Source organism: Rhizobium sullae (genome assembly GCF_900169785.1).
GTDB classification, from domain to species: Bacteria; Pseudomonadota; Alphaproteobacteria; order Rhizobiales; family Rhizobiaceae; genus Rhizobium; species Rhizobium sullae.
This window is the reverse complement of record NZ_FWER01000041.1, coordinates 1-57,671: the sequence shown is the minus strand read 5'-3', so window position 1 is coordinate 57,671 and position 57,671 is coordinate 1. Positions and strand designations below refer to the sequence as shown.

General features: G+C 58.5%; 50 protein-coding genes and 1 pseudogene (1 of these 51 running past the window's edge). 23 read left to right on the top strand and 28 right to left on the bottom strand.

The window, feature by feature from the left end:
• The 10 genes from BN1800_RS28040 to BN1800_RS27995 form a co-directional block, all read left to right on the top strand.
• Nucleotides 1-376, top strand: the final stretch of a protein-coding gene (locus BN1800_RS28040) for an ABC transporter permease (RefSeq protein WP_143534115.1). The gene continues 506 nt to the left of window position 1, outside the view; 376 of the gene's 882 nt are visible here — the last part of the coding sequence; its start codon lies off the left edge, out of view; the stop codon is at nucleotides 374-376.
• A 15-nt stretch (nucleotides 377-391) separates the two neighbouring features.
• A complete protein-coding gene (locus BN1800_RS28035) occupies nucleotides 392-1,195 on the top strand; it encodes an ABC transporter permease (RefSeq protein WP_087002120.1) in 804 nt (267 codons plus the stop codon).
• Nucleotides 1,192-2,289, top strand: coding sequence for an ABC transporter ATP-binding protein (locus BN1800_RS28030; protein WP_087002118.1), 1,098 nt, complete (start codon nucleotides 1,192-1,194; stop codon nucleotides 2,287-2,289). Before BN1800_RS28035 ends, BN1800_RS28030 begins: the two co-directional genes overlap by 4 nt.
• A 116-nt stretch (nucleotides 2,290-2,405) precedes the next feature.
• Nucleotides 2,406-3,275: a TauD/TfdA dioxygenase family protein gene (locus tag BN1800_RS28025; protein WP_087002116.1), complete on the top strand. Its 870-nt coding sequence runs from the start codon at nucleotides 2,406-2,408 to the stop codon at nucleotides 3,273-3,275.
• A 34-nt stretch (nucleotides 3,276-3,309) separates the two neighbouring features.
• Entirely contained in the window at nucleotides 3,310-3,960 is a 651-nt protein-coding gene (locus BN1800_RS28020; RefSeq protein ID WP_087002114.1) for an RraA family protein, read from the top strand.
• Complete coding sequence (locus tag BN1800_RS28015) at nucleotides 3,957-4,901, top strand: carbon-nitrogen hydrolase family protein (protein WP_087002111.1); 945 nt, start codon at nucleotides 3,957-3,959, stop codon at nucleotides 4,899-4,901. Before BN1800_RS28020 ends, BN1800_RS28015 begins: the two co-directional genes overlap by 4 nt.
• A gap of 46 nt (nucleotides 4,902-4,947) precedes the next feature.
• The gene (locus BN1800_RS28010) at nucleotides 4,948-5,820 is read left to right on the top strand and encodes an MmgE/PrpD family protein (protein WP_087002110.1); all 873 of its coding nucleotides are present in this window, start codon (nucleotides 4,948-4,950) and stop codon (nucleotides 5,818-5,820) included.
• Entirely contained in the window at nucleotides 5,784-6,296 is a 513-nt protein-coding gene (locus BN1800_RS28005; protein ID WP_087002108.1) for an MmgE/PrpD family protein, read from the top strand. The genes BN1800_RS28010 and BN1800_RS28005 overlap by 37 nt, the downstream gene beginning before the upstream one ends.
• A gap of 475 nt (nucleotides 6,297-6,771) precedes the next feature.
• Nucleotides 6,772-7,848 carry a hypothetical protein gene (locus BN1800_RS28000; protein ID WP_087002106.1) on the top strand — a complete coding sequence of 359 codons (1,077 nt, stop codon included), beginning with the start codon at nucleotides 6,772-6,774 and terminating at the stop codon, nucleotides 7,846-7,848.
• 29 nt (nucleotides 7,849-7,877) lie between these two features.
• A complete protein-coding gene (locus BN1800_RS27995) occupies nucleotides 7,878-9,227 on the top strand; it encodes an MmgE/PrpD family protein (RefSeq protein WP_087002104.1) in 1,350 nt (449 codons plus the stop codon).
• Here BN1800_RS27995 and BN1800_RS27990 read toward each other — a convergent pair.
• Both BN1800_RS27990 and BN1800_RS27985 read right to left on the bottom strand, forming a co-directional pair.
• Entirely contained in the window at nucleotides 9,221-9,454 is a 234-nt protein-coding gene (locus BN1800_RS27990; protein WP_087002102.1) for a hypothetical protein, read from the bottom strand. The genes BN1800_RS27995 and BN1800_RS27990 overlap by 7 nt on opposite strands.
• A gap of 44 nt (nucleotides 9,455-9,498) precedes the next feature.
• Entirely contained in the window at nucleotides 9,499-11,322 is a 1,824-nt protein-coding gene (locus BN1800_RS27985; protein ID WP_087002100.1) for a HAMP domain-containing methyl-accepting chemotaxis protein, read from the bottom strand.
• A gap of 556 nt (nucleotides 11,323-11,878) precedes the next feature.
• Between BN1800_RS27985 and BN1800_RS27980 the strand changes: the two genes are divergently transcribed.
• From BN1800_RS27980 to BN1800_RS40640, 5 genes are all read left to right on the top strand, one after another.
• Entirely contained in the window at nucleotides 11,879-12,874 is a 996-nt protein-coding gene (locus tag BN1800_RS27980) for an ABC transporter substrate-binding protein (protein ID WP_425299071.1), read from the top strand.
• 26 nt (nucleotides 12,875-12,900) lie between these two features.
• Nucleotides 12,901-13,680, top strand: coding sequence for an ABC transporter ATP-binding protein (locus BN1800_RS27975; RefSeq protein WP_087002135.1), 780 nt, complete (start codon nucleotides 12,901-12,903; stop codon nucleotides 13,678-13,680).
• On the top strand, nucleotides 13,677-14,465 hold the full coding sequence (locus tag BN1800_RS27970) for an ABC transporter permease (protein ID WP_244564678.1): 789 nt from the start codon (nucleotides 13,677-13,679) through the stop codon (nucleotides 14,463-14,465). Before BN1800_RS27975 ends, BN1800_RS27970 begins: the two co-directional genes overlap by 4 nt.
• A 163-nt stretch (nucleotides 14,466-14,628) precedes the next feature.
• Entirely contained in the window at nucleotides 14,629-15,627 is a 999-nt protein-coding gene (locus BN1800_RS27965; RefSeq protein WP_244564677.1) for an isopenicillin N synthase family dioxygenase, read from the top strand.
• Between the two features lie 63 nt (nucleotides 15,628-15,690).
• Nucleotides 15,691-15,840, top strand: coding sequence for a 2-oxoglutarate and iron-dependent oxygenase domain-containing protein (locus tag BN1800_RS40640; protein WP_179213910.1), 150 nt, complete (start codon nucleotides 15,691-15,693; stop codon nucleotides 15,838-15,840).
• A 500-nt stretch (nucleotides 15,841-16,340) separates the two neighbouring features.
• Here the strand turns inward: BN1800_RS40640 and BN1800_RS27960 are convergent, their stop codons facing one another.
• From BN1800_RS27960 to BN1800_RS27950, 3 genes are all read right to left on the bottom strand, one after another.
• Entirely contained in the window at nucleotides 16,341-16,571 is a 231-nt protein-coding gene (locus BN1800_RS27960) for a type II toxin-antitoxin system RelE/ParE family toxin (RefSeq protein ID WP_425299070.1), read from the bottom strand.
• Nucleotides 16,572-16,618: 47 nt separating this feature from the next.
• Complete coding sequence (locus BN1800_RS27955) at nucleotides 16,619-16,897, bottom strand: CopG family ribbon-helix-helix protein (protein ID WP_087002094.1); 279 nt, start codon at nucleotides 16,895-16,897, stop codon at nucleotides 16,619-16,621.
• 496 nt (nucleotides 16,898-17,393) lie between these two features.
• The gene (locus tag BN1800_RS27950) at nucleotides 17,394-17,708 is read right to left on the bottom strand and encodes a GNAT family N-acetyltransferase (RefSeq protein ID WP_244564676.1); all 315 of its coding nucleotides are present in this window, start codon (nucleotides 17,706-17,708) and stop codon (nucleotides 17,394-17,396) included.
• A gap of 143 nt (nucleotides 17,709-17,851) precedes the next feature.
• On the opposite strand from BN1800_RS27950, the gene BN1800_RS27945 reads away from it, so the two are divergent.
• The 3 genes from BN1800_RS27945 (at nucleotide 17,852) to BN1800_RS27935 (ending at nucleotide 19,569) form a co-directional block, all read left to right on the top strand.
• Nucleotides 17,852-18,184 carry a type II toxin-antitoxin system PrlF family antitoxin gene (locus BN1800_RS27945; protein WP_087002092.1) on the top strand — a complete coding sequence of 111 codons (333 nt, stop codon included), beginning with the start codon at nucleotides 17,852-17,854 and terminating at the stop codon, nucleotides 18,182-18,184.
• 2 nt (nucleotides 18,185-18,186) lie between these two features.
• The gene (locus BN1800_RS27940) at nucleotides 18,187-18,684 is read left to right on the top strand and encodes a type II toxin-antitoxin system YhaV family toxin (RefSeq protein WP_087002090.1); all 498 of its coding nucleotides are present in this window, start codon (nucleotides 18,187-18,189) and stop codon (nucleotides 18,682-18,684) included.
• Between the two features lie 327 nt (nucleotides 18,685-19,011).
• On the top strand, nucleotides 19,012-19,569 hold the full coding sequence (locus BN1800_RS27935) for a hypothetical protein (RefSeq protein WP_087002088.1): 558 nt from the start codon (nucleotides 19,012-19,014) through the stop codon (nucleotides 19,567-19,569).
• 204 nt (nucleotides 19,570-19,773) lie between these two features.
• Here BN1800_RS27935 and BN1800_RS27930 read toward each other — a convergent pair whose 3' ends face one another.
• Both BN1800_RS27930 and BN1800_RS42870 read right to left on the bottom strand, forming a co-directional pair.
• Nucleotides 19,774-20,262: a type II toxin-antitoxin system VapC family toxin gene (locus tag BN1800_RS27930; protein WP_244564675.1), complete on the bottom strand. Its 489-nt coding sequence runs from the start codon at nucleotides 20,260-20,262 to the stop codon at nucleotides 19,774-19,776.
• A 77-nt stretch (nucleotides 20,263-20,339) separates the two neighbouring features.
• Nucleotides 20,340-20,756, bottom strand: a complete 417-nt coding sequence (locus BN1800_RS42870) for a hypothetical protein (protein WP_244564674.1) — start codon at nucleotides 20,754-20,756, stop codon at nucleotides 20,340-20,342.
• A gap of 265 nt (nucleotides 20,757-21,021) precedes the next feature.
• Here BN1800_RS42870 and BN1800_RS27915 point away from each other — a divergent pair, with 265 nt between their 5' ends.
• Nucleotides 21,022-21,501 (top strand): GNAT family N-acetyltransferase, encoded by a 480-nt coding sequence (locus BN1800_RS27915; protein ID WP_087002084.1) that lies wholly within the window; start codon nucleotides 21,022-21,024, stop codon nucleotides 21,499-21,501.
• A 286-nt stretch (nucleotides 21,502-21,787) separates the two neighbouring features.
• Here BN1800_RS27915 and BN1800_RS27910 read toward each other — a convergent pair whose 3' ends face one another.
• From BN1800_RS27910 to traI, 3 genes are all read right to left on the bottom strand, one after another.
• A complete protein-coding gene (locus BN1800_RS27910) occupies nucleotides 21,788-23,143 on the bottom strand; it encodes an amidohydrolase family protein (protein WP_087002082.1) in 1,356 nt (451 codons plus the stop codon).
• A 35-nt stretch (nucleotides 23,144-23,178) separates the two neighbouring features.
• The gene (locus tag BN1800_RS27905; protein ID WP_244564673.1) at nucleotides 23,179-23,940 is read right to left on the bottom strand and encodes a response regulator transcription factor; all 762 of its coding nucleotides are present in this window, start codon (nucleotides 23,938-23,940) and stop codon (nucleotides 23,179-23,181) included.
• 228 nt (nucleotides 23,941-24,168) lie between these two features.
• Complete coding sequence (gene traI, locus BN1800_RS27900; protein WP_087002081.1) at nucleotides 24,169-24,804, bottom strand: acyl-homoserine-lactone synthase; 636 nt, start codon at nucleotides 24,802-24,804, stop codon at nucleotides 24,169-24,171.
• A 191-nt stretch (nucleotides 24,805-24,995) separates the two neighbouring features.
• Between traI and rctB the strand changes: the two genes are divergently transcribed.
• Both rctB and BN1800_RS27890 read left to right on the top strand, forming a co-directional pair.
• Nucleotides 24,996-25,400, top strand: a complete 405-nt coding sequence (rctB, locus tag BN1800_RS27895) for an SMa0974 family conjugal transfer regulator (protein WP_087002079.1) — start codon at nucleotides 24,996-24,998, stop codon at nucleotides 25,398-25,400.
• A gap of 68 nt (nucleotides 25,401-25,468) precedes the next feature.
• Nucleotides 25,469-25,675: a hypothetical protein gene (locus BN1800_RS27890; protein ID WP_087002077.1), complete on the top strand. Its 207-nt coding sequence runs from the start codon at nucleotides 25,469-25,471 to the stop codon at nucleotides 25,673-25,675.
• Nucleotides 25,676-26,441: 766 nt separating this feature from the next.
• Here the strand turns inward: BN1800_RS27890 and BN1800_RS27880 are convergent.
• From BN1800_RS27880 to BN1800_RS27805, 16 genes are all read right to left on the bottom strand, one after another.
• Nucleotides 26,442-27,590 carry an alginate O-acetyltransferase AlgX-related protein gene (locus BN1800_RS27880; protein ID WP_087002075.1) on the bottom strand — a complete coding sequence of 383 codons (1,149 nt, stop codon included), beginning with the start codon at nucleotides 27,588-27,590 and terminating at the stop codon, nucleotides 26,442-26,444.
• Nucleotides 27,591-27,604: 14 nt separating this feature from the next.
• Nucleotides 27,605-29,041, bottom strand: coding sequence for an MBOAT family O-acyltransferase (locus BN1800_RS27875; protein WP_087002073.1), 1,437 nt, complete (start codon nucleotides 29,039-29,041; stop codon nucleotides 27,605-27,607).
• A gap of 233 nt (nucleotides 29,042-29,274) precedes the next feature.
• Complete coding sequence (locus tag BN1800_RS27870; protein ID WP_087002071.1) at nucleotides 29,275-30,465, bottom strand: AGE family epimerase/isomerase; 1,191 nt, start codon at nucleotides 30,463-30,465, stop codon at nucleotides 29,275-29,277.
• Between the two features lie 15 nt (nucleotides 30,466-30,480).
• Nucleotides 30,481-31,869, bottom strand: a complete 1,389-nt coding sequence (locus tag BN1800_RS27865; RefSeq protein WP_179213909.1) for a tetratricopeptide repeat protein — start codon at nucleotides 31,867-31,869, stop codon at nucleotides 30,481-30,483.
• 89 nt (nucleotides 31,870-31,958) lie between these two features.
• Nucleotides 31,959-33,413: a phosphomannomutase gene (locus BN1800_RS27860; protein WP_087002067.1), complete on the bottom strand. Its 1,455-nt coding sequence runs from the start codon at nucleotides 33,411-33,413 to the stop codon at nucleotides 31,959-31,961.
• Nucleotides 33,414-33,446: 33 nt separating this feature from the next.
• Nucleotides 33,447-34,556: an alginate lyase family protein gene (locus tag BN1800_RS27855; protein ID WP_084606626.1), complete on the bottom strand. Its 1,110-nt coding sequence runs from the start codon at nucleotides 34,554-34,556 to the stop codon at nucleotides 33,447-33,449.
• Between the two features lie 68 nt (nucleotides 34,557-34,624).
• Nucleotides 34,625-37,477: a tetratricopeptide repeat protein gene (locus BN1800_RS27850; RefSeq protein ID WP_087002065.1), complete on the bottom strand. Its 2,853-nt coding sequence runs from the start codon at nucleotides 37,475-37,477 to the stop codon at nucleotides 34,625-34,627.
• A 39-nt stretch (nucleotides 37,478-37,516) separates the two neighbouring features.
• Complete coding sequence (locus BN1800_RS27845; protein WP_087002063.1) at nucleotides 37,517-38,182, bottom strand: alginate O-acetyltransferase AlgF; 666 nt, start codon at nucleotides 38,180-38,182, stop codon at nucleotides 37,517-37,519.
• Between the two features lie 17 nt (nucleotides 38,183-38,199).
• Nucleotides 38,200-39,615, bottom strand: a complete 1,416-nt coding sequence (locus BN1800_RS27840; RefSeq protein ID WP_087002061.1) for an alginate O-acetyltransferase AlgX-related protein — start codon at nucleotides 39,613-39,615, stop codon at nucleotides 38,200-38,202.
• The gene (locus tag BN1800_RS27835) at nucleotides 39,612-42,629 is read right to left on the bottom strand and encodes a tetratricopeptide repeat protein (RefSeq protein WP_087002059.1); all 3,018 of its coding nucleotides are present in this window, start codon (nucleotides 42,627-42,629) and stop codon (nucleotides 39,612-39,614) included. The genes BN1800_RS27840 and BN1800_RS27835 overlap by 4 nt, the downstream gene beginning before the upstream one ends.
• A gap of 4 nt (nucleotides 42,630-42,633) precedes the next feature.
• Nucleotides 42,634-43,611: a NosD domain-containing protein gene (locus BN1800_RS44085; protein ID WP_425299072.1), complete on the bottom strand. Its 978-nt coding sequence runs from the start codon at nucleotides 43,609-43,611 to the stop codon at nucleotides 42,634-42,636.
• Between the two features lie 2,856 nt (nucleotides 43,612-46,467).
• The gene (locus tag BN1800_RS27825; RefSeq protein ID WP_087002054.1) at nucleotides 46,468-47,463 is read right to left on the bottom strand and encodes a hypothetical protein; all 996 of its coding nucleotides are present in this window, start codon (nucleotides 47,461-47,463) and stop codon (nucleotides 46,468-46,470) included.
• Between the two features lie 20 nt (nucleotides 47,464-47,483).
• Entirely contained in the window at nucleotides 47,484-48,974 is a 1,491-nt protein-coding gene (locus tag BN1800_RS27820; RefSeq protein WP_179213908.1) for a mannose-1-phosphate guanylyltransferase/mannose-6-phosphate isomerase, read from the bottom strand.
• A gap of 47 nt (nucleotides 48,975-49,021) precedes the next feature.
• Nucleotides 49,022-50,068, bottom strand: coding sequence for a PilZ domain-containing protein (locus BN1800_RS27815; protein WP_087002050.1), 1,047 nt, complete (start codon nucleotides 50,066-50,068; stop codon nucleotides 49,022-49,024).
• Nucleotides 50,068-51,597: a glycosyltransferase gene (locus tag BN1800_RS27810; RefSeq protein ID WP_087002048.1), complete on the bottom strand. Its 1,530-nt coding sequence runs from the start codon at nucleotides 51,595-51,597 to the stop codon at nucleotides 50,068-50,070. Before BN1800_RS27810 ends, BN1800_RS27815 begins: the two co-directional genes overlap by 1 nt.
• Nucleotides 51,598-51,603: 6 nt before the next feature.
• Complete coding sequence (locus BN1800_RS27805) at nucleotides 51,604-52,920, bottom strand: nucleotide sugar dehydrogenase (RefSeq protein WP_087002046.1); 1,317 nt, start codon at nucleotides 52,918-52,920, stop codon at nucleotides 51,604-51,606.
• Between the two features lie 914 nt (nucleotides 52,921-53,834).
• Between BN1800_RS27805 and BN1800_RS27800 the strand changes: the two genes are divergently transcribed.
• Complete coding sequence (locus tag BN1800_RS27800; RefSeq protein ID WP_179213907.1) at nucleotides 53,835-54,929, top strand: alginate lyase family protein; 1,095 nt, start codon at nucleotides 53,835-53,837, stop codon at nucleotides 54,927-54,929.
• A gap of 39 nt (nucleotides 54,930-54,968) precedes the next feature.
• Here BN1800_RS27800 and BN1800_RS27795 read toward each other — a convergent pair whose 3' ends face one another.
• Both BN1800_RS27795 and BN1800_RS27790 read right to left on the bottom strand, forming a co-directional pair.
• Nucleotides 54,969-55,322, bottom strand: a complete 354-nt coding sequence (locus BN1800_RS27795) for a hypothetical protein (protein ID WP_143534108.1) — start codon at nucleotides 55,320-55,322, stop codon at nucleotides 54,969-54,971.
• 225 nt (nucleotides 55,323-55,547) lie between these two features.
• On the bottom strand, nucleotides 55,548-57,311 hold the full coding sequence (locus BN1800_RS27790) for a polysaccharide lyase family 7 protein (protein ID WP_087002040.1): 1,764 nt from the start codon (nucleotides 57,309-57,311) through the stop codon (nucleotides 55,548-55,550).
• A gap of 282 nt (nucleotides 57,312-57,593) precedes the next feature.
• On the opposite strand from BN1800_RS27790, the pseudogene BN1800_RS27785 reads away from it, so the two are divergent.
• Nucleotides 57,594-57,671, top strand: a pseudogene (locus BN1800_RS27785) (NADPH-dependent FMN reductase); the annotation flags it as partial.

Genomic DNA, 57,671 nt, shown 5'->3' with positions numbered 1-57,671 from the left:
GATCTTGCCATTTGGCGTCCTTTCGCTGCTCACGAGCCTCCAGGGCATCAATCCAAATCTGGAAAGATCGGCCCAGATTCTTGGCGCCTCGCGACTTGCAGTCATCCGCCATATCGTCCTGCCGCTCTCTGTGCCGGGAATTGTAAGCTCGCTCCTGATCGCCTTTACGATGGCGGCGAGCGCCTATGCCACCCCGGCCCTCCTCGGCGGTGCGGGTTTCAAGGTCATGGCCACGATGGTCTACGAGCAAGTGCTTTTTTACATCGACTGGTCTTTTGCGGCGGTCATGGCCAACGTCCTTCTCGCCATGATGCTGATTTCGGCTTTTGTCGGATCCCGGCTCGAATCCCGCGTTCAACAGAAACTTCACCTGTAGTCTCGGGAGGCTTCAATGAACCGACTGCTCACCATTCTGTTCAGGGTATCGCTGATTGCAATTCTTGCATTCATCACCGTGCCGCTGTTGGTCGTTGTTGCAGCGTCCTTCAGCCCTACATCGACAGTCACGTTCTGGCCGGGCGATTGGACATTTCAGTGGTACACGGCACTCCTGGAGAGCCGCTGGCTTGATCCCTTTCTGCTCAGCGCAGGGCTGGCGATCATCGTCAGTCTCGCAAGCGGCTTGCTGGGTGTCCTTGCAGCCTACAGCGTCGCCTACCAGAAATGTCCGGGCCACACCGCCATCATGTCGTTCCTGCTATCGCCGATGGCTGTGCCGCAGATCGTCAAGGGTGTGGCGATCGTTCTCTTCCTTTCGTCGGCTGGTCTTTACCAGCTGCTTGGCACGCCGGGGCTTGTCATGGCCCACATCGTCCTCACCATGCCATATGTGATGCGCATGGCGGCAACCGCGATGTTCAACTTCGACAAGAGGCTGGATCGGGCCGCCCGCATTCTTGGCGCGGGTCCGGTCCAACGGATCAGATATGTGCTTCTGCCGCTGATCCGCTCCGGCCTGTTCTCGGGCATGACCTTCGCCTTCATCATTTCGTTCAACAATATACCGCTGTCTGTCTTTCTCGTGAGACCCGGACAGACGACGCTCCCGATCGCCGTCATCAATCATCTCGAATACAGCCTGGACCCGGTGCTTGCGGCCGTGAATGTCGCATCACTCCTCTTCGTCCTCGGCACGATTATCCTTTTCGAAAAAATCGGCGGTTTCTCCGCGCATTTCCATGGGGGTAGCAAATGAGCAACAACGATATCGAGCTTCTTTCTGTCAGCAAGCAATTCGGCGCGAACCGCATCGTCGATAACATCAACCTCGCCGTTCCGAAGGGCAAGTTCGTCAGCATCCTCGGTCCCTCCGGATGCGGCAAGACAACGACGTTGAATATGATCGCCGGATTCGAAAGACCTTCGAGCGGAGAAATCCGCATCCGGGGTCGCAACCAGGCAGGCGTCCCACCGGAGGCTCGCAAGATCGGGCTCGTCTTCCAGAACTACGCGCTCTTCCCACACATGACGGTCGGGGAAAATGTTGGTTTTGGCCTCAAAATGCAGGGCAAACCACACGAAGACATCTCCGAGGAGGTCTCGCGTGCCCTGAAAAGCGTTCATCTCGAAGGCTTCGAAAGCCGCTATCCGAAAGAGCTGTCGGGCGGTCAGCAACAAAGGGTCGCCGTCGCCCGTGCCATTGCGCCATCCCCCTCTGTCCTGCTTCTCGATGAACCGCTTTCAAACCTCGATTTGAAGCTTCGCGAGGCGATGCGTGTCGAGTTGAAGGACATCCAGCAGGAACTCGGCATAACCTTCGTCTATGTCACGCATGATCAGGAAGAGGCCATGGTAATGTCCGACCAGATCATCGTTATGCAAGGTGGAGTCGTCGCGCAGGAAGGGTCGCCAGCGGACATTTACAATCAACCGAGAACGTCCTTTGTGGCGGACTTCATTGGCAAATCTAACATCCTGCCGGTTTCCGGCCTGGACGACACCACAACCGGTGGCGACTGCGTGCGCGTCTTTCTCGGAGAAGCAAACCTCCCGATCATCGCCGCTTGGCCGCAGAACCTCGCTCCGGACAAGGCCCGGTTCTGTTGCATAAGGCCCGAGGCAGTCAGGCTTGCAGATGCTGCAGGCGCCATGGATGGGCCTGTGAACCTCTTGCCGGCCACCGTCCAGAAGGTGGTCAATCTCGGCGCCTATCTGGAAGCCTGGTTGTCTGTGAATGATGAGACGACGTTAAAATCCATGATCCGCTCCACGCGCCTCGACATGCTTTCTGTTGGCAGTCGCGTTGAACTTGCCATTGCCAATTCCGCGGTCCAGCTGCTCGAGCACTAACGCGATTGATAACAATCCAATATCAATAATGACGAATTGATATTGGATTGCCCCTTGCAACCTTGGCTAGACTTCAGGAGATCCCACGTCCGGGATCTCCTGAAGGAGGCACAAGAATGCTCACCAGAACGAAGGTTTCCGCGGTTCAGAACTCCAGCAACGTCTGCGCCAACATCGTTGGGTTCGACTTCTCCAACTATCACGACAGAGAAATTGCGGCGATCCGGTCATACTGGCTGCAATACGGCGTTGTCCGCTTTCGCGCAGCCCATATCACCGATCAACAGCAGGCGGATTTCTCCCGTCACTTCGGCGACTTCGTCATCCATCCGAAGCAGTTGCAGGAAGGCGGACACCCGACGCACCCTGAGATCCTGGTCATCAGCAATGCGATGAAGGACGGCAAGCCAAGCGGCGCGCTCGGCAACAGCGAAGCAACCTGGCATACCGATACCTGGTTCTACGAACGTCCGCCGGCAGGAGCAATCCTCAGAGCGGTCGAAGTCCCTCCTTCCGGAGGCGATACATATTTTCTGTCGACCTACCGTGCTTACGAAACGCTTCCGGACGAATTGCGCAAGGCTATCGATGGACGCCAGATCTTCTTCCAGAACGTCTACGACAAAACGGGCAAACTGCGCCTTGGAAAATCCGAACCGAAGAGCGGCGATTTTCGCGAGTGGAGCGGTGTCGTCCATCCCCTGGTCCGGACCCACGGCGAGACGGGACGCAAGGCTCTCTACCTCGGCGGCACGTCCGAGGGATCCTGGATTGTCGGCATGCCACTCGACGAGAGTGCCGATCTGATCACAAAACTCTGGGAACACACGACCGGCAGTGCCGCCCAAGTCTTCGTCCAGAAATGGGAGGTGGGCGACATCATGATGTGGGACAACCGCTGCACGATGCATCAGCGCGACTCCTTCGATCCGAACACGATCCGCATCATGCATCGGACGACCACCGCCGGCGAACGTCCGATCTAAGGCACGATGATAGAGAAGATCGGAGTGTTGTCGAATGACTGAACCATACCGGATGAAAACACGGCCAAAGCTTATTCCGGAATCGTTGCGAACACTCCTGGAGGGTGTCGAAACCGCGACCATCGGCCATTTCGAATATGTCGGATTCGTGGGCGCAGGTGTCGCCCCCGTCTTTCCGGCGAGGGCAATTGGAACGGCCATCACGGTGGCCGCGCCAGGCCGCGATGGAACCGTCATCTACAAAGCCATTGATCTGCTCTCCCCGGGAGATGCTCTCGTCATCTCCCGGGTTGACCAGGATGATGTTGCCTGCGTCGGCGGCGGTGTCGTGGCAGCCGCCCGCGCGCGCGGAGCGGTGGCCGTCATCGTCGATGGTCCCTGCACGGACGTCGAAGAGATTAGGGCCAGCCTGTTTCCAGTCTGGTGCCGCGGCGTCTCATCCAAGACGACGAGCCGCCGGCATCAGATCGGCGGCGCGATCAACGTTCCAATTGCATGCGGTGGCGCAGCCGTTCTGCCGGGCTACGCCGTCCTGGCTGATAACGAGGGCGTCTTCGTTGCCGAGCCCTCGCATATGCGCCGCGTCGCTGACTTTGCGCTAAGACGACAACGGCATTCGCTTCAGCTGCGGCCCCATCTTGAGGCCGGCCATTCCATCTTCGATTTGGATCGGATCGTGTCATGAAAATTTCCCTCATCCAGATGAATTCCCAGTCCGACCGCGATCTCAACCTGCATTCAGCCATGATCCTGATGCACCAGGCAATCGAACGCGATAGACCGGACCTCATGGTGCTTCCTGAGCATTTTGACTGGTCCGGGGGGACTGCTGCGGAGAAGCTCGCGGCGGCCGACGACATGCCGGGCGGCAAGGCCTATCGGATGCTGCAGGAATTTGCCGCCCGAGAACAGATCTGGATTCACGGCGGCAGTCTGCTCGAAAGGATTGGAGGAAGTCCGAAGATATATAACACGACGGTGGTTTTCGACCCGAAGGGTCGGGAGGTCGGTCGCTACCGCAAGATCCATCTATTCGACATCGAAGCGCCGGACGGCAAGATCTATCGAGAATCGGAGACCGTGGCTCCCGGCGGAAAACTCTTCATCTACGAAGCGCACGGTTTCCGGATCGGCTGCGCCATCTGCTACGATCTTCGTTTCCCCCTGCTCTTCGATGCGCTTTCAAGTGCGGGTGTCGATGTCGTCATTCTACCCGCGGCCTTTACGCTGCAAACTGGCAAGGACCATTGGGAAGTACTTTGCCGTGCTCGCTCTATCGAGCTCCAGGCCTATTTCGTCGCCTGCGGCCAATGGGGCAGCTATATAGCAGCGAATGGAGAACGGCGTTTCACCTATGGCAATTCTCTTGTCTGCGATCCTTGGGGCCAAGTGATCGCCCGAGCGGTCGACCAGGTCGGCGTGCTTTCTACTCACATCGATCGCACCCGCGTGGCGGTGGTCCGGCAACTCATCCCGACCGCATCGCACAAGACGAGCTTCGAGGGATTGGCACGAGCGTCACTCGACTGCGGCATCGCCGACTCCTGCGGTTGTTCCTCCTGCACCGGCAGGCGGCACGATGGGGCTCCGGATTCTTGTAGTGGCGAGACGATGAGCCACCCCTAGACTTCGCTGTAGCCATCGTCCGTCCACCTCTGCTGGATATGAAACCATGTCTCCTTCAATAGCCAAAACGATCGGCGAATATATCGCCGCGGAATCCTTCTCGCGCCTCCCGCCGGAGGTCATCCACAAGAGCAGACTTTGCGTGCTGGATTCGATCGGCTGCCTGCTCGGCGCAATTAACCTGCCAGTCTCCCGGATGATGCAGAACTTCACTGGAGACCTGGCGGTCGGCCACGGTGTTGGGTTGCTGGATCCCGCAGTCGCGGCCTTTCGCACGGCGACCCTTATCAATGCACTCGACTTCGATGACATTTACGAGAAGGGCCATCCCGGCGCTACTGTCATCGCGGCCGCGCTGTCGATGGCCGCCCAGAGGCAGTGTTCGGGTGCAGACTTTCTTGAAGCAGTCATCGCCGGTTACGAGGTCAGCTGCCGTATAGGTATCTCGCTGCTTCATCGAACGTCCAGAAAGACACTGCATGGGCATGGGACATGGCAGGTATTCGGGGCAACTGCCGCGGCTGCGAAGCTGATGCGGCTTGACGCAGGACAAGCGGCGCAAGCAATCGCGATCGCCGCGGTCAATGCGCCAGTCGCCTCGGTCATGAAGACGGTCTACGGCAAAAAACCGTCAATGGCGAAAAACAACTTCGGAGCAGCCGCGCAGACGGGGGTCAATGCAGCGCGGCTCGCTGCTGCGGGCTTCGAGGGCCCACTGGATGTCTTCGAAGGTGAGACGGGGTTCTGGCGCATGGCCGGGGCCGACGAGTGCGATTTCGGCCGATTGACGCGTGCCTTCGGTTCGACCTACGAGATATTCAAGATCGGTTTCAAACACGGCTTATCCAGAGCAGCGTGCAGGCGTGCCGCGACGTCTTCACAATGGCGGGAATTGATGCTGCGGCCGGCGAGCACGTAAAGCTGGTTGTCACGGCACCTCCAATCATTTGCGAACCGCCATTCAGCACCGTGCGACCGAAAGACATGTGGGCGGCGCAGTTCAGCGCGCCGCATGCCATTGCGATGGCGGTCCTTGGCGTTGAACCCGGTCCAGATTGGTTCGCGGACAACTGGATGCGTCACGATATCGCTGGGCGTCTGCAGGACATCATCGAGTTTTTGCCTCGTTCCGCGCGCGACCTCACTCCCGAGCCGCATGCGGCAAGTGCGTCCTTGCGCTTGCAGGATGGACGAGTGTTCGAAAAGCATGTCCCGCTTTCTGAGGGGGAAGCTGCCAACCCAATGCAGGAGTCGGCTCTCGAAACAAAGGTCCGGCGGCTCGCAAGCTCAGCAGTTGGAGACAAAGCCACCTTTGAAATACTGGACAATTTGCAGAACCTAAAGAACGCCACGTCCGTTCAACCGTTGGTCCGCTTCGCCTCAGGAGCTGTTTAAGGAGCGTGGCCGCACACCGGGTGGAATCCATGTGCTTGTAGGTTGCTGGTCAGGCGACGCAATCGGTTTCGCCGATGCGGCTGAAAAGCGCACAGGTCTCTAGGCGTCAGAGGATTGGCCCGCAGCAACAAGCGCATCCTGCGAAGGAGGCCGGCTAACCGGCTTCTCTGAGAGCGAACGTGCCCTAGCGACGTCCACACTGCCTGACGTTACGACGCGCGTTAGGACAGGGATGGAATTTTCCTCTTTAAGCGCGGCCGAATTCAGATCTCCTCGGCGCTCCATTTTCTCCGCAACAACGAAGACCCGCAGGAATAAGAAAGTTTAATATTGTAACTTGGCGTGCCGTTCTTTCTCCACATGAGCATCCTTCGATAACGAAAACATATCCCGATCTTTCCTTTAACCGCTGCCACCGAGGTGCGAGATTCCCATAGCCCATTTGTTGGATGTGGGAGCCCGATGGAGGATAGCGATGGAGACCGTAGCCCGATATTTTTCGCATGCTGACATGGCATGTCTCGGCGTCAGCCTCAATGTGGATGATCTTCACAAGGCCGCCAAAGAGGCTTGGTCCGACATGCGTCTGGGACGGGCACACGGCTTGAAGTCCATCTTGTCCTTCAGTGAAGCAGACCTTTGGAAGCGACCCGAGTTTCAGCCCTATCGTAACGAACTCAAGGGTGAGCGATTGGGCTGGAAGCTCTCTGCGCTTTCCAGCGTCGGAGACCGATATGCTGCGGTCAAAGTCGTGGGCGCGAATGCAATAAACCGCCGCTTCGGCCGACCCCGTTCCGCCTCGACGATCATTCTCCTCGACAGCTTCACGCTGCGTCCCCTTTGCGTAATGGACGGGACTGAAATCTCCGCTGCGCGGACGGCAACTTATGCCTCAGTGACACTTGAACGCTTCTTCTCGATGGAACATGACATATCCGTGTTTCTATTCGGAGCGGGTCCGATTGCCGAGGAAATCGTCAAGGCGCTTGGCCACTTCGGAAAGGACATCATCTCGACGATCTACGTGCGCAGCCGATCGGGAGTTTCCGCGCAGCGGCTCGTCGAAAAATGTGGATCCACCGCCGGAGTTCCGCTTGAGGCCGTTCCGGACAACCGGAAGCTGCGCGACTGCCGCTTCGTAATCACCGCCTCCAATTCCAGCGCGCCGGTCTTCGCGCCGCCGGATATTTCCGCGAATTCCCTTCTTCTGCATCTTGGCGGAGATGAGACGCCCGCCGACCACATCCAAGCGGTTCTTCGATCAGGACTCGCAGTCTGCGACGACGTTTCCATGGTATCCCGGCCTAATTCGCAAAGCCTTGCGCTTTATTTCTCGCGGGCGGGTGCAACGTTGGAGCAACTGGGCCCTTTTCTCGGGGTCACGAACTTTAAAGACGTCGCCGACAGAGGGGACGTCTTGGACCGGCCGACCCTGATAACCTGCGTCGGTCTGCCGATGCTCGATCTCTACGTCGCTGCACATGTCTACGAAACCTGGCTCAGGCCCGGCGCTCGGGCAGCGCCACTGTCCAGCGCACCGGCCAGCACGTGAACGGAAATAGCGGGTGCGCGGAGCCAAAAATGTACACGACCCGGATCCTGGCGGATCATCTGATGACCTATCCGTCCGCCGCGTTGCCGGCCGAGGCGAGACAGAGCGCCCTTTGCTGCATTCTGGATGCGGTGACTGCCGTGGTCGCCGGAAGCGAGATCGGCGGTGCACAGGTGGCGCGCGAGATCGCCCGGCAGGAGTTTGGTGTCGGCCGTGCACCGATCTGGTTTACCGGTGAAAGCCTGGGGACGACGGCTGCAGCCTTCTGCAACGCCGCCGCGGCATCGGCGCTCGATTTCGACGACGGTCATCGCGCCGCGCGCGGCCATCCGGGTGCGGCCGTCATACCCGTTGCTTTGTCGGTGGCTTCTGAGACTGATGCGCCCGCCGACGACATCCTTGCCGCCGTCGCCCTCGGATACGAGGCTGCTATCCGTATTGCTGTCGCGCAGAAACCGGATGCCGTTAGGAGCCGGCAATCCGGTCGCTGGACAGGATATGGTGCCGTCGCCGCGGCCGGGCGTCTCTATGGAACCGGTCCGGCGGCACTTGCCCAGGCTCTTTCGATTGCCGGAGTGCTAGCCCCGAACCAGGAGGCAAACGGCAGCTCGGGTTACGCGAAATGCACTGGAAACGATGTCAAGGAAGGCATCCCGTGGAGCGTGGTAACCGGGCTCCTCGCATTGCAGCTCGCTGAGCAGGGATTTACAGGCCCGCTGGATCTGCTCGATCACCATTCGCATTTCGATCCGTTGGTCATCGCTGCAGGCTTCGATCAACCGATGGAAATCTCGAATGTCTATTTCAAACCGTACTCCTGCTGCCGCTACATCCATCCTGCTCTCGACGCCTTTGCTTCCGTCTGCCGCCGTATCGACTTAACTCCCGAGAAGGTCGTTTCGGTAGATGTGCATACGTTCCAGTGGGCTCTCCGGCTTGCCAATTCTGTCTCTCCGGCAACCGTGACCGATATCCAGTACAGCCTGCCCTATTGCATCGCCATTGCCGCCATCGATGGAATTGCAGCGCTTGCGCCGATTGGCGAAGCCCAACTCGCCAGGCCAGACCTATGCGACTTCGCCCGAAAGGTCCGTCTTTTCGTCGACCACGAGATCGACGGACGCTTTCCGGCCGAAACGCTCGCATATTTGAGCCTGCACACTAGTGATGGTGCGACAGTGACCTCTGACGTCACCGCGCCACGCGGCGACAAGGCGCGACCGATGGATTGGGGTCAACTTGTCGAGAAGTTTTGTGCGGCGACCCGGAAAAAACTCTTTCCCAAGACGCAGCGCACTATCCTGAGCGGGCTGTCGGCAATGAACAGAGGAGACGCCGCTCCTTTCCTTCAGTGCCTGCGCATGCCGTTAATTCAGTGAAATCGTTCGCGCCAGCGGTCGGCCGTGCCACCAGCGGCGCGGAAAATGTCCTTGTCCCATTGGCCGGTCAGCGTATCGTCCCCCGGCGTACCATTCACCCAGCTTGTGTTTGGCTCGTGATGGAGAGTGAGCGACGTGCCATCGGCAAACTCGATCTTCTCAAGGCCCCCAGCCCTCGCTCGCGGTATAGTACTGCTCGTCGAGGGTAATCGTGTCCCCGGTGCCATTGCCATAGATTTCCGATGTGGTTGCTCTACTGACAAGTGCTGCGTCAGGCGGACTTTCGGAATGTATGCGCGTGCTGTTCCGTTCCGCTACCCACGTTGAACCGAAGAACCAGATCGCGGAGCGTGGTACTTTCTTTCGCTAGCGATGCGGATGCGGCACTCGCCTCCTCCACCATGGCGGCATTCTGCTGGGTCGTGTTGTCGAGGCTGTTGACAGCAGTGTTGATCTCCGCAAGGCCGACCGCCTGCTCGCGTGCCGACACGGCAATCGCATCGACGTGTTGGTTCATCGCCACCACGAGTTCACCAATCTGCTTCAAGGCCTCTCCAGTCTTCGAGACGAGATCGACGCCTGTCGCCACTTCGCCGGTCGATGTTCGGATGAGTGCCTTGATTTCCTTGGCTGCCTGCGCCGAGCGTTGCGCCAGTTCGCGCACCTCTTGGGCCACGACCGCGAAACCCTTGCCTGCCTCGCCGGCGCGGGCGGCTTCCACACCTGCGTTCAGCGCGAGCAGATTGGTCTGAAAGGCGATCTCGTCGATGACGCCGATAATGCTCGATATCTGGTTGGAGGATTGCTCAATGCGGCCCATCGCCTGCACCGCTTGGCTGACGATCTCGCCGGACGTCTTGGCGCTCGTATTGGCCTGAGTTGCGACCCTGCGTGCCTCCTCTGCGCGTTTGGAAGACGATGCGACGTTTGCAGTGATCTCATCCAGCGCCGCAGCTGTCTGTTCCAAGGCGGCCGCCTGCTGTTCCGTCCGCTTTGCGAGGTCATTGGCGCTGTGCGCGATCTCGGTCGATCCACTGTCGATTCCGGCCGTGGAACCTGCCACTCTGCTGAGTGCGCTGCGGAGCTGGGCGACGGCGCTATTGAAATCGTCTCTGAGCGCCTCGAAATCGGCAGCGAACCGTTCACTGATCTTGACCGTGAGATCGCCTTCAGCCAGCCTCTTCAAACTGTCAGCCAATCCTTTCGTCGCCTGGGCCATGGCTGTAGCTCGCTCACGGTCTATTTGCTCTTGCCGCTGGCGGTCACTTTCTTGAAGCACTCGGCTTGCCTCAATTTCCTGATCAGCTCTGATCTTCGCCAATGCGGTCTGCCTGAAAACTTCGACTGCGCTGGCCATGGAACCGATTTCGTCCGTTCGGCGCGCAAACGGTATGGGCGAGTCCGTCTCGCCCGCAGCAAGGCCGGTCATCGAAGTCGTGATCGTCTTGATCGGACGAGATATGTGCACCGCAACATAGGCAATCGCGCCGGTGACGATCGCCACCACCAGGGCCATCAGCAGCCAAGTGCTCCATAGGATCGTCGCATAGGTGCGTGTGCTGCTATCATAGGAGGCATTCGAGCCGTTCACATTGATATCCAGCAGTTCGCTCGCACTCTTTTCGGCTTTTTGAACGATCGGCTCCATGTCCTTGTAGAAGATGACCTTGGCTGCATCGTTATCGTTCTTTCGGGATTTTTCGAGCATCGGCTCTGCCGCGTTAGCGTAGTCGCCCGCCTGTTTGCCGATCAGCTCCAGCAACTCCTTTTCGCGAGGTGAGGATATCAGCGGCCGGTAGGCTTCTATCGCTTTTCCGAGCTGCTCCCATCGCGCTGTGACCTGCTCCTCCGCCGTGGCGATCGCTTCATCGCTGATGGACATGATGTGATTGGCATAAGCGAACTTCATCTTTTGAAGCTCGAACTGGATCATTCGAACGACCGACACGCTTGGAAGCCAGTTCTTCGCGATATCGGTCGTGTTCTGATTAACCTGCCGCACGCTGCCCAGGGCGAACAAGGCGAAAGCGAGGAAAATAATGGCAAACGCCAGATTGATACTGGTCAGGGAAGTTCGGACGGTAGGCCTGCGCATGTGTTCTCACCTCGTAAGAAAATGTAGTCAGGCCAGGTCGCTAGACTCAGCTTCTGCGTAAGCTTTTTGTGATTTTTAGAGGTTACTATTTAAGTAAGCATGAACTACTTGGCGATTGGCATGTGCTGGAATGGTAGCTCACGTTCGAAAGGCAGCTTCAGACAGATCGATGCGCAAACCTCCGACAGCCTGGATTGGCGCCTTTGTTAGTCGTAAGGCGCGAAAGGCAGCAAGAGGAAATGCCGACAATACAAGCTTGAAGATGCTTTGCATATATTTTGTGCGTCGATGCCCCTTATGGATGCATGGGTGAAAAGGCGGGACGAAAAATCCGGGAAATTCCTGGTTTTCACTTGGCACACTGATTGCATCCCTTCTGCCGAGTAGAAGCGGTCAGAGCCGTATGGCTCGGGACATTGCTCGGGAAACGGTTCTGAAAGGGACTGCCGTGCTGCCTGCTGCTGCTCGAAATCATCTGAACCACATCCGAGTTGCGCGCGTGCATGGCATATCGCCATGCACTTGGCTTCAGCTCGTCCAACAATGAGGGGAACAATTGATGCTTCGAAAGCTGTCGCGGATCCTGCCGGCAACCCTATTGGCCGCTGGCGCGCTCGTTTCCAACGCCCTTGCCGCCGACAAGGTGGTCTTCCAGCTCGACTGGCTGCCGGGCGGCGACAAGGCGCCGATCTATGTCTGTATTGAGAAGGGCTTCTGTGCGGAGGAAGGCATCGAAGCAACCGTGGCGCCGGGCCGCGGCTCCGCCGAAGCGATCACCCGGCTCGCCGCCGGCACTTCTGACGTCGGCTCCGCCGATATCGGCGCGCTGATGGCGGCGAAGGTCACCGACAAGGTCGGTATCACAGCCATCATGTCGATCTTCAACAAGGGGCCGCACGCCTTCTTCGTGCTGAAGGGCGGCAACATCAAGAAGATCGAAGACGTAAAGGGAAAGAGGGTGGCGACATCGCCTTTCACCTCGTCGAACGTGTTCCTGCCGTTGGTGCTGAAGGATGTCGGCCTCGACGAGGGCGACATCACGCTCACCAAGACTGATCCGGGCGCCCTCGGCCCAATGCTGATGACCGGCGCCACCGATGTCATCATCGCCTGGACGACCAATGTTGCGATCTTCACCAACCAGGCCAAGGCGGCCGGCAAGGAGATCGACATCTTCACCTGGGATGCGGCCGGCCTGGAACTTTATTCCGCCTGCCTGCTCGCCTCCGACAAGTTTATCACCGAACGCCCGGAGGTCGCCAAACGCTTCGTGAATGCCTTCAAGAAGTCGCTGGAATACGTCAAGCAGGATCCGGACGGCGCGGCTGCGGCTGTCGCCAAGCTCGTGCCGGAACTAACGGTCGCCGACGTCAAGGGCGCTATTCTCGACACCATGTCGCTGGAGTTCAACGAAGTGACCACCAAGGACGGTCTCGGCGCCTTTGAGCCGAAGCGGCTTGCGACCACCTGGGAGCGCGTTTCGGCAGCCCAGAACCTCGACAAGACGGCCCTCGATCCGGCCAAGGTCGCCAACACGAGCTTCCTGCCCTGATGAACATGGCAAGCCCCACTCCGGCCATCGCTCCGCCGGCATTGTCCTTCAAAGGGCTCGGGCAAGTTTACCAGACCGGCTCCGGTCCGCTGGAGGCACTCCGCAGCGTGGACTTTTCCGTCGACCGCCACCAGTTCGTGGCGGTCCTCGGGCCGTCCGGCTGCGGCAAATCCACACTGCTGCGTCTGATCGCCGGGCTCTTGAAGCCCACGAGCGGCGGTGTGGAAGCCTTTGGTCACCCGATCACCGAGCCGCGCGACGACATCGGCATCGTCTTTCAGAAGCCAACTCTGCTTCCCTGGGCCTCGGCCGAGGACAATGTCGTCTTCCCCGTGAGGCACAAGTCAGGCCGGGTTACGCGCGAAGATCGCGAGAGGGCGCGCGACCTGCTCGCCAAGGTGGGGCTGGCGGGTTTCGAAAAACGGCTCCCGGCGGAACTTTCGGGCGGCATGCAGCAACGCGTCGGCATCGCCCGGGCGCTCCACATGAACCCGGACATCCTTCTGATGGACGAGCCCTTTTCGGCGCTCGACGCGCTCACCCGCGAGGAAATGGGCTTCGAACTGCTGCGCATCTGGGAGGCCCAGCCGAAGACCGTACTTTTCATCACCCATTCGATCAGCGAGGCGGTCCTGCTCGCCGATCGCGTGCTGGTCATGAGCGGGCGTCCTGGCAGCGTCATCGAAGACATCAGCATCGAAATCCCCCGCCCGCGGGACATGGAAACATCGAGTTCCGCCGAGATGCAAGATTATGCCGGACACCTGCGCAAGCTGCTGCTCAAGCGGCCGGAGACCATATCATGAGACAGGTTCCATCCTTCCGCTCGCTGATGGACATGCCCTTCCTCCTGCCGACGGTGACTTTCGCGCTGATCGTTATCCTCTGGCAGCTCGCAACCGACGTCTTCGCCATCCCGAGTTACATTCTGCCCTCGCCCACCCGGATTCTCGGTGGCTTCGAACAGATCGATCTCGCCCGCTGGACGGACCATGTCTGGGCGACGCTCCGGATCGCGTTGATCGGATACGTCCTATCGATCGCGATCTCGTTGCCGATTGCCATCATGCTCGTGCGTTCGAAACTGCTATCGCGCGCCTTCTATCCGATCCTGGTGGTGATCCAGTCGGTTCCGGTGGTGGCGATCGCGCCGATCATGATCGTCGTGCTCGGCTCCGAAGACGCCCCGCGCATCGTCATCACCTGCCTCATCACCTTCTTCCCACTGGTGGTTTCGACCGCAACGGGCCTCATGGCGACGCCGGAAGAGCTGATCGAGCTCTCGAAGAGTCTCAGGGCTCCCGCATGGCGCGAGATCACGCAGATCCGAATTCCCTATGCTGTGCCCTATATCTTCTCGGCCTTGAAGATCTCCATCACGCTCGCAGTGATCGGCGCGGTAGTCGCCGAATTCGTCGCGGCCGAAAAGGGGATCGGCTACTTCATTCAGTTCTCCACCTCCTTCTTCAAGCTTCCGGAAGCCTGGGCTGGCCTCGTGATCCTGGTGATCATGTCACTCGTACTTTTCCAAGTGGTGGCGATCGTCCAGCGCGTCTTTTTCCCCTGGAGCCTGGCAAAGGAGGGACGATGAACAGGGCAACGGCAAAAAGGAGGTAAGACCGGCACTTAGGGGCCGCCTGCCCGCACGAACATGAGACCGGAGTAGAAGCAGTCAGCGCCGAGCGCGCGGGTCATTGCTCCTTTGCGAAACGGCCGGACCGCCCGATGTGGCAGGCCAGAACCGAATGGAGATCATGATGCAGACCAGTGCAGGTCAGAACGAACATACGCTCGCGGAATTGAAAAAGGAGAAAGGTTTCGGCGGTGCAGGGCTCGAAAAGGCGCGCATCGTTCCGCGCATCGACATGGGCGACTACGAAAACCGCAAGGTCGAGATCGCCGATGAGCTTTGGGAGGCCTCGACCAACAGCGGTTTTTTCCAGCTTGTCAACCACGGCATTCCGCAGCAGGCGATCGACGAGGCCTTCGAAATGTCGGCGCGTTTCTTCGCCCTGCCGGTGGAGGTGAAGGGCAGATATCCGCTACGCCCGGGCTCCAATGCCGGCTGGGAATACAAGGCACAGATCCGCCCCTCGACCGGCACGGCCGACCAGAAAGAGTCCTATCAGATCACCTTGCCGCGCATGGTCGACCTCTGGCCGACCGGCGAGGAACTCTCCGGCTTCAAGGCCGTCATGCTCGCCTTCGAACGCTACAACTGGGCGCTCGGCATGAAAGTGCTGGAATGCTTCCGCATGAAGCTCGGCTTCAAAGTGGATTTCTTCACCGAGGCGCACGACCCGCAGTCTCCGGACTATCTCAGCACGCTACGCCTGCTCCACTATCTCGGCATGGAGAATGCCACCACCGAGGACCTAAACTACTGGCGCGCTGGCGCGCATACGGATTTCGATTGCCTGACGTTGCTTCACCAGCGCCCCGGCCAGGGCGGCCTTCAGCTTTGCCCGGGCAAGGAGTCCGACAAGCTGGAATGGACGGATGTCGAGCCGCTGCCAGGCGTCGTCACCTGCAATATCGGCGATATGCTGATGCGCTGGAGCGACGACAAGCTGCTCTCCACCCTGCATCGTGTCCGCATGCCGAAGGAAGGCGAATCTCTCGGTCCGCGTTATTCGCTTGCCTTCTTCTGCCAGGCGAACCGCGATGCCATCATCCAGGGACCGGAGAAGCGCTACGAGCCGATTACGGCTTACGATTACCTGCAGCAGCGCATCGCCGCCAATCGGCTCTGATTCCCAAGGCGGCGGCTGTTCCGGCCGTCGCCGCTTCTTCCATCCGTCTTTGGAGATTGCCCCATGAATTCCATGCTGGATGCCCGGCGGATCGATGCCGCCACCCTGCCCGTGATTGACGTTTCCGGCCTTTCCTCGTCCAGGTTCGAGGACCGCAAGGCCGTGGGTACAGCGTTGCGTGCCGCCTGTACCGACACCGGCCTCTTCTATTAGTAGTTGGACGCCGCTTGCGGTCACCGCGACGATGCCAAATGTGCGCCCTGTGCCCTGTGCCCTGTGCCCTGTGCCCTGTGCCCTGTGCCCTGTGCCCTGTGCCCATGAGGACGATGGTAACTAAGGCGATACGACGGCGATACTTTGTCAAAAGTTCCAGACAAGCTTCGAAGGATTGGCCCGGAGGCCCCTCGATGCGGCATCACCGGCTCGCGCTAGTTCCTCCTGCTCCGGCAGGCGACGTCGTGGGGATCCAAATCTTGCGGTCGCGAGACGACGAGACATTCCTAGACCCGTAGCGGCCATCCCGTCCACTCCCTGGATACGCCACCATGCCCCCCTCAACAGCCCAAGGGATCGGCGAGTATCTCGCTACAGAATCCTTCTCAAATGTCTCGCCGGAGATCATTCACAAGGCAAGCTTTGCGTGCTGGATTCGATTGGCTGCCTGCTCCTGATAAGAGCAAACGATTGCCGGAAAATCGACAACGGCGGTGCTATCAGAAGCCAGCTTCCTTCTGGTGGCGCACGGCGAGGACCGTCAAAATATCGTCATCAATACGGTAGCGCGCAATATACCCGCTGTCTCCAAAATCAATGAGCCATTCCCGATATTGATCAGGCAGGTCTTCAACGAGGCGTCCCGCGTAGGGATGTGCGCCAAGGGCCTGCACAATTTTGAGAATAGTTTCGCCTGCTCGCCTGGCTGCCGACGGGTTTTTCGACCGCAAGAATTCCCGAAGTCGTTCGAGGTCACGAATTGCAGCCCGGGAGAAGATTATTTGTGGCATTCCGGTGCGGCGCGCTCGTCGTCAGTGCCCCATGTCGAAAGCCATTTTTCGACATCATCCGATGCGACGTGCAGGCCGGTCGTCTGAAATTCATCCCAGGCGTCCAGTGTCTCGCGCCGCAGCGCCTCCCGTTTCTCTTCCCGTTCCACATATTGCGTAATCGCTTCACGCATGATCCAGTGAGACGAGCGGCGACGAACTTCGGCCAAGTGTTGGACGCGGCCTTTTAGCTCATCATCAAGCTTGAGCGAGGTCGGGGATGCCATGGCAGCTTCCTTAGTTAAAGGTAATACCAAGCGCTAACATAGGTTCTGTCATTGCGCTTGTCCATGACGCTGCTGAATTGTCGCGCTGAGACTGGGGAGGTCCCTTCGAACATCGCTTTCGAACGCCAATCCAATCCCGGACAACGTAACGAGATCACCGGCAGGAGCAACCTGGCTGAGCGAATACTTTTTGTGCTGGCTCATGGTCGGTATCGTGCCGGGCTGCGAACGTTTGTCGACGGTACCAAGGATGTCTTTCTCGCAGAACGCTCGGCTTGGTGAATGGCCGGCAGCGGTTCCGTTTTCGACCTCGTCGGAAATCCCGACGACTGGATCAGGCTTGGACAGGACTCGGCCAGGATTGGCGTAGAGTTCCAGACCCAGGACCAACCGATCCGGAGCGCCGGCTTGACCTTTGAACGCGGGACCAGGCTTCGCAAGTTCGCGCACTGAATCCAAATGTGTACTTTGGCTGTTCGGCCTCTCTCGGATTGTTTCAAATTGCCCTCCCCCAACCCCACCACTCAAATAGTTCAGCTACGTCCGCCATCGGTCGGAACAACTTCAACGGCTGGTCGGGAAACTGCAAAAAACTCTCCCGCTCATAGAAGCGGCGTGCATTCTCATCCTTGGCGTCAACGATGACCGCGAAAGAGGCGATTTCACTGCGGACAGCGCGAAACAGAGCATCCGCCAGAAGAAAGCGGCCGTACCCCTTGCCCTGCTGACGCCGGTCGACAGCGAGGCGCCCCAGCAGTGTTACCGGAATAAGGGGTAGCGTGGCAGCTTGCGGACAGTCTGAGCAGGCCACTCGCCCACATTCACTGCTGTTGACGACAGCGTGCAGTAGCCCGGGACGGCGCCATCGGGCACCCGCGCTGTGAGCGAGACAGATATTGACAAAGTAAGGATTTTTCCTTACATAATAAATCACATATTAAGTGGGAGATCGCAATGGTCGCGCTGCTGAAGGTAGAAAGCACCATAACGGCCAAGGGCCAGACAACCGTCCCGAAAGCCGTTAGACAGGCGCTTGGCGTGGACTACGGCGGACGCATCGCGTTTTATGTGGACGATGAGCGGCGGGTGTATGTCGAACGTGCCGATGAAGAGGTCTCCGATCCCGTTATCGAAAAGTTTCTGGCGTTTCTCGCACGCGATATGGAAGCGCGTCCGGAAAAGTCCATCGTCGAATTACCGGCTGCGCTTCGTAACCGCGTCGCCGCGTTGACGAAAGATATGAAAGTCGATTTGGACGCTCCGATCGAAGGCGACGTCGCGCTGTAGCCATGCTCGTCATCGATGGTTGGACCATCCTCGCTCACCCGCTATTTCTCGATCAGCTGGAAAAGCTGACTCATGCGGTTGAGGCACTGAAAGCGAAAGACCCAGAAGAGTACCAGAAAAGCGCGAACGCAAAGTTGCTTGCCGCGCTCAACGAACTTGTCTTCAGCAAGATCCCTTCCGATCCGACGTCCAACGCCTATCGTCAGGGCAAGACGCTGGGCGGCGACAAGAAACACTGGTTTCGCGCAAAATTCGGAAATGGGCGGTTTCGCCTCTTTTTCCGATATAATACGACCGCGAAAATCATCATCTTCGCGTGGGTGAATGATGAGGAGACCTTGAGAACTCGCGGCCCCAAAACGGACGCCTACAAGGTCTTCAAGGGGATGCTCGATGGCGGCAATCCGCCTGACGACTGGGCGGCCCTTCACAAGGCCTCAGGCCGCCTAAGGCCACAATCAATCAAAACCAAGACTCTCCCTCAACCCGGAGGAGATTAGGGTCTCAGGTCAGGACGAGGCCGATCCTTTCCTGTCGCCGAACGACCAGTTCGCCAACTTCGAGGCACGACGATGACCGTCACCGCGCGATCCTGATACTCCACCGATCTGGTACACACCGTACGCAACGAGTCATTGCATGACGCACTCATTGACACGGGCGCAAAGACCAATGTTTAGTCTGAGTGAGGGCCGCAGCCCGGCAGCCTCGCGCTCAACGGCGGGCTCGCGAAGCTGCAGGAGAGCGGGAAACACTGACCGGGTTCTGGAATCAGGGTGCGTCGACAAGCGCCTTGCGCGACCCTCACGGCCAATGGGAGCAGACTCATGACAGCAGAGAAAATCCGCTCGCCTGCGGCGATCGCCCGAAGAGCAAAGCGCGAGCTCAAGGAATATGCCTTTCTATCCGCGTATCTGTACGTCTGCTTCGGAGCACTCGTTCTTTACAAGATAGCGATCCTTGGCGGACAGGGTGTGCATTTCTCGGCATTTGGCATCCCGGCAATTAAAGCTCTCATCCTCGGCAAATTCATCCTGCTCGGCCACGTCCTCAAGTTGGGTGAAGGAGATACAAGGCGGAGGCTCGTTTCCGTTATACTCTACAAGGCGATGCTCTATCTTGTTCTGCTCATCGCCCTCTCGGTCGTCGACGAGGCGATCGTCGGGCTCAGCAACGGCAGAACGATCGCCGCCACGCTCGCGGAAATTGGAGGCGACAAGCTGCCGGAGATGATGGCGACGAGCGTGATCATGCTGCTGATACTCATCCCCTATCTGGCTTCAAGGGAACTCGACGTCGCGCTTGGCGAGGGGAGGCTGTGGGATCTGCTGCTCGCATATCGCGACCGTATCGATCATGACCGACCAGTAGTCTCGAAAGAGTGACGTTTGCTGTAGCGGCCTGCACGATGTTGACGAGCGGTCAAGCTTCCGGAGGAACTCGACAATTCCAGATGCGGCCGCTTTGGGCTTGTTCTAAGGGAAGGAGATGGGCTGCCGCAGGAACAGTGACGAGCGTGGTCGGCGGGGTTCACAGCAAGTCCAGAACTCGGTTTCGCCGACGGGACAGAAAGTGCGGGGTGCACCAGGTTAATCGCTCGAGCGATAGAACAGGGTCCGACCCGTCGGCAGCAACTGAAGCAGACAGTCGAAGTCACTCACATTGGCAGTGAGAACGGTGAGGCCGAGCTTTTGCGCCTGCAAAAAGAGGACGCAGTCGTGAAGGGCGCGTGGGCGGGCATCGCGCTGGTAACCTTGCAATCGACATAGCATCCCAGACAGGAGAGCCGCGCGTCCCAGTATATCGGCATCCGGCGACGCGAAGATGCGGTGCGCCGGCATTTCACGGATCATCCTCCTGATCTGCCGAACCGCCGTCCTCGTGCCGGGATGCTCGGGATCGAGCACGCCGACAGTGTGCATCAGTTCCTGGACAGCGATTGTCGAATGATTGCTATGGCGGATGTCGAGCAAGTCCGCAACGATGTCAGGGGCACGTCCCTGCAAACCATCTATGTAGACGCACGTGTCGAGAAGGAGTTCTTGCCCGGCCTCCGCCACATCACCGAGGAACGGCAACTCATCATGGCCGCGCCAAGGTCTTTCCCGGATCGAACCGTGCCCAACGGGCCGCGTCGAAGTCGAAGCCTGACACATTAGAACCCGAGCTTCAAATCAGGATCGACGGTCCGCCGTGTCTTGCGGAAAGTGGATCCAAAATTGTCGTCGAGAGCTACGTTCGCCAGGGCGAATGCGATGAGATTGGTATTGGTTTCAATGCCTGTGTGCTTCTTCGCCTGCTCAATAAGCGCGGGACTGATACGGCCCCCTATTCGCTTGCTTTTTTCCCCGAGCAGGCCGGAATGTTCGGCAGCTCCCATCACGGCTTTAAAGCGTGCTTTACTTATCGCAACGAACTTTCCAGTTTTTACGTGACGTCCCGCCTTTGTCAGAAGACCGTCGTCCCCTGCGGTCGGCTTCTTGGAGATGCTTCGCTTTCTCATGACCTCGGACTCGTCCATGTCCAACAAAATTAAATCTTGTCGAACATAGCATTCACAGTCTTTTTTCAAGAAGGTCTTTCTTTGACTGTGCGCTTGAGTACTGTAGCGGACGCCAAGGCCCGCTTTGGGGCTGGTCCGACATTAATGCGTCGACGTGTGGGAGGTTGGTGCCGGCGGTATTCTGGAACTGGGAGGACGTCGATCCAGCAAACGAGGTCAGCGATCAGTGGTTCGTCGCGGGGCTTGAATGCAGTGGTAACGGCGAGAGCTATCCAAGCGAAATGTGGGGCCGCGGAGCGCATTTCAAAAATCAAAGAGGTTGTGAGGGATTTACATGGCATTGACCATACGTGAGGCTGTGCGCGCAGACGCCGCGACGCTGTTCGGTTTTATCCGCGAATTGGCGATTTACGAAAAGGCCGAGGACGAGGTCACGGCAACCGTCGAGACGATCGAGGAATCGATCTTTGGCGAACGCTCCGTTACGCGAGCGCTGGTTTGCGAACAGGATGGCCAAGCGATTGCCATGGCGATCTGGTTCTTCAACTATTCGACGTGGCAGGCTAGGAACGGCATCTATCTCGAGGATCTCTATGTGACGCCGAAGGCGCGCGGGTTGGGTGCCGGCAGGGCACTGCTGAAGCAGCTGGCGCAGATTGCGCAGGAAAACGGCTGCGGCCGCTTCGAGTGGAGCGTTCTGGACTGGAACGAGCCGGCGATCCGCGTTTACGAGGCGATCGGCGCAGAGCCGCTGCAGGAGTGGATCCGCTACCGGATGTCAGGAGACATGCTGAAGAGCTTTGCCGATACCTAAAATGTGGGATTCGCGTCCGGCATCTACATCGATCTGCGTTTCGCGCCACGTGCACTCGCAGGGCTCTTTGGCGGCGACGGATGCGGCTTTGTACGCGGCAAAGGAACGGGGCCGCAATCAGATCAAGGTGCAATCCCCTACTGACCAGATATCGGCTGCAAGAGCAGGGTGATAATCTACCTGCCGACCTCCGCGGGTTCACCGTGGTGCGTTGCCGGTGCCCTTGGGACAGAAATGCAGTGACTGAGCCAAGCTTGCAACATCAAGCTTCGTTTTGGTTTTTCCGTCAGACCGGCGCGCCGTTCCTGACGGCAACACGCCCATCGATTACGACATGCCTGACACGACCAAGGTTCACGTGGTCAACAACGGTCAGATCGGCGCGCTTGCCTTTCTCTATCAGCCCACGATCCCCTGCCATTTGCGGGAAGACGGCCGCGACATTCCCGGTGGCAAGCGCGACTCCTGCAGGCGCAGACAGTTGTCCGGTTTTCACCATCCGATGCATTGCCTCGAGGATCCCATCCCAATGACCGCCGGCGAAGTCGGTCGAAATCGTATCCACGCAGCCGGCATCGATGAGCGCATCCAGATTGGCGGCGTCATTGCGCCACTGCGTGCTAATGCAGTCCAGCGTAGAGACGTCTATAATGGCACCCTTGCTTCTCAAGTCGGTAGCAACCGAGACGGCCTCATCCGGCAGGAAGCTCGGATGATTGCTGTGTCCGGCGACTATCCGCGCGTTTGGATGTTTCTCAACAACCGCGCATAAGCGTTTTGCGGATGGCGCCGCGTTGTGAAAAATTGCGGGATAGCCGACCCTCTCCGCCTCCTGAGCGATCTCCTCGAAACCGTCTAGGGAAAGTGCGACGGATGGCATTACAGATCGTGTGATGATTTCGCGGATGCGCTCCGTTGTGACATGCGGGGACAAGCCGCCACGTTCCAGCTCATCCTCCAGCATCGAATCCGACATTCCACCGGCTTGATCGAGAAAACGGCCAAGAACAGCATCTTTCAAGCGTCTTGCCGTTGCGGGCGTCACCTCTATCCCAGTCTCCCGCAGGACCGCTTCCGGAATGAACCTATATTCCTGAGCCCCGCCGCCCAATGTCTGCCCGCCGCCAACCTCTCCAAGTGCAACCGCGCCGGCTGCAAGCATCTCATCGATCGTCGCATTGAGGTGCGGCACGGATAGGCCTCTACCGTCGACCGCAAGGGCTGCCTGGATGTTCTTGAGGGTATGAGCGGTGGATACGCGAATATCGATCTGATGGCGGACCTCGCCATAAGAATAAACCTCATTGGCCATTGCCAGACCACAGACATTCAAAAGAGTGGTTGTCCCCTGAAGGAGATGCCGGTTGCGAAAGTAGGCGATGTCGTCAGCATTGAACGGCGGCGAGCCGCTCGGCATCGACGGCCCGCAAATGCATCCATGCGCATGCGCATTGATGATGCCTGGAATGACGATGCCGTCTGTCGCATCAATGACTGTTCGCGCCGCGATTTCGTCGCTCGTGTCGGCACTCCCGATGTGGATGTCTGCAATCCGACCGTCCCTGACGTAGACGGTCGCTCTTTTGTGAAAGGCCTTGCCATCGCCGGTGATGAGGGCTCCATTGCGGACAACGATATCCATGACGAATGCTCCTTTTCGAAGGCATTGATCCAGTGCTAACCGTCGGCCTCTTCGTCGTGCCGATCCGCCGTCGGGTTTGAATTGCCCGGGCATGAGGCATCCATCATGTACCCGGACGACCGTATCGTCCGGATCACATCAGAACCGCCGGACACGTTCAACGCCTTGCGCAGCCGTCCGACGTGCACGTTGACCGTCTTGATCTCGACGTAGCGCCGCTCCGGCCAACCGGCTTCGATGAGTTGTGCGCGGCTGCAGGCTTGCTCACGATTCTCCATCAAAAATTGCAGCAACCGAAATTCGATCGGCCCGAGATGAATGCTGATACCAAAACGCCTGACACTGTGCCGGACGGTATCGAGTTCGATTCCCGCGTAGGTGAGAAAGCGCCCATCTCCCGACCACCGATGTGACCCGGGCTGGAATAGGACGCGATCACGCAGAAATTCGAGCAGCTTGGAAGGTGCAACCGGCCTTATGAAGTTTTCGTCGATTCCGGCCTTCAGCAGATCGATGAACCGGCCCTCCGCGCCCGGTCCGACAAGGGCGACGGTCATGATCCCCACGGTCTGCGGCTCCTGTTTCAGCCTCAGGCACGCCTCTGGCGCTAAAGTCTCGCCGGAGCGGCAATCGAGCAGAACCGCATCGACCGGCGTTTCGCACGCGAGATGGACGATCTCCTCCACGCCTGAGCCCAATGTCACGTCATATCCTTCGGCTTCCAAAATGTGGACAAGCAGCAGATAGTAGTCCGCATCGGTTGAACCGATGAGAATCTGTGGCCTCCTCGACGTCAATGCTCTCTCCCTGCTCGGCGCCACGTTCCGATCGCTCAAAATAATCCGCCTTCGGCTGAACAGAGCCCGAGCCGCGACGAAGGGCTGAAGGGCATATGCGAGCTTGCCGAATTTCGCAGACGCTTCGCATATTGTGGCTCCTGGCTGCATGCCGATACGGCTCGACAAGGGGTACCTTAGCGGAACGCAGCGCGTCTCCTATTCCCATTCCAAAAAGCAGTCGAGCCGTTAGACTCGCATCATGCAGCGACATGATCGCGTTCCAATTGCCGATCGGTAGCCGACGGGGCGAAGGCGTTCGAAACTTTCAGCGTTTGCAGGAAGGGTTCCCGCAACAGCCATGGTATTTCCAATGGGACAGGGCGCGCCAAGACGCTGCATTGGCCACCCAGCACGTTTGAGGATTCGTTCGAAACGCAAATCGGTCGCCGTGACAATCTCATGAAAGCCACTTGCGATCGACCATTCGATAATGCCTGCAAACATCATGCGCGTTGTCCTGTGTAGAAAGCCGCCCGCATGATTTTGGGCGATTGACGTATCGACGCAGAAGCGTGAGCTTTCGACCATGCGAGCATGCACCTTAAGGCTGCGCGATGACAGCAGCTGTGGAAATGTGTTGGCGAGCATTGTCGGGCCTGTCGCCGGAAGAAGCCTGGCGCAACCCGCAACCTTGCCCGCCGACGAGACCGCAAGGATGTAAGTCGGATCGAGTTGGTCGTACTCGTCAGCCTCAAGACCGTTCCTGACCTCTACATCCCAATTCAGTCTGTCGCGGAAGACACGCGTACGCAGCCTGTGCATTGAATCGATCAGGTCAGCAAACTTACCACAAGCGGTCACCCGAAAAGCCATTATCTGCATGAGCAGCTCCGATAGAAATTGGTTCGCTCCATATTGGACACCAGTCTCCTTCCGTAGGCGACTAATAGAATTAGCAGTCGAGTGCGCCGGCAAACCGTGCACTAAATCAGGACGACGGCGGCATCAGGCACCTGTCCTCAACGGCCGTTGGGGCATGGGCTGTCCCGGCAACTCAAGGAGGTAACGGTCTGGTGGCAACGAACGGGCGGTCGACATTTAAAGCCGAAACCCATAGAAATGCCGCCGAGAGCTATATCTTGGCGTCGAATCCGTGCGACCTCGTTGAGCAGATTACCCTGCCGATTTCCCATCTCGCCCGGAGGGTCAATGGCAACGGGACGGAACGGACGCTAGTCTTCGACGAAGGCAAGGCAATCGTCCGGGGTTTCGAGGGGGGCCTCCTGCTGTGGGTCTGTGCCAGCACTCTCGTCGTCCGCCACGCTCTTCAGATACTGCTTGAGAGCAGTCTCTTTCTCGCAACGTCGGAGAAGCGGCTCGAAATTTCTTGGTATCCGAGTGTCGGCAAGCCCTTTGCGGTCGTCGAGGGGCTGCTGTTTTGCGACGCCTCGCAACGACGGCCTCCCAACAATGGTTGAGCCGCGGCCATCTGACAATTGACAGACTTGCGATGACGCGGGATATCTCCCCCTGAGTCGAGGGAACAATGAAAATTCAACCGCTCTTCAGCCCTGCAGTCATCTTTGCCGGGTTTTTCGTCTTGCAAGCTGCGTTGGCCGATGACGTGCCATCCTCTGACCCGACCTGCGCGGTTGTAAACGAAGCAAGAGCCAATATGCGCAAGGGCAGCGGATACCGCGAATTAATCTACCAACCCATGAAAGGCGGACGAACCCGGGAATACCGCGAGTAGGTCATTTTGCCTGACAAGATTTATTGGAGATTCAGCGGGCGGACCGAGTGGAAGACATCCGATCCTCCGGGTGTTCGGCGATACACAAAGTGCACAGTCATCAAGGACAAGGATGGATTCCACTATTTAGCCAATTGGCATGGAGAAGAGAGCCTGGCTTCGGCGGAAGTGTGGTTGACGCCCGATCGCAAGAAATTCGCGAAGAATATTCGTCGTTTCCGGCGTGGTGAATTGGTCTTTCCGTTTTCGGTTGTAACGTCAATATTCGACTATGATGCCGAAAAGGCGAAGCCACCTGCTGGTATGGAGTAGTGGGGATCAGCGTTAGAACGTGAAGGCCGGGGCTATTTCCACGTTACCCCGGCCAAGAGCATGGCCGGCACCGCGTTACCAGCCGTTCGCCAGCGCACAGTGAGACAGGATGCGCCGGCCGCCGAGGATATTCGTAGATTGTCGTAGATCAATTAGAGCCCGACAGATGGCGCCAATCGTCCGCAACACAACGGCCGGCCGGGAGCTGGCAAATGTGCGATGGGGCCTCCGAGCTCGTTACAGGTACTACTCAGACGGCGAGCAAAAGAGCGGACGCGCTGCGGAAGAAAGACAAGGATTTCCAAGAGATCCTGGGAATGGAACCGGACGGCGGAACAACCAATGTCCGCAACGTCGAAAGCAGGCATTGGAAGCGCTGGCACGGCGTCGAGTTTCGTTGCGTCGTTCCCTTCACGGACTTCGCTGCCAACATCGACCATTTAACGCACCCGCTTCAGTACGCCACCTCATCGAAATAGCGAAGTGGCATTTCCCATACGACATATTTGAGATGCTTCTGCTGGTGGAGCTTCTCTTTGAGGTAGGTCTCCATCGGGGTGAACGGCCCTTTTCCTTCCTCAGCGAAATTGACAACGTCGACTTTCGCCTCCACCTTCAACTGGGCTTCGAAGCTCCATTTGGCATTGGCGCTGTAGCTAGAGCCTACTATCGCTATCTCAGGCCCCTCATCGTCGTCGGATATCAGGTCGTCAAGGCTGGCATCCGGGGTCACGGCGGCAAGCGACGTCAGAGGATCGCCGGGCATGGGGACGAAGCGCTCAAAGATCGAGAACTTGGCGAACTTGTAGAGGTCACCCATGTGCACGATTTCTCCTTCTGGCTTCAACGCAAATTCTTTGTGCTTCAGCTCGGAATCATGTGCTAGCACCTGAGCGACGGAACGGGCGGCCACACCAGCGCCGTGCACAGTCCAGTGCGTGTCGGACTTCAGGAAGACCGGCTTTTGTTCACGAGCCTGTCGGAAGGCCTTCTGCAGATCGGGAACCGGTGCACCCATATTGCTCAGCCGCAGCCGCACGCTTTCATAATAGTGCTCACGTGACGAACGCCCGGCGACATTGCCGAGCTTATCGCGATAAATGTCCGCCTTTTCCGGAACCAAAACAAGAATAGGCTCCACACCGGCCCCTCTTAACGTGGAAAGCGTGTCCTCGACGAAGCTTAGATGCTTCTCAAGCATGCTCAAGGATTTGCGGTTCCAGCTGAATTCCTCATCACTGAAGAACCAGCCGTCGCTCCCCTTGATCAGTCCCTTGCGCGCTTCGCCAAATACCTTGAAGCTTATGAGGTTCAACAGACCGGTGGAGAAGTCCCTAATCGGGAAGGTATCTTTGTAAATCCTCTCGACCGCCAATGCCTCACGCCCCTGGACGACGTCGGCGAGGGAACGCTTCGACTGCATATGCTCAGCCACCTCCTTGCTATTCCAGAAGTGACCGAGGACCGCAACGCCGCAACCAAACAGGATAAAGATCGACAGAGCTGGGAGGTAGGCCAGTGTCCCCTTCAGACTAAGTCCGTCTTTTTTCGGCGTGAGTGCATCTATTTCGCCGGAAGTTATAACCTGAGAGATCTCGTCCATATCAGGGACTCTCCTTAGAACTGAAAATAGAGGAAGGGTGTGTCGCTATCGGCCACGAGCTTGACGATCGCAGCCAGACCGAGAACGGCCGCGGTAACTGCCAGGACCGGATTGACATGCGGATAATCGATCCCCCCGACGTACACCAGTTCGTTGGTCGTTTTCAGACCGAAGAACCGGCGCAATTGCGGCTCGCCAAGCGCCGTGAGAATGCCTACCACCATCAGCAGAAACCCAAAGTTGGGAAACTCCCAGGCATAGTCGCTGCGCAAACCAAATCCATTCCGCCCGACCATGCCGGCGAGCATGCTCATCGCTTCGGTCATATTGGCCGAACGGAAGAAAACCCAACCGATGACCACGAGCAGCATGGTGAAGAGCCAGGACGAAACGCGAAAGGGCGCACTGGCCGAAACCTTGAAATAGCGCTCCACCGCAAGCCAGAACCCGTGCCAAGCCCCCCAAACCAGGAAGGTCGTATTTGCTCCGTGCCACAGTCCTCCAAGCACCATGGTTGCCGCTAAGTTGAAATAGGTGCGTCCAACGCCTTTTCGGTTGCCGCCCAGCGAAATGTAGAGATAGTCGCGTAGCCAGCTCGACAGAGAAATGTGCCAGCGGCGCCAGAAATCGGTAATGTTGACGGATCTGTAGGGCGCGTCGAAGTTCTCGATAAAATGGAAGCCTACCATCATGCCGAGTCCGATCGCCATGGACGAATAGCCGGAAAAATCGAAATAGAGCTGGAGCGTGTATGCTATGGCGCCGAGCCAGCTCTCTGCCATCGTCGGATTTGGGATCGAAAAGGCCGCGTCAGCGACCGGAGCGATCGAGTCGGCGATCAGCACCTTTTTGGCAAGCCCCGTCATGAAGCGCATCGCACCGTAGTTGAACTTCGCCCAGTTGTGTTCACGGCCATAGAATTGCTCGGCAAGATCGGAAAAGCGCAGCACCGGACCGGCGATCTGATGCGGAAAGAAGGCGATGAAGGCCGCATAATCCGCGAAGGTCCGCGACGGTTCGAGATCGCGCCGATAGACATCGACGACATAGCTGACGTTGTGGAAGATGTAGAAGGAGATGCCGATCGGCAGGATGACGTGCGGCAACGACCAGCTGTAGGGCTCGCCCTGATTGAACATATAGGCGCTGCTGTCGGCGAAGAAGTTGAAATACTTAAAATAGAAGAGCAGCGCGAGGTCGCCGGCGATGGTTGCGACGAGGAACAGTCTTCGCCTTTGCTGTGTTTGAGCCCCGTGGATCAACAGCGCCGCGCCATAATTGAACGCTGTCGTGGCCAGCATGAGCAGAGAGAAATCCACCCGCCACCAGGCATAGAAGCAATAGGAGCCAATCAGGATAAAATAGGACCTATATCGAACCGGGCAGGCGTAATAGAGCGCCAGGAACAGCGGCAAATAGACGAAAATGAAGATGACCGACGAAAAGACCATGTCCGCAACCTCTCCTAGTTCTGGCGGGAACTCGGGCGGCAACCGGCGCGGTTCGATATGGCCGGCGCAACCTCCCGCGAGAACGAGTAAAATGCGCATCCGGGCAAAGCTGCGCCCTCATGGTCAGAAGCAAGATCAGTGGCCAAGTTGATGTCCTCATTTTGTGATTGCCGGCCGGTGGCGAACCATTCCGTTCGGCCTGTCGGGTCAAAGCAGACCGGCAAAGCCGGAATTCACTGCAACTCTTTTAGGGTGTCGTCGACTTCGTAGATCGAGCAAAGGATGTGGTAGAAACTGCTGGCAGGCGCAGGCTCGTTGACAAACTGCCCGCTCGGCGGGAGTTTGTCGTACCAGAGCCCTGGAATGTCTGTGGCGAGGAATTTGCGTAGCGCGGCTGCCGCCTTCGCTGCCTGGCGCAGATAGTAGGTCCGCTGCTCGCCGCGGCTGATCTGGGCGAGCAGCGCGGAAGCCTTCAGCCACTCGGTCTGCGGCCAAAGCCTGGCGACGTGGTCAGAAATCGAAAAATCGTCGAACAGCCCCATGAAGGCTACCTGTCGCTCCTCGCAGACGCCGTGTTCGACGCCGATTTCGAAAAGTCGCTCGGCGACTGCAATTGCCTTCGGGACATCGCGCGCAATCCCCCAGCGGGTCAGAAGCCATGCCCATTCGAATTGATGGCCCGGCTCGACGATCCGCCCTTTATCACCGGGAAAGGGTGTCCAGTCACGGTCGAAGAACTCCCTGAGCGCTCCGGTCTCCTGATCGATGAACCGCGTCATTGCGAGATTGGCGATCTCATCGGCCAATGCAGTCCAGGGTGTAGGATCGGCGGCGACCCGCTCCCAGGCGAGGCAGGCCTCGAAGAGATGCATGTGCGGATTGGAGCACAACGGCAGCTTGACGGGGCAGTCTTCCTCGAATCCAGCTTCCGGATGGGCATATTCCGCCTTCAGCGTGCCGAGCAGGGCGCGCGCCTTTTCTTCCATCGCGTCCTTCTGTTCGGGGGCGGACAGGGCTAACTGGGAAAAGGCGAACAGGGCGAAGGCCTGATTGTAGAGGTCGAAGCTTTCGTCGATCATCTCGCCCGAAGGGGACGCGACACTGCCGAAGAACGCATCGCCCCTGCGATAGACGCGCTCGAACCACGAAAATCCGTGCTGGATCAGTTCGCGCCAATCGACAGACAGATTGCGCGCGCCGGCCGCGGCAAAACAGTAGATCTGCCGCGGATGCACCCGAGCCCTCCGGTTGTCCGCCATGCAAGGCGTGCCATCCAGCCCGATCCGTTCAAAGAAGCCTCCAGCCTGCCGGTCGTAGCCGACCTCGTACCAGAGCGGCAGCGCGTCACAGTGCAACCAGTCGCGCAAAAGAGAGACCTCGTCCGAAAAGGCGGCCAAGGCGCGTGAATACTCAGCGTCCAACATTCGCCGATGCTCCCGTTAGGTCTTGGATTTGAGATAAGTCAGGGCGAAGGGGTCACCCTGCCCCGCTGCCTCGTTGAGATATTGCAACGCCATCTGCTTGGATTGCGGATTGCCACCATTCTCGTAGAGATCGACGCCGAGCTCGTATTGCGACTTGGCGTCGCCCGCGTCGGCTGCCCGTTGCAGCCACTTGAGGCTTTCTGTCCGATCGGCAGGCTTGAAGCCGCCGATACGGTAGAGGGAGCTTAGCGAGCGGGCCGCCTCGACATTACCTTTTTGTGCCGCCTCGACGACACCGTCGAACAGGATGTCAGCGGCCTGCCGCCCGGCTTCCGCACGCATCAGCTGGGAAATCATCAGGTCCAGTGCCTCGGGCTTGCCCTTGGAATAGGCCTTGACGAGGAGACCGTTGATTTCGCTTGGGTCGCCGCGCATACCGATGTAAATCGCGGCCAGTTCATAGGATGCATTCGGATCGTTGTTGCGCGCTGCTGCCTTCAGCGGTTCGAGGATCTTCGCCCGGTCCAGATCAGTCTTTGCGCTGCGATAAGCTTCCAGCAACTGCTCTCGCGACAGCACGTTGACGCCGGCGGACGTCGCAACACTGATCAGATAGGATCCGTCACGCCCGCCCGAGGTGGCACGATAGACGCGTGCGGCCAGTTGGCCAGCGCCCTGCTTGTCGAGCTTACGCGCCAGTTCAAGCCAGGCGTGACCGAGCTTCGGGTTTGAGCCGCTTTCGAGGCCGAGATATTGGACCCGCGCTTGGCGCAGGGCACGATCGGCCTTCGATGTCTTGTCCGCCCCGTAGTAATAATCGGAGGCAAGCGCGACATTGCCGGACTTCTCGGCCCGCTCGGCCAGTTCGCGGAACGCCTTCGTTGAACCTGCGGATGCCGCTTCGTTGAGCCAGGCGTCGGCGGTGCGGAACTCCCCACCTCCGATCTCACCTCGCTCAAGCAACTGCGCCAGGAGCAGCCTCGTGTTTGCGTCGGACTTGTCCGCTGTCAGCGGCAGATAGACCGAACGAGCGATCATCGGGACGTTCGCCGGACGATAGACCCCATCGAGATGCCCCTTGACAAGGCGGCGGCCGGAGCTGGCATCGCCGGCAAGTGCAGCGCGCTCGAAAGCGGTATAGGCCTCATGGCTCTTGCCGCGATCACGCGCCAAGTTGGCATAGGCGCGGTTGTAGCGGATTACCTCGTCTTCAGCCTTCGCATGCTGCGCGGCATAGGCAAGCAACGGTTCCGGATCACGGCGCGACTTGAAGCCCGCCTTCTCGTAACCGATCTGGGCCTTAGCGTCGTCATAAGCAAACTCAGGCGAACTCGTGCACGCGGCCGCTGAGATCACCATGGTTCCCACCATCAGTGCCTTACTCAAGCTCATCATCTTCTTCATTGTCAGTTCACCCTTACCCCTCAAATACATCCAACGGCGGCCCTAACCGATCGAGCGTCGGTCGATTCAATCCACCACCAACGCCGGCGTCAGGCCGGCCCTATCCCCATGTTCAGCACCGATCGGGCTGTGTCGAAGTCGCGCAGTAAACCCAGCCCTGTATCGAGCACCTGCGCCGTCTCCTCGAGGCTGCCGGCCTCGACATAGCAGCGCATCTCGGGAGCATTCCCGGACGGCCTGAAATGGACGATCCTGCCGTTGCTCAAAGTCACCCGCAGTCCGTCGAGCTCGCTGATCCCGGAGACTTGCCCCAGCGGGGCAGTAAAGCGTTCAAGATTAGTGTCATCAGCACGCAGCCAAGCCATCAATGCGGCACTCCGCTCAGTCGCAAAGTTCTCCAACCGATCGGCAGCTGTGAATGGCAGACCGAGGTCCAGTTTCAGCTTGGACAGCGCCTGGCCGGTAGCCGCCGCGGTGGCGAGCACGGCCAGAATGGGAAGGAACGAGTCACGTGTTGGCAAAGGCTCGAGCAAGCCTGACGCCACCGGAAAGGAGGAACCGGTCAACGTCCCACCATTGGCCTCGAAACCAACGACGCCTTGGTATGTCTTCAGTGCTTCTTGCATTGCGGCGACCACAAAGGGCGAGCCTACCTTGGTGCGCGCGACGTGACGGCCAAGCGCCTCTATGCCCGAGTTGGAGGTGACCGGCGTGACAATCGCATCGGCGCCGAGAAAGCGGGCGGCGATCAGACCGCATATGTCTCCATTGATCGGCGTGCCGGTCTCGTCGGCAATCAGCGGCCGGTCACCGTCACCATCGGCCGATACAATCGCGTCGAGGCAAAGCTCGGCGGCCCACTGTTGCAACGCCGCGATGGTTTGGACGGAGACGGCTTCCGTATCGACCGGAATGAAGACTTCGGATCGGCCTAGGCCGAACACCTCGGCCCCATAATAGTTCAGGATCTCGTTCAGCAAGTCGCGCGCAACCGTCGAATGCTGGTAGACGCCGACACGCATACCGGACAAGGCATTTTTTGGCAGCAAGGTCTTGTTGCGATCCATGAACAGCGACACGGCATCCGCCGCCCCATCGTCTTCCTTTGCCGAATCCGTCGCGACAGGCAGCTCCAAACCGACCAGTTCCTGGGCGATCGCGGAAATTCCCTGCTCGTGATTTTTGTCGATTTCTCCGTCAGGGAGGTAGAATTTGATGCCATTGCGATCGGACGGAATGTGCGAGCCGGTGATCATCACCGACGCAGCGCCCGTGCGGATCCCGTAGAAGGCGAGCGCGGGGGTAGGCAGATTGCCGCAGTCGACCGGCTGCAGGCCGTGTGCGCCAAGCGCCAATTTGACGTTGGCGGCGATCGCCGGACTGGAGTCGCGGAAATCATAGCCGACCAGAACGCGATCGCCCGGTTTTGCGATCCGGTTTCGCAGCAGAAAGGTTGCAAACGCTGCCGAGTAGACGAAGGAGGGCTTCCCCTTCAGATCCACAGACAGACCGCGCAGTCCACTCGTACCAAATTTCAGGCTCAAACCAGCCTCCTTGAAGCAAAACGCAATTAAAGGTCAGTCTCGTTGCGATACGTTGTAGAGGACGCTGACGCGTCCTCCGAGATTCGAGGAGAACAACGCCCCTTCGAACAGTTTTCCGTAAGCCTTTCTGTCCTCTGGATAATAATGCAGGTAGGCATCCAGCCATGCGATGCGATCAGGGCGGATCAGGCCGTTCTTGTCGCGCGGCAGTTTGACCTGCGGTTCTCCCGCCAGCATCTCCATCTTCGACGGGTCGTTGATTGAATCCAAGGCGAAGTGCGCCAGCCTCTCCAGGCCGTTGTCGCATTGCGACAGCGCATCGTATCCGTTGGCCTCTAAAAGCGACGCCATCATCACCAGAGGCCCGGCGGCATGGAGGTGGTAGTCGCGCGCCTTCTTCTTGCGCATGAGTTCGAGAGGCAGCGCACCGTCGGCCGTCACCTGACAAACGCCCAACTTGTAGCTTTCGAAGCCGAAATCCAGGAAATCCTTGCGCCCGATCGCAACTCCGACCGCGCTCACGGCAAACCCGCCCCAGTAGCGATGATTCTGCTTGTTAGAGTTGCGGTCGCCCGATTCCGTGTAGACGGGGATCGTCCGTTCGGCGAGGTCGCCCAGCCACTTTTCGATGGCACCGGTATCGAACTTGAGCAGCGCCGCAGCAGGGCGAACCTGAACATAGGCTAGGGCGGCACCGGCCAGAATTCGCGTCGTGCTCAGATAACTCTGGCGCGTAGTCAAATCCGAAAGCGCATCGGCCCGCGCCCAACTGTCCAACGCCTTTAGGGCACAGCTTGCCGCATCCAGACGGTTGCCATCTGTCTCGGTATAGTTGCTCGCATATTTCGTGACAAAGGCGGCAAACTGGCGCGTCAGGGCAATTGCGTTGTCGTAGCGCTCCTTATTCTTGGGATCGATCGTCGAATGGCTCTCGTCTTCATCCTCGTAGATGCTGGTCAGACTGAGCGAAATCACCGGCAAAGGTAGGCTGACCGTGCAGGTCGTCTTGCCATTGTTCTTCGCGACATGCCTTGCGAGCTCAAAGGGCACCATCAATGTGGCGCCCTGAACGGCCTGTGTTGTGCCCACCACGATAAAGGCACTTGCCAGAAGGCTAAATCTCGAAAGCTCGACCATTGCCATTTACTCGGTTCATTTCGTTGCATCGCCGGTTTCCAGCCCCGGTCTTCACGACCGGTGCTGAATGCTCTTCATTGCCCCGTGGACAGGGCCTTGTATTTGCTGTCCCAATAGGCAGCCTTGTCGACATCGGGATCCAGTCCGACAACGCCGACCTTGTAAGCGACGGCTAACTCGCGCATAGCCTTGGAATTACCGGCGTCCGCCGACTTGGTCAGCCAGTCGACGGCCTTGGCGGTATCCTTTGCCGCGCCGTTGCCGAAGAAATAGGCTTGATAGAGGCGATACATGGCATGTGGCTCTCCGGCCTCGGCCGAAACTGTCAACCAACGAATGGCCATGGCATCGTCCCGGCTCCCTAGCTTGCCGTCGATATTGAGGCGCGCGATCTTCAGCAGATACTTGCTAGGCGCATTGATGTCCGGCCCAAGGAAAATCAGAAGCTGGTTCACTTCGGCCGGCGTCGACGCGATGCGTTCGCCGGCAATCTCGCTGATCAGCTTGTTGGCCGCATCCTTGTCGCCGGAGGCATAGAGCTTAAGCAGGTCTTCCTTGGCGTTTTCGGCGGAGGAGTCGGTCCACATACCCTGCAGATGGCCTTCGGCCAGGTCGCGCAGGACGGAGATGCGCCCAAGCGCATAGGAGCGCAGGAAGAAGCCTTCTGCCTTGCCACGGTTGTCTACGCCGTCCACCCCGTCGCGAAATGCGGCGCCGACCGCGTACAAGTCGTCGGCATCCTGATCGGACATGCTCTCGGCCACCGACAGCCAGTAGCGTGCCAGGGTCTTGGCCTGAGGATCCGGCAGGGTCGAATAGACACGAGCAACATTGACGATGGCATCGACCGAGCAAGCCTCGCCCGCGGCGGTCATTTTCGCCAGGTCCTGCAGCGCGTTCGGATCGCCGGGATCGACAAGCGAGATCCTCGCCTTCAAGTCGCCGGCATCTGCCGCCCTGCGCAGCCAGGCGCGACCGGGCGCGGCGTCCTGTGACAGGTCGGTAAGAAGGATCTTGCCGTATTCCCGCATGCCGCGCGGATCGCCCATTTCGGCAAGTTTCTTGTAGATGTCGTTGAGAGCCGCCGGCGTCGCCTGCCCGGCTCGCTGCAAGAGCTGTGCCCTCAGCATCAGGGCATCCCGGTCACCGGTCTCGGTCAGCGGATCAAGGGCGGCGATCTGGACAAGCTTGTCGCTGAGCTTGGTCATCACATCGAAGCGGTTGCTAACGATCGACAGTTGCGCCAGACGCTGCTGCTCCTTGTCCCTGAGCGACGAGACGAAGCGAAGCAGACGCTGCGCAGCTTCTGGGTTTCGCTCGAAGCTGTCGGCACCGGTCTCCCAGCGGGCAACGACATAGCCGATGGCGTCCGGACTACCCTTAAAGGCTGCCTGCTGGACGTATACGCGCCCCTTGGCGCGATCAGCCTCCTCCGCCTTGGTCAGCATGTTCAGACCTGTAACATAGATCGAATGGACCGACCCAAAGATCGCCGCCTTATGGCGCCAGTCGTTTGCCAGTTCAACCGAGATTGGGGCGCCCTGTCCGCAGGCGAACATGCCGGCGAGTTTTGCAGCACCGTCGGAATTCCCGGCCATCGCAGCTTCGCTGAAGAACTGCATGGCTTTGCTTAGGTAGTTGGGATCCTTTCGGCCCATCTGCAGATAGATTTTGCCGATCTCGTCACTGGCATCGGAGGAGCCGGCCGCGGCGGCGGCTTGCAGGACCTTCAGTGCCTTCTCGACGTCGTCTTTTGAGGCATCGCTGCTGGCAAGAAACTCGCCATACTGCACCGGCACATCTTTCGAACGGTCCGGGGCCTGCATGGCGCGCTCGAAGTAGGTTTTCGCCTTCGCGTCATCGCGGTCGCCGCCGAATTCACCCGCATAGATCCGGGCCAGCCACTCGTCTGCCGGACGAAGCCCGGCTCCGGAGGCGGCGCCTAAATATTTCACGGCCAGCTTGAGGTCCTGCGGCACCGAGATGCCGGTCGCATAAGCCTTGCCGAGGCTGAACTCGGCCGACGACATTCCTCCGTCGGCGGCCTGCTTGAGGTAAGTCATCGACTTCTGGATGTCGATCTGGTCGATCTGGTTTGAGCGGTAGAGTTCAGCCAGGTTCTGTGCCGTTTTCGGATCACCGGTTTTGGCGAAGGCTTCCAGCCACTTGAGCGCGGTTTCGACCTCTTTACTGACGAGGTTGCCGCGCAGATAGAGAAAGCCGATCTGGTTCAGGGCCGAGCAATCGCCCTGCTTGACCTGTGCCATAAGCCCGAGAAGGGCGTTGGTCACCGCACTCTTCTTCTGATCGTCAGAAGCCTGCGGGTCGAGCGTAACGATGCGGGCATATTCGATCATCCCCTGCGGGTCGGATGCCAGGGCCGACTTTTCCAGGTAGAAACGCGACTTTGTCAGATCACGAATCTCGCTTGGACCCTCCTCGCCATAGAGCTGACCGAGGACGAAAGCAGCACGGGTACTGCCCGAACCATAGGCATCGAGCAGATAAGACTCCGCCTCGCGGAGTTCATCGATGGTCGATCCGTTCTCCATCAGCACGCGTGCGAGAGGAATGAGGAAGATGTCACGCCGGGCGGGATTTTTCTCCAGGCCGGCGCGCAAGAGTTCCTCGGCCAAAGCAGGCGCCTTCTGCACCCGCTCGCTGCCCCGGCTGTATTCAACAGCAAGAGCAATGACATCCTGCGCCGGCAGCTTGATGTCGCCGATCGGACCCTTCGTCCAATCGCGATCGAGTTTCACGCGCGCCGCCCGATTGGTTACAGGCTTGCACACAGCCTTGTAATCGAGATTCGGAGGGTCGAGCGGGATTGCCGGATTGCCGGCCCGGACTGTAGTCGCAAACCCGACCGAAGCGGCCACGACCGCGACGGCAGCGACTAAAGACTGATGAAACTGAAATTTGCGCACTCTACTCGTCCCCACTCTCGTGCCCCATACGTTTCGAAATTATCGGTCGATGCCCGTCGCTGCCAGGAACCCGGCCGGACCGTTCGGCGTCTCAACGACAACGACATTCTGTCGGTCCTTGGCGGTCAGAGAAACTTTCGCCAGCTCGGTGAACTTCCTGTCCCCCTCAGAGACTTCGAGCCCGATGTCGATGACCGGCAGTTCTTTGGATGCCATGGCGGCTGGCGCAAGATTTTTGAACAGCACCTTGCTGTCGCCGTTGAGGCGCAGGGACAGGTTGGCCGGCTTTGTCGAGAAATTGTAAAAGCTCAAAGCTGACTTCGAGGGATTTTCGACCTCCTTGTCGGGAATAACCACGATGCCTTTTTGCCCGGCGCCGTCCGCGCCGACCGCCACGGTGTAGAATTTGCCGGGTTCGAGCGTGGCTTCGGTCGAGCTTGCATCGTCGGAAATCTTATAGGAGCCGTTGCCGATCAGCCGGTAATTCGACAATGCGACAGGATCGACGTCGAACTTCTGTCCCGAGAAGTCGAGGCTCACTCCGTTCTTCAGCTTCACATTGAGGAAGCGAACGAGGCTTTTGTCGGCCGGGATCGGCGCATCGTAGAGGCCGGCATCGTTTGCCAGAAGGTGCGTTGAGAAGGTGCCTGCGGAGGCTCCTCCCAAGACGAGTGCAACAAGGACTGCTTGGATTTTGCGTTTCATGATCTCATCATCACTCTTCAATTGGAGGTTGCTACATTCTGGAAAATGCGTTCTGGGTAACGGCACAGTTTCACCGAGCCCGCCGATTTTGCCGCTCCCTCGATCTTGAGGCGAACGTGGACAGGTGCATTCCGCGTCCCTCCCGGGAGCGCCCGATAAAGCTTAGCAAGTCCGCTCACGCGCGATGGGTTTTCGAAGGAAGCGTTCTTGGCGGGACCGTTGGCGTAGCTATAGGTCGACTGGAACCCGGTCAGTGCTTTGTTGGTAAACGCGTAGGCGAGGTAATGATCGGACGCCTTGCCAACCAACGTAGGCAGATCAAGATCAACCGTATCGGTCTCATCAAACGTCTTCTCGGCGAGCTTTAATTTACCGTCGCAATCACCGACAATTGCAGGAACGATCGTCTCGTCAATATAGTCCACGCTTCGCAGCACAGACTGGAGATCCGAGTACTCCCATACCAGTATTTCAGGCTTCTTAGCCAATCCATTGGCGTTCTGCGTCCAGCCGTAAATCGACTGTGTCAAACCACCGCCAGCAATCGAGAAGCCAGATACATCGTGCTTCAGGGTCTCCCGAAGGAAGCCGTTGAAGTTGAAATCCATCCGCTCATCCGTAAAAGACGTGCCGACGACATGGACGACTTCCCGGCCCGGCGTGTCACCCTCGCTCAGCAGGGCATCCAAGTTATCGACATTGCGCTTAGTCGAATAGCCGGTGACACTTTCGGTAGGGATCTTCTCTTGGCAAAGCTCATTGAGCGCTTTGCCCATATTGAAGCGTATCGGAGCGGCCTTACCAGTCAGTTCAGTCTTAAACTCAACCGTGTCAGTAATGTCCCCAGCCAAGCCACGAATCTTCTCCGCCAGAGCTTGGGCGACAACTTGCGCGCCCTCCGGAGTCCAGTGAATATCCCGCTTCAGATAATAGGCACTCCAGTCGAAATCCGGTTTGATGTCTTTGATTTTAGTAATGTCGATTGCATCAATCCCGACGTCGCGCAAAGACTGAACCATCGCTCGGAACTGCTTGGCGGAGAACGCCGGATCGTAGAACATGTCAGAAAATATGCCGCCATCGGGGATAGACTGCGCACCGGCAATGCCACGGGGCAGCATCGGAACCAAAATGAGGTGAATGCCTCGATGGCGCAGGGCGTCGCTCACGTCCTTGAATGCATCCAGTGTTTCCGCAGACAGCTCATACATGTTCTCCATGTCGCCTTCGCGGAAGAACCAGCCGCCATAACCTTGATACATTTTCACTGCCATCGAGGTCTGAGGAGACTTTTCCTCGAGCCCCTCGCACTTGTAGAGTATTTCACCGGCCGACACGGAAGCCACCGAAAGAGCCCAGGTAAGAGCTGCCATGCCGGCCATGGAAAAAACGCTCAATAAACGCGCCGTGCTGAAGGAGTTGGCTTGCATCATTTCGAAACGCCTGCACGGGCTTCCTTGACGTAGGAGTTTTTCAGGCGCCGCGCGAACTGGCTGCCCAATTCCTCGGCGTGGTCGAGCAGGGCGAAGATCTCATCCTTGTTGGCGTCCTTGTCGCGGCCATAGAGCAGAACGGCTTTGCGCAGGATCATGTCCGGAACTTCGGCCGCAACGAGCGTGTTGAGCCAACGTTCGGCCTCGGGGTTCTGGTTGGTCGGGTTCTTGATGAAATGGTAGTAGTAGAGCTGAATCATCGCGTCGGTGTTACCGAGCTCGGCAGCTTTCTCCAGCCAAGCAACGCCCTTTTGCTCGTTCTGCACGGCACCGGCACCGGCAAGATAACTCCGACCCATCTCCGTCATGGCGGTGACGGACCCGTTGAGCGCGGCCTTGATGTAATAGGCGAAGGCTCGTGATTCATAGACGCGCGAGCTCGGTCCCTTGGAATAGTTGCGCGCCAGCGCCAGCGCGCTGCGGTTAGATCCCATGAAGGCCAGATCCCGATAGAGCGCTTCGGCCCGATCGCGATCCATCTCGACATCATGGCCGAAATAATAATTAGTCGCGATGCTGTTTAGAGCTTCCTCATTGCCCAATTCAGCCGCCTGCTTCGTCAGTTGGTCGGCCTTGGTGAAGTCCTTGGGCCTGTATTGGCCGTTCAGATACTGCCGGGCAAGGAACATACGCAGATTGCCGTTGGTCGGCAGATGCGGCAGTGCGCCTTCGACGGTGTCGATCAAATAGCGGAAGCTCTCGTCGCCGACCACCTTGGGATTGACGTTGACGGCGACGCGCGTGAGTGGCCCGCCTTGTCCACGTTCGGCAAGGATGTTGCACCAGCCGACCACCTTGCGGAAGTTTAACGCTTGGCTCGACGGCCATTTCTGGCGGAGCTTGAACGCGGCGATGATCGCATTGACGTCACGCCGGTCCGCGAGTTGTGCCAGCCGCACTAGAATCGGTTCAGCAAAATCTTCGCTGAGGCCATCCTCCTGCGTTAGTTGCTGAACGAAGCCGAGTAGAGTGGCATCGTCGCCCTTGAAGGACACCACGACATCTTTCATTTGTCGATGCGCTTCAGCCGCATCCAGCTTGCCGGCCGCTCGCCTGACTTGGACCAAGAGAAAGCGGCCAGTCGGCAGTTCCAACATTTCCGGGGTGTCCAGCAGGACCTCTGCCTTGTCGAACTGCTTGAGCGCAAAATCGATCTTAGCGAGCTGCACATTGCTTTCCGGCGTCAGGATGCGCGGATCGAAATTTGCGTAGACATCAGCAAGACGTTTGAGCTTGTCGGCACTGCCGGTGGAAAGCGCGAGTCCGGCGGCATCCGGGCCGGCGGTAAAATAGCCTTGCGACAGCGCATTCAGAAGCAGAGTGAATCCGGCTTCCGAATCGGCTTCGAACTGCGGCGCCCCCTTGGCCAGCAGCATGCCATATTCCTTCATCGCCCACAGGTTATGCTGTCCGGCCAGCTCGCGGACCTCGGCATAGTAGGGCGAATAATTCAGCGTAACTTCGAGATCTTGCCGAACCAGCTTGGCAAGCGCCTCGCGCAGCTTGAGCTGCATCTCGGGCGAATCCGCATACTGCTGTTTCAATCCCTCGTAGATCGAATGGGCCCTGGCGGGCTCTGCCTTGACCAGCCGCCCCTCGCGAAAGATATCACCGAGGATGAGGCCTACCGAAAGGTCACCCGCGTCATAGGCGCTCGACAGTTCGGCGACGAGCTGCTCCGGCGAAATGGGCATCGCCACCGATGTCGCATAGTAGCCGGCCTTCTCGGCGCTGACGACTATGCGAGCCAGACGACCGATGACCGACGATTTTCCGCCCTTCCAGATGTCCAGGTAGATCGGCAGGGCGTATTTTGCGATCAGGCTGTCCGACAGGTTAATGCGGGCGAAGCGGTCTGCTACGACGAGACGCTCCTGTCCTGCCTCGGCGGCACCGTCCACCATGCGGTCCATAGCAGCGGTGGCGCGGGCCAGATCTTTCTCGACATAGATGCCCTGGTAATAGAGCTTGGCGATCAGGTAATTGGCTCGGTAGCTTCTGGCCTCTTCGAGCATCGATACGGCCCACTTGGAATCGGCCTCGTCGAAGCCGTAGACGTTCTCATCAACTAAATCGAGCGCGATAAGCTCGGCTGCGCGGCTCGAGCCGCCGTCGACGAGCTCCCACATCAGATGACGCAGTTCGTCCTTGCCGAGGATGGAAAACAGCACATCCCGGTTCTTCTCGATGATCGCGACGGCACTATCGTTGCCGTAACCGGCGGCCAGTGCCAGCAATGACTTGAGCACATCGGGGTGCTGTTGTGCATCGAAGGAGGAGGCATAGCGTCCGGCGAGGCGGATAACCGCGCTGTCGCTGTCGAGTGCCGATAAGTTGGCCATCAGCACGAGCTGGCTGCGTAGCGTATCGGCTTCGGGGGAGTTCTGACGATTAAGGAGCAGAAGCAGCTCGAACGCCGCATCGAGCGAGCCCTTTGACATCTTGTCGCGTAGGGCCGCTTCGCCGTCCGTGGCAAGATCCTGTGCCTGTGCATCGGCGCCGGGCGGAGCCTGGGTAGCAGGTTCGGCAGGATGCAACGCGGCGCGCAGAGCTTGCGCTTCGCCTTCGTTTGCCGCACCGCCCTTGCGGACCAGCAGTTCGGCCAGCCCCGCCGTCACCTTGGCATTGATCTTAGCATCACCGGCCGCCAATAGATTGCGATAGACGGCGATGGCCGCGTCGATGTCGGCAACCCTCACGGGGTTGTGATCGTTGGCGATCCTGCCGCGCGCCAGCAGTCGGGCATAGGCCAGGAGCGCGCTCGCCTCCGTCGCCGTGCTGTAGTCGGCGAGTATCTTCTGCTCGGCCTGATAGGCCCTCTTCGCCTCGGCCGCCAACTGTCGCGGCATTTCAGACGCCGTCGTAGCCGGCGCCACGCCAAGGAACACCACCGAACACGCCAATGCGTTGAGCAGCGTCACGGAGAGGTGCGATTTTCTCGTTGCGAGAATCATCCTCTCACTCCCCTTGTTGCGCGTTGAACGCAGCCGATTGCGGCGAGCCCACAGTGTTGATGCAATAATTGGTCGAGGCCCCGTCGGCGCGGAATTCCGGTTGCAGGGACTGCGCAATGATGATGCCGTTCTGCGTCAGCGCGCACTGCTTCTTCACCGGAATGCGCGGCACGCAGACCGACCGCACCAGCACACCCGTCTTCATATTGCGGGTGACGACGTCGAGCCCGAGTGGCTTGAGATCACCCGAAACGTAGCGAGGCAGCTGGTCGATGAACTTGTTGCGGTAGAACATCGCCTCGGACGCACCGCGGGTCATCAGACCGACGCGGTTATTCTCAAGGATGTTGTCACGGGCAACCATCGTCGCGATCGGATAATACGGGTCCTCGACGAAATCGCGGAACTCACTCTGCTCTGCAACCTCGAGGTTGTCGATATACGCTTCGATGCCGGCCGCCTTATTCTGGCGGATCTGGTTGCCCTCCACATGGACGTCCCAGGAATTGCGCACCTTCACGCCGGATCGGCCATTGCCGTAGAACATGTTGCTGTCGACGAGAGCGCAGGGACTTTCCATCGCGGCGAACCCGTCGCCTTCGTTGCGGCTGGCATCGTTGGCATAGACGATTGTGCCGTAGCTTTGGCGGTCGAGCATGATGCCGGACCCGTGGTTCTCGAACGAGAGGTTGCCGAGGATGAAGCTGTCATCGACCTCGCGCGAAATGATGATGCCGTGTTTCTTCTGCGTCCCATAGGCCGTGTTGTAAGCCATCATCAGGTTCTTCGACCGGTCGTGCGGGTCGAGGCCATAGATCACGCCGTTGACCAGTTCGTTGCCGACGAAGACGATGTCCTTCGCCTCGAACGCGTAGAAACCGTAATAGAGGTTCTCGAATGAGTTGTTGATGAAATAGCCGGTTGGCGCAGGCGCCTGGACCTTTCGGGCGACTGCGTCGGTCGAACCGGAGGACAGCGACATGCCGTAGGTGCGGCCGCCGGCGTAGCCCAGCGCGACGAAGTGGGAATCCGCGGCAAGGGTCTCGCTGCCGCTCCAGCTAAGGATGAAGGGACGGAAGAAGATACCCTTCTCGTGGTCGTAGACATAGCTTGGCTGATCCGTCGTCACATCCACCGATGAGACAGTCACGCCATCGAAATAGATCTTGCCGCTGTTGACGATGAAGGCGCCGGCCTTGGTATTGAGCTTCAGCGACTTGATCTCTTGGCCACTGACGACCAGCGACGCGCCGTCGTTCACAGCAAGCGGCACGTTCAGGGTAACCTCGTTGCCGTCCAGCGAAATGGCATCCGGATCGGTCGCCCGCACCTGGGCGATGAGCTCGCTCATAGTCAGCACCCCACGCGTGACGAAGATGATGCGTGGAACGGTCGATTCAGAATTGAGGTAGAGATATTCCCGGACACCGAGGTTGATGATCTCGTCGAAATGTTCGGATGAGAAGCGGATCAGGCGGGTGGCGCGCGTCTCGCCGCGCTTGGAAATGTCGGCAAGCGCTTCGTTCGCCTCCCGCAGCGGCGGCACCGGAATCCTCGAGGTGACCGACTCGCGCCCGAGCAGCAGGTTGGGCATGAAGGGCCGGCCGGCCGTCGGCAGACTGTTTTCCTTCGGCGAGTACAGGACAATGCGCCCATCGCTGATGGTTGAGGCTCCCCCGACGTCGAGCGTATCGGGCTCTGACTTTGCCGGCGCGGTAGCGCTATTCAGCCAGCCCTTGTCGTCAAGCACGCCGGCGCGAGCCTCGGCCAAGCGGCGGAATTCGCCGACGCGTGCCTTGTAGTCGGAAACGGTCTTCAAGCGGGTGGTTGCCACGTCGATATTGCTGAAGATGGCGTCCGCCTCCTCGACCGCGACCTTGTCGGCATCGGCGACAGCTGCAAGCGGAGCCACGGACTGGCCCCTCGCAGCCAGATAACGCGCATAACGCGACAGCGCCTCGCCCCGCAGCTTGGGGAGTTCAGTCCCCTGACCTATGGACGCAGCAAGCAGCGTGTGCCCCTCGCCCGAAGTCGACGGCAACAGGTCGCCGATAGCGGCGACGAAGTCGGCACCTCGGCCCTCAGTACCACGGAAGCCGGCAAAGCCTGTTACGCCGAGCGCAACCGCCTGCCTAAGATCGACATCGGCTCTGCCGCGGACGAATTCGGTAAGCAGTTCCCGACGACTGGCATATTGCCAGAGCCGCGCCGCCGCCTGCGACAGCAAGGCGATGTCGCCGGCGTTCGATGAGTCGATCTTGGCGAGCACCGCTGCATCCGGGACTTCTCCATTGATCAGACTTGCAGCCACCTGCAGAGCCTTTGTCGCAGCCGGACCGGTTGCAATGATCTCCGCTCCGACCGGTTGATCGACGGGAAGAGAAAAGACCGCCCGGACGTCGGCACGCAGTGCGGTGATTTGCGAGATCTTCGCGTCACCCGTTATGTCCTGTCCCAGCGCCCGGATGAAAGCGGGGTCACGAAGGATCTCAATGTCGCGGAACAACGCCACAGCTTGCCCGTCTGTCAATTGCAGCTGTTTCGACTTGGTGGCACTGGCGACGAGTTCCACCAGGGCCTTCACGTAGTTGTCGTAACCAGCCCCGGAGAAGCTGTGAATGAGCGCGAGATAGCTATCGATAGCCACGGCCGGCGGTAGTGCCAAATTGACCACCCTGTCGTAGCCCACCAGCGGTCGCTTTTCCCGGATGTCGGCCATGACCGCATCCGAAACCAGCCGATTGCGCGCCGCCTCATCCTTTTCTGCCAAAATCAGGAGCTCGAAGGCACGCGTATCGAGGCTGAGCCGCGCCTGTTTGCGAAGCGTCGCGATATCATCTCCAGCCTTGACGCCATGGGCAACTTCCACGGCATCGACCCATGCCGACAGGATCAGGTTGCCAGAACCGGCACTGTCACGGGCATGCCGGATGACGTCGACGTCGATCTGATCGAATACAAGCTGGGCGAGTTCGACCTTTTCGGCGCGCGGCGACATGCGCAACAGATCAGTTAGCACGCGGAAGACAGCCGGGTCGGCCACCGCGCCCGCATTCGCGCTGGCGAGCTTCACCAGCTCCTGCCGATCAGCTGCGGAGGTCAGACCATTGAAATAGAGCGGCAGGAAATCGACATAAATGTCCAGTGCAAGTTCATTCAGCTTCGACTGCGCCAGCCGCTTGGCAAGATCGAGGCTGAGGTTGGCTACCTCGATCCCGGACATGTAGTCGAGAATAAGCGTATAGCNCAGCCGCTTGGCAAGATCGAGGCTGAGGTTGGCTACCTCGATCCCGGACATGTAGTCGAGAATAAGCGTATAGCGCACCTTGAACGAATCCGGATCCGTCGTCGACAACGACCTGTCGGAGCTGGCAATGAGAGTTTTCAATGCGCTGACACCGGCATCGCGCGCCGATAGCCCTTGCGCGTTCATCTGGTTGTTCAGCTCGGCGGCCACGACGGCCAGCCGGCCGTGCACATCTACGCCGGCGATCTGGGTGGCATGGTCGAGACTCTCGATGCGGGCTACTTCCCTGAATATCTCGAAATAGGCGTCGAAACTGCGTGACTTCTCGTCGTCGCGCAGGGCCCGCCAGCGCGTCAGCGCGAGCTGCGCCCCATATTTCAGGCTGTCCTCGGTGATTTCGCGCTCAGTCGGAGCGAGCTGGTCCAACTGCGGGCTCTGCTCGCCGACCGTCAATTCCTGCGCGTGGACAGCACGGAGGCTCATGCCCGTTGGTAAAACTGATAGGAGCGTTGCCAGGGCGGTCAGGCCGACAAGGCCCTTGACCACAAGCGTTGCAATCAGTGTCAAAGAGGTGCGCATGCCATTCGATCCTTACGACAGCAGCGAGAAGACGGTCTTCAGCCACTGCGGCGACATCACCGAGGGCCTCCATACCGACCGTTGGAATTTCACGATCACCGGTTCGTCGACAGGAATGTCAACGCCGTCCGGGATCCTGAGTTTAATTTCCGCTAGGGCCTTGCCGTCCTCGTCAGTTAAGACTTTGGTGCTGTTCACATAGTTGCTTGCATCGATCGGAACCGACACTGTGCGCCCGGATTTGGGGAACTCGATCCAGGCCTCTGCCGCGTTCAGGGCAGTAACGGCATCAGTCAACCTGACATAGGCCGCAACATAAGGCCTTGCGCCGTCGTCTGCGAGGCGCACGACCGGCGCGCCCTTGCGCACATAGTCCTGTTGCGCAACAGCCTGAGCACTGATGTCGCCACCATTGCTGGCCTCAAGAAACTTCGGGTAATCCTGTGAGGTCTTCAGTGCAGCAAAGAATTCCCCCTTCGCTACCTTGCCGGCATCCTTCACATAGACGACCTGGCCCGCGGTATGGGCATCGAGCTCCACTCCCGGTACGGCCACATAGGCCATCTGCGAGGTAGCGTTCACACTGCGTTGCGACACCAGCTGGAAGATCAGTCCGATCAATACAAGTGCGACCACGCCAAGACCGGCCAGCTTGGCGGATCCACCAAGGCCTGTGGAAACACGGCGAACATCCGGCGGTACGCTGTCGGCGAATTGATCGGCAAAGGACGGATTGCGCCCGTCATACCAGTTGAGCACGCTGACCAGCCTGCGATATTGGTCGCGTCCACCCGCGACAACGAGGTTAATCCCGTTGCCGGACCGCTCCGCCCGAACAAGAACATCTCCCCTCCAGGCCCCTTCGTTCTTGACCATGGCAACGCGCGCAACACCGCGATAACCCATGAGTTCCTGCACCAGCGGAACGATGAGACCGCCGGAACTCAGGTCGAGCATGGGAAACGTGCGGCCAGAAATTTCCACCGTTATATCCGCAGGCGCGTTCATATCGTTTATATCCCTCGTGCTCAGCCCAGACGGACCTTGGGTGCTTCGACCTCGGCCACCTGGGGGAACCAGTCATCGATCTTCCAGTTGAGATCAGGGTCCTTTCGGACATACGTGAACTCGGACAGTCCTGAAGCGTTGCGGATCGTCACCACCTGCCCCCTGCTGAAGGAAACCGGATTACCGGAGACGAAGGGTGTGAAGTGCCCGTCCACGCCGTACTCGGCACGCTGATCACCATGCAGGAACCATGTCTCGCGCTCGGCACCGGAGACCATGTAGGTGACGGAGTTCCTGCCTTGGAAACTCACTGCGCAGACCTGGCTGTCACCGTAGCTGCGGTCGATCCTGACCGCTCCCCAGCTTTTCACCGCACTACGGGTGAAGCTGACCTCTGGAGCGTCCATCTTCTTCAGCGAGTTGACGATTTCCTTCACCCGCTGCGCTTGCGCCTTAGGCAGCACGACGACAGCATCCTCGCAGTCAATGACCATGATGTCATCGATATGACTGAGAACGACGCGACGGCCAGACTGTGCATGCACGAGGCAATTACGCGACTGCGAGACGAAACTGTCACCACGCAGCACATTGCCGTTCTCGTCCTTATCGCTGATATCCCAGAGGGCCGACAGCGACCCGATGTCCGCCCAGCCAATGTCGTCACAGGGCACAACCGCGACATTGGCGCTCTTTTCCAGGACCGCCGTGTCGATCGGAATGTCGAGCGGGCAACGAGCGAAGTGCTCCTCGGCGGGCATCAGCAGCATATGGCTGCCGAGGTCACGGCTCGTGCCGCCGGCGATCGAGGCCGCAACGGCTTCATAGACTGCCGGAGCGTGCCGCTTGAGTTCCTCGACCAGCGCCGATGCGCGGAAGAGGAAGATGCCCGCGTTCCAGAGGTATCCCATCTCGACGAACTGCTTGGCTCGCTCCAGGTCCGGCTTCTCGAGGAAGCCCCCGGGTTGGTTGACCAGCGCGCCAACCTCCTCGCCGTCCACAACATAGGGATCGCCGGGACGGATATAGCCAAAGCCGGTTTCTGGTTCGGTCGGCACGATACCGAAGGTGACGATCTTTGAACTCTCGGCTAGCGGCACCGCCTTCTTGACAGCCTCCAGGAAGAGGTCCGAATCGTCGATGACATGATCCGCCGGCATGGCCAGTATAAGCCCATCCGCGTCGTCCTGACTGGCGGCAACCGCAACGGCCGCAAGCGCCGCGGCTGTACCGCGCTGGAACGGCTCCAGAACGATGCCGGCGAGTTCCTGCTCCATCTGCCGCGCCTGGGCGTTGACCATATCGATGAAGGCACGGCTGGTCAGCAGCCAGGGCGCCGAAAACATCGCGTCGTTGACGCGTGCCAGTGTGTTCTGGAACAGGCTGCGGTCGTCGACTAGTCGCAGGAACTGCTTCGGCATATTACTGCGCGACAACGGCCAAAGCCGCGTGCCGCTTCCGCCGATCATGATCGCTGGCGTTATTTTTACAGACTTTGTCGGTATGCTCATTGTCATGCCTCCGGCCTCATCAGCGCAATGGATCTCAATCGTGCAATTTAGTGCCACGGCGCCGTGTCGAAGGTCGCTAGCACCGGCTGGCCGACCATGGACGGGTCCAAGCTGCGACCGGGCTGCACCTGAATTTCAAGCTGTGTGGTGGTGTATTCGGTCACCTTCGGAATGGAGACGATCTCGACCTTCTTCGCCTTGACGCCGTCGAGATAGCTGAGCGAGATCTGCGGTTTCTCGGCGATGTTGGCGAGACGACGGAACGGCACGCGAACCGACACGTAGAGGGGCGCATCCTGGCGGACGAGCGAGAGCATCCGGCCGCCCGCGCGGCCATAAGTCGAGCCCGGATGGTCGACCGACAAGACATAGCAGTCGCAGGCAGACAGAACCTCCACAATCGACTTGCCGTCAGCGGCCGGCGCATCGAGGACAATCGTCGCTAGACGGTCTCCCTGCTTCACCTTCTGCGGCAGAGCGGCAAATTCGACCACCCCATCGCGTGGCTGATAGACCGTAACCGTCTCCGCAGCGATGCTCGCCGAAACAGCCTCGAAGGTGAACAGCCTCTTATAGACGATACTGGAGAGGAAGGAGAAAGCGGCCAAGCCGATGACAACGAATATCAAAAGCCCGAATATACGCCCTGCAAGACCGTTCCCGGTCGACGACGCCGTCACACCGACCACCGCAGCCTTAGCATCTTCTTTTTCTGCCATCTGATGTCCCAATACGTAAACTTTCGAACCGCTTTGAACGACCCTCCCGGCGAGATAGAGGTCGGCGAAATGCGCCAAAGGCGCTGTTGTCTCCGCAGGGTCGAGAATTTGTAGGCCGGCGCGCCGCTCGTCTGCATCCACCCAGACAATGCGCGTATTAAGAGCCAGCTCGAGACAGGAGCCCTCGGTTTCTAAGAGCAGGGTCACGGCGAGGTAGTCGCCTGGAGCCTGCGTGAGCGCGACCGCGGCGAGCCCGAGACCGGTCACCGACCAGTCGCATACCTCGATGCGTTTTCCGTCGATTAGCGCCGCCAGCGGCAATTTGAAGCGCGGGAACTCCCGTTCGCGACGCTTGGGCACGGCAACCGCAGTCATCAGAACACCCTATCTGTGATTTTCGGCAAGCGTTCCGGTGCTTCGTCCGTGAAATAGCTACCGAGATTTGCGAGGAAGACGAGAACCGAGACGAAAACCAGCACGGCAACGGAATTGACAAGCCGGGACGACCATAACTTGAAAGCCGCGTCGAACTGAGAATCGGTCCGCTTGAAGGCAGTCTTCTGGCGCGTCCACTTCTGCCGGTCGAGCCGGAAGAAGATCAGCACCTTCACCGCCGAGCCGAAGATCTGATTGAAGTAGAGTAGCGGAATATAGATCAGATTGATCGATGGACGCACAGTCAGGAAGGTCAGCGCCAGGATGTATCGCGAGACAATGACCCAGAGGACATAGAAGGCGGCCGTCCATGGTGTGATCATCGCGGTCCCGAGAAGGGCAAGCGTGATGCCCGACAGGCTGGTCCACATCGACATGCGCTGATCGAGAATAGACCACCAAGTAAACGCGCCGATTTTGATCGGCCCAAGATTAAGGGCGCGAGCATTTGTGCGCAGCATGTTTCCGAACCAGCGGGTCATTAGCACATAGGCGGAGCTGATGAAGCTCGGGCTTGGCGGCTGCTCGATAGTCTCCACCTGAACGTCCGGCACGTAATACATGTTGTAGCCGTTCTTCAGCAGCCAGAACCAGCTCGACTTGTCGTCGCCGGTGAGCATGCGGATTCGGCCCAGGCGCCAATGGTCGATATAGTCGTTTTGAACATGATCAATGAAACCCGGATCACAAGCGAGCCGCGCGCGGAACATTGACATGCGTCCTGTCAGCGTCAGTACGCGCTCTGCAAGACCATGCGACGACATCAGAATCTGCCGCTGTGCAAAGCGCATCGAATACCACTGCTTGAAGATTTCGGCGCCCTCGACGGTGCACACCTCATCCGTGGTAAGCGCGCCCAGATTCGGATTGATCAGGAACATGCAGGCACAGCGCTCTACGAGATCGGGCGGCACAATGCTGTCGCCGTCGATCACCGAGACCGTGTCGTCGCCAGCCGGATTGAGCGCCGCGATGGCACGGAAACCGGCAGCGAGGGCATCGCGCTTGCCCGTCCCGGGAATGCGGACGATTTCCAGCCGGAACGGCGGGCTATCGCCATACATCACTTCGGCAAGGCGACGAATGAGGCGCTCGTCACCGATCTCGACAATCGAGCAAACAATCGTTGCGCCGGCAGGCGCATTGGCTGCCGCGATGAAAGCGCCGCGATAAACCTTGGTGGTGGTCGGGGCATCGATCCTGAAGCTCGTGATCAGAAAGTAGGCATGCCCCAACCCTTGCGCCTTTGCTGCCGCTTCGGCCATCCGACGCATCCCTGGAAAGCGGACCAGCCGGAACCAGAGGCTGCGCAGCAGATGAAGCAATCCCCAAGACCATCGCCACAGCCCGATGACGCCGACCACTAATGCGGCGTCGCGGGCCTTCTCGTCGAATGCCTGCTGCGGCAGCAGCGCTGCACACACAGCCAGCAGTAGGACGAAAACGATATGCTTGAGGATACCCAACATGACCGTTTACCAGACGAGACCTTCGTAATGCACGCCGGACGGCATATCGACGGGAATACGGACGAGGTCGATGACCTTGACGCCTTCCCGCGCTTTCTTCAGCGCATCCTTAGTGCCTTGGCCGTTGATGCCGACCACGATTGCCTCGCTCTCCGACACGACTTCGTCGGGCGACGAACGCATGAAACTTGCCAGGTGCGAGATGTAGTTCCGGCCGCCATGATCGTTGACCGAGACGTTGGAGTCATAGATCGACAACTCGTAACCCTTACCCATCAAGCGTTCGGCCAAAAGCACAAGCGGGCTCTCACGCAGGTCGTCCGTGTCCGACTTGAAGGTCAGGCCGAGAAGGCCGATTTTCTTGGCCCCGGAGCGGTTGACGAGGCGGAAGGCGCGCTCGAGTTGGTATTGGTTCGCCTCGACAGTGGCGTCGAGGACCGGCGTCGACACGTTCTGCATCTTGCCGAAATGGCGTAGCGCCCGAAGATCCTTCGGAAGGCAGGAGCCGCCATAGGCGAAGCCGGGCTTCATATAGGCGCGGGAAATATTGAGTCGCGTGTCGGCGCAGACAACATCCATAACGACGTGGCTGTCGATGCCGACGGATTTGCAGAGATTGCCGATTTCGTTGGCGAAGGAAATCTTTACCGCATGCCAGCAGTTGTTGGTGTACTTGACGATTTCGGCGCTGCGGATCGGGATGACATGCGGCTTTACTTCGACCGAGGCGCAAAGGTCGTGTAGGGCCTGAATGGTTTTCTCATCGCCTTCGTACTGGCCAAAGACGATCGCACCTGGGCTGTAGTAGTCGGCGATTGCCGTACCTTCGCGCAGAAATTCCGGGTAGTATGCCAGGCCGAAGTCCACTCCGACCGTCTTGCCGGAGGCGCCTTCAAGGGCCGGGATGACCACCTCCTCGACCGTGCCTGGAAGGATCGTCGAGCGCATAACGACCATGTGGAAATCGCTCTTGTTGCGCAATGCACCACCGATCTGCTCGCAGACCAGCTTAACATAGCTCGTGTCCAGCGAACCGTCTTCACGGCTCGGCGTACCCGGGCAGCAGAACGAGATATCGGTCTCGTTGATCGCGGCGATATAGTCGCTGGTTGCAGTCAAAAGGCCGTTCTCGGCGCCCGTTTCGATCAGGTCAGGCAGACCCGGCTCGAAGATTGGAGAGCGACCTTCGGAGATGCACTTGACTTTGTATTGGTCCGGATCGACCGCGACTACTTTGAAGCCGTCTTTTGCAAGACAACCGGCTGATACAGCTCCAACATAGCCCGCGCCAAAAATACTTACGCGCCAATTTTTCTTGCCCATAAGCTGCACCTTTCCCGCAATGTTTGTTCAAAAAAGAATAGAAATGCCGCTTTTCTTACCGCCACATAAAATTCAAATAAATCTATATGTTGCGTCTGCGAATAGCACCCCTCTCAATTTCGCAATACAGCATCTGTTTATGACGTCAACATAACGAATCTCAGTTTTCAACATGCCAGGCCGGTAATATTTGCATCAAAATTGTGCAGACTCGTTTCGAGCCAATATTACGTGTAGTAATACATACGCGTGACATGCAGACTAAGATTTTGTTAACAATATCAACATATTAGAATATGATTAAAAGATGCGCAGAGGGCGCTTACTTTTTGTGCGCCGCAGCATTAACCAAAGCTTGATTTCGGTTGGTTTTTTTCAACTGAGGCAACTGCGCAACGCTCGGGCATCTGCGCCAACTGAAAAACGAATCAGCAGCTGACGCACGCTCTGCGCAAGAGCTCGCAACGGGGCGCAATGCTAAGTAGATCTTCGTCGCAATGCCGCGTGCCTGCCTCAAGATAGGGGTCGTCGAACGCATGGTGCCAATCCGTAAGCACAGTCAGCTTGGACAGCCAACGCTTCGCAGCCGGATAGCACATCGTCGCTCGTATTGACGATGAGCGCTCTCAAAGGATGACACATAGACCAACTAAATATGCAGAAGCGTCCCGTAATTAACTTTCACTTAAACCATTCCATAAATTGCCGTCATCAAAGTTAACTTCCAGTATACAAAATAAAAAATCGATTGTTTAAAGTTTTATACGTCAAAAACACGAAATATTGCTTTGTATTTCCTATTGTCTTCCCGAAGACGGGAGATAAATATGAGAATAAAAGCATTCCAAATCGGGACTATTATTGCACTCAACATATTCTCCCCAAACATCTGCGGCGCTCAGGAAGCGGCAACTGTGCCCGAAACGGTCACGATCCAATCGCCAAGCACCTCAAAGAGACAAACGGGTCTATTCTCAGATTTGCGTGGCCGTGTTTTCGGCACTTCTGACCAACAGGATGCCGCCACGTCAGTTGACAGCGCAACAGCGACAGCGGCTAGCACTGTCGACAAGGACTATACGATCCAAACGGGCAGTATTTCGTCCCTTTCCGCCGGCAACGGCGTCGGGACAGCCGGTGCGGAACCAGAGCAAGTTCCTCTTTGCGTCAGCATCCCTGCGCCACCCGCAACGCTGCAGACACAATCGAAATACAAGGCTGACGACAGTTCAAAATCCTCGATCGACGACGACGCCTTGCAAGCGCGCGATAGGACCGTGCAGCCAATCCGCAACTCTATTCGCCTGCTGACCAACATTGCCTATGCCGGATCGAACAGTTCGCTAGTGACCCAGGCGCGGGCAGAATGCGTGCTGCATAATGTTGATCGGTGGGCGTCTGCGAAGGCGTTGACCGACATGCGCACTGTTGACGCCTATCTTAGCCGCGACCGTTGGGTGGCCGAAATCGCACTTGCGGTTCGCTCGGCCAGCAAACGTGTGGAGCTCTCCAGTGAGCGCAAGGCGCTTTACTCGACATGGTTCAGCACACTTGCCCGCGATACCATGGACGCTTATTCGCTTCGCCTTGGCCCGAAGTCGAAGACAAATAATCACCGTTACTGGGCGGGTCTGTCGGTCGCTGCCGTGGGCTTTCTTCTCGATAGTGGTGATTTCAAGACATGGGGCAAAACGAGTTTCGAGATCGGCGCTTGCCAGGTAGATGATCGCGGTTTCCTGCCGGCGGAGCTGGCCCGCGGCGAGAAAGCCCTTGACTACCATGTCTATGCGTTGCGCCCACTCGCTGCCATCATCAAGCTCGCCTCGGACAACGGCGAGCCGCTTCAGTCAAAGTGCCTCGATAGGTTCAAACGTCTCACCGCGATGACGCGCGAGGCCCTACTGGATCCCACGGAATTCGAGCGTGTCGCCGGTCAGCGCCAATCGATAATCTCCTCGGAAACCAGCTACTCTGCAGCGTTGAAGCTCGACGCACTTCCGCTCCTATGAGACAGTCCGAAAGCGTTGCAAACGGTCGGGAAACTGACATCAGTTGCGCGTTGGCGAAGCCGGCAGTTTGATCTGTGCTGCTTCGCGCCATCTTTTCTGATCTATAATGGAAGTGCTTGTCGCGGCATTGCTGCCTAGCAGTAGCGCGCTGTAGATGGCCTGTTTCATGCCGTCGGCGCCGAGCTTGGCGAATTGAACCATGTCCATACCAAGTGCCGCACTCACCTCATCGATATGTCTTGGCGCTGCGAGATTTTCAATATCTACAAGCGCCGCCTTCAAAATTGCTCTTTGCTGAAAGTTCACAGGATCCTCCCATCCTTTTCCTAAGCTGATTTTCCCCCAAAAGCCCATTAAGGCGAAGTGTGGATGCCCATTCTTCAATTGTGACACGAATTGAAAGATCCTACAACTTCTTATATTATAAAATGGTAATATCCAATTTACGAATACAAAGCCGTGACTTGCGCGTGGGGAAGTACAAGCGGGTGGCCAAAATAGAAAGACGCTCAATGGCTGTAGATATGTCCTCGTCGGTTAAATCAATATGTGACCTCTTTTTGGGCTTGCCCCTAACTTAGACCTCTCACTTCGTGCAGTGCGACCACCTATTGTTCGTCAGAAGATAAAGTCACTGCTTTGAAGCTGAACGACGCCATCGACGTGGATCGAAAAGTCCGCAGTCCCATCCCCATTGATATCGCCGTAGATATAGGTCTCGGACCCTGTATTGACGTAGCGCAACTCGCCGACTTTCTCTGAGAATGCTCCAGTCCCGATGAAATCGAAGGCTTGACCGCCATTGACGGCGGTGTTCGCATCGATCACGCTGAGATTGATTATATCGCCTTCAGCCTGAGAAAACTGGTAGATGTCGTCGCGACCGATGGAGGTTAACGTCGACGGATCGAGCCAAGTGAAGACGAAGGTGTCGGCGCCTGTCCCGCCGTAGAGATTGTCAGCGCCTTCGTCGGCATAAAGTCGGTCGTCGCCGGCTCCTCCGTAGAGCGTGTCGTCGCCGTCGCCGCCCACCAGCTTGTCCGATCCTGCGTCGCCGTAAAGCCTATCACTATCGCTGTAGCCGTAGAGCGTATCATTGCCAACTCCCCCGACCAACCTGTCAGCGCCGCCCTGGCCCACGAGCATGTCGTCACCGTCTTGGCCATAAAGCCGGTCGGCGCCTTCGCCGCCATAGAGCCGATCGTTATCCCCGCCGCCACTGAGGATATCGTCGCCCTCACCTGCAACGATCGTGTCGGCACCGGCGTCACCGCTCAGGTCATCGATACCTGCCCCACCGTAGACGATATCGTCTCCGTCGCCGCCGGTGATCGTATTCGCGCCGGCTTCGCCCTTGAGTGTGTCGTTGCCGGCACCGCCATCGATTGTGTCGTTACCGGCACCGCCGTAGACGATATCATCGCCCGCCCCTGCGGAAAGCACATCGGCGCCGTCCTGTCCCTGGAGCTTGTCAGCGCCAGAGCCACCCACAATCCTGTCGTCGCCAGCGCCGGCGCGAACTACGTCATCGCCACCATAGCTGTAGATGACGTCAGCAAGCTCACCGCCTGTAAGCACATCATTGCCGATCGTACCGGTTGAATCTGCCGAATAGTCGCTCGTGCCGTCATCGGCTGTCACGGTGCTCACCAGGCCGCCCAACCCGTCTCCTGTTTCGTGAGAAAAATCAAACCCATAAAATGATACCTGGCCAGCGCCGGTACTGTTCGTTTCATTGTTTCCCAGATAGGCACCCGCCTTGAAGTAGAACTGTTCGCCGTCCCAGACAGAACTGACCGTTGTGACCGACTTGTAAGTGTACCCGTCGGCATAGACGATGACCGTCAGCGTATCGCCCTGGACGTCAATCTTGTAGGAGAACTGCTCCCCAAGGGAAACTTGCGGCGTGTCGCCGTCCGCATTGGTGAGCTCGAATTTCAAAGAATCGTTGCCGTCTCCGCCCTTGTCGCTCTTGAAATAGACCTCTCCATTGTCCCAATAGAGCCTGACCAGCTCCTCTTCCGAACCATGAATCTGGCCGACGACGATACGCCCATCCGCACCATCCATCGTTTGCGGCGCCTCATCGACCTTCAAGGTCGCGGTCATAGTGCCTCCCTCATCTACGCTCCAGGAGGCTAACGAGTGACCATCCATCTCGCGCAGCTCCGACCTCGCGCAGGTTGTACCCTTGGTCAAGGCGCCGTCAGTGATCGCGCGAAACACCATCGCCCCATCGTCGGCTGTATAAAAATAGGACGAATGTTCGAAACCCGTGAGATCTAGAACTTCCAAAGCCGTACCAACGGTTCCACCGTCCTCGTCGATCGGCAGGCAGAGTTTCCAGCTCACTAAATCGAAGTTATCGGAATTTGTCGCCACTAACTCGTCCTCAAAGGGGGGATAATATCTCGTCTCATCAGGAACTTGGGTCTATGCGGCCATCGAGACTGTTCGTCGAAGACGCTAACAAACTCTGAGAGCGCTTCGGTACGAATGATCTCCGACGAAAGAGCTGAAACCGCTCCATCAATCGTTTTGCTTGCCCTACTATGCAGGAAGAATTGCTACGGGAACGTAAAGGTCACCGCGAGGGCCTAACATTGCAAACGCCCATGCCGAGCATAGCGGTGCCTTGTATGGCCGGAGGCGCAAAAGCCCCAATCAATCGCGGCCGTCGACGCCGTGCTGTTCGTCACGCCCGAATACAATCGATCCATACCCGGCGGGCTGAAAAACGCA

What these genes read in the sequence shown, in the direction of transcription:
- BN1800_RS27945 (WP_087002092.1), top strand. Translation starts at nt 17,852, where the DNA reads ATGGTCGCGCTGCTGAAGGTAGAAAGCACCATAACGGCCAAGGGCCAG.
- BN1800_RS28020 (WP_087002114.1), top strand. Translation starts at nt 3,310, where the DNA reads ATGACTGAACCATACCGGATGAAAACACGGCCAAAGCTTATTCCGGAA.
- BN1800_RS28010 (WP_087002110.1), top strand. Translation starts at nt 4,948, where the DNA reads ATGTCTCCTTCAATAGCCAAAACGATCGGCGAATATATCGCCGCGGAA.
- BN1800_RS27875 (WP_087002073.1), bottom strand. Translation starts at nt 29,041, where the DNA reads ATGGTCTTTTCGTCGGTCATCTTCATTTTCGTCTATTTGCCGCTGTTC.
- BN1800_RS27955 (WP_087002094.1), bottom strand. Translation starts at nt 16,897, where the DNA reads ATGGCATCCCCGACCTCGCTCAAGCTTGATGATGAGCTAAAAGGCCGC.
- BN1800_RS40640 (WP_179213910.1), top strand. Translation starts at nt 15,691, where the DNA reads ATGAATTCCATGCTGGATGCCCGGCGGATCGATGCCGCCACCCTGCCC.
- BN1800_RS27820 (WP_179213908.1), bottom strand. Translation starts at nt 48,974, where the DNA reads ATGAGCATACCGACAAAGTCTGTAAAAATAACGCCAGCGATCATGATC.
- BN1800_RS27890 (WP_087002077.1), top strand. Translation starts at nt 25,469, where the DNA reads ATGAAAATTCAACCGCTCTTCAGCCCTGCAGTCATCTTTGCCGGGTTT.
- BN1800_RS27845 (WP_087002063.1), bottom strand. Translation starts at nt 38,182, where the DNA reads ATGAAACGCAAAATCCAAGCAGTCCTTGTTGCACTCGTCTTGGGAGGA.
- BN1800_RS27870 (WP_087002071.1), bottom strand. Translation starts at nt 30,465, where the DNA reads ATGTTGGACGCTGAGTATTCACGCGCCTTGGCCGCCTTTTCGGACGAG.
- BN1800_RS27815 (WP_087002050.1), bottom strand. Translation starts at nt 50,068, where the DNA reads ATGACTGCGGTTGCCGTGCCCAAGCGTCGCGAACGGGAGTTCCCGCGC.
- BN1800_RS27835 (WP_087002059.1), bottom strand. Translation starts at nt 42,629, where the DNA reads ATGATTCTCGCAACGAGAAAATCGCACCTCTCCGTGACGCTGCTCAAC.
- BN1800_RS27995 (WP_087002104.1), top strand. Translation starts at nt 7,878, where the DNA reads ATGTACACGACCCGGATCCTGGCGGATCATCTGATGACCTATCCGTCC.
- BN1800_RS28025 (WP_087002116.1), top strand. Translation starts at nt 2,406, where the DNA reads ATGCTCACCAGAACGAAGGTTTCCGCGGTTCAGAACTCCAGCAACGTC.
- BN1800_RS28005 (WP_087002108.1), top strand. Translation starts at nt 5,784, where the DNA reads ATGGCGGGAATTGATGCTGCGGCCGGCGAGCACGTAAAGCTGGTTGTC.
- BN1800_RS27810 (WP_087002048.1), bottom strand. Translation starts at nt 51,597, where the DNA reads ATGTTGGGTATCCTCAAGCATATCGTTTTCGTCCTACTGCTGGCTGTG.
- BN1800_RS27990 (WP_087002102.1), bottom strand. Translation starts at nt 9,454, where the DNA reads ATGGCACCGGGGACACGATTACCCTCGACGAGCAGTACTATACCGCGA.
- BN1800_RS27940 (WP_087002090.1), top strand. Translation starts at nt 18,187, where the DNA reads ATGCTCGTCATCGATGGTTGGACCATCCTCGCTCACCCGCTATTTCTC.
- BN1800_RS28030 (WP_087002118.1), top strand. Translation starts at nt 1,192, where the DNA reads ATGAGCAACAACGATATCGAGCTTCTTTCTGTCAGCAAGCAATTCGGC.
- BN1800_RS28000 (WP_087002106.1), top strand. Translation starts at nt 6,772, where the DNA reads ATGGAGACCGTAGCCCGATATTTTTCGCATGCTGACATGGCATGTCTC.
- BN1800_RS27805 (WP_087002046.1), bottom strand. Translation starts at nt 52,920, where the DNA reads ATGGGCAAGAAAAATTGGCGCGTAAGTATTTTTGGCGCGGGCTATGTT.
- BN1800_RS27935 (WP_087002088.1), top strand. Translation starts at nt 19,012, where the DNA reads ATGACAGCAGAGAAAATCCGCTCGCCTGCGGCGATCGCCCGAAGAGCA.
- BN1800_RS27865 (WP_179213909.1), bottom strand. Translation starts at nt 31,869, where the DNA reads ATGAAGAAGATGATGAGCTTGAGTAAGGCACTGATGGTGGGAACCATG.
- traI (WP_087002081.1), bottom strand. Translation starts at nt 24,804, where the DNA reads ATGCAGATAATGGCTTTTCGGGTGACCGCTTGTGGTAAGTTTGCTGAC.
- BN1800_RS27840 (WP_087002061.1), bottom strand. Translation starts at nt 39,615, where the DNA reads ATGATGCAAGCCAACTCCTTCAGCACGGCGCGTTTATTGAGCGTTTTT.
- BN1800_RS27985 (WP_087002100.1), bottom strand. Translation starts at nt 11,322, where the DNA reads ATGCGCAGGCCTACCGTCCGAACTTCCCTGACCAGTATCAATCTGGCG.
- BN1800_RS27970 (WP_244564678.1), top strand. Translation starts at nt 13,677, where the DNA reads ATGAGACAGGTTCCATCCTTCCGCTCGCTGATGGACATGCCCTTCCTC.
- BN1800_RS44085 (WP_425299072.1), bottom strand. Translation starts at nt 43,611, where the DNA reads ATGTCGCTGTCCTCCGGTTCGACCGACGCAGTCGCCCGAAAGGTCCAG.
- BN1800_RS28035 (WP_087002120.1), top strand. Translation starts at nt 392, where the DNA reads ATGAACCGACTGCTCACCATTCTGTTCAGGGTATCGCTGATTGCAATT.
- BN1800_RS27855 (WP_084606626.1), bottom strand. Translation starts at nt 34,556, where the DNA reads ATGGCAATGGTCGAGCTTTCGAGATTTAGCCTTCTGGCAAGTGCCTTT.
- BN1800_RS27915 (WP_087002084.1), top strand. Translation starts at nt 21,022, where the DNA reads ATGGCATTGACCATACGTGAGGCTGTGCGCGCAGACGCCGCGACGCTG.
- BN1800_RS28015 (WP_087002111.1), top strand. Translation starts at nt 3,957, where the DNA reads ATGAAAATTTCCCTCATCCAGATGAATTCCCAGTCCGACCGCGATCTC.
- BN1800_RS27880 (WP_087002075.1), bottom strand. Translation starts at nt 27,590, where the DNA reads ATGGACGAGATCTCTCAGGTTATAACTTCCGGCGAAATAGATGCACTC.
- BN1800_RS27965 (WP_244564677.1), top strand. Translation starts at nt 14,629, where the DNA reads ATGATGCAGACCAGTGCAGGTCAGAACGAACATACGCTCGCGGAATTG.
- BN1800_RS27825 (WP_087002054.1), bottom strand. Translation starts at nt 47,463, where the DNA reads ATGAACGCGCCTGCGGATATAACGGTGGAAATTTCTGGCCGCACGTTT.
- BN1800_RS27910 (WP_087002082.1), bottom strand. Translation starts at nt 23,143, where the DNA reads ATGGATATCGTTGTCCGCAATGGAGCCCTCATCACCGGCGATGGCAAG.